At 39.6% G+C, this 48,708-nt stretch carries 42 protein-coding genes, 1 rRNA gene and 1 other annotated feature (1 of these 44 running past the window's edge); of the genes, 38 read left to right on the top strand and 5 right to left on the bottom strand.

Going from position 1 to position 48,708, the window contains the following annotated elements; genetic code table 11:
* The first annotated feature begins 522 nt into the window (after positions 1 to 522).
* The 5 genes from rpmH to IGL07_RS13555 all read left to right on the top strand — a co-directional run bounded on the left by rpmH (position 523) and on the right by IGL07_RS13555 (position 3,856).
* The gene (rpmH, locus tag IGL07_RS13575; RefSeq protein WP_002356012.1) at positions 523 to 657 is read left to right on the top strand and encodes a 50S ribosomal protein L34; all 135 of its coding nucleotides are present in this window, start codon (positions 523 to 525) and stop codon (positions 655 to 657) included.
* Positions 658 to 860: 203 nt separating this feature from the next.
* A complete protein-coding gene (rnpA, locus tag IGL07_RS13570) occupies positions 861 to 1,217 on the top strand; it encodes a ribonuclease P protein component (RefSeq protein ID WP_002356011.1) in 357 nt (118 codons plus the stop codon).
* Positions 1,217 to 2,044, top strand: a complete 828-nt coding sequence (locus IGL07_RS13565; RefSeq protein ID WP_002356010.1) for a YidC/Oxa1 family membrane protein insertase — start codon at positions 1,217 to 1,219, stop codon at positions 2,042 to 2,044. The genes rnpA and IGL07_RS13565 overlap by 1 nt, the downstream gene beginning before the upstream one ends.
* A gap of 14 nt (positions 2,045 to 2,058) precedes the next feature.
* On the top strand, positions 2,059 to 2,835 hold the full coding sequence (gene jag, locus IGL07_RS13560) for an RNA-binding cell elongation regulator Jag/EloR (RefSeq protein ID WP_002361456.1): 777 nt from the start codon (positions 2,059 to 2,061) through the stop codon (positions 2,833 to 2,835).
* 298 nt (positions 2,836 to 3,133) lie between these two features.
* The gene (locus tag IGL07_RS13555) at positions 3,134 to 3,856 is read left to right on the top strand and encodes a response regulator transcription factor (RefSeq protein WP_002368650.1); all 723 of its coding nucleotides are present in this window, start codon (positions 3,134 to 3,136) and stop codon (positions 3,854 to 3,856) included.
* Between the two features lie 43 nt (positions 3,857 to 3,899).
* Here IGL07_RS13555 and IGL07_RS13550 read toward each other — a convergent pair whose 3' ends face one another.
* Positions 3,900 to 4,595 (bottom strand): GntR family transcriptional regulator, encoded by a 696-nt coding sequence (locus IGL07_RS13550; RefSeq protein ID WP_002356006.1) that lies wholly within the window; start codon positions 4,593 to 4,595, stop codon positions 3,900 to 3,902.
* Between the two features lie 133 nt (positions 4,596 to 4,728).
* Complete coding sequence (locus IGL07_RS13545; protein WP_002356005.1) at positions 4,729 to 6,126, bottom strand: CitMHS family transporter; 1,398 nt, start codon at positions 6,124 to 6,126, stop codon at positions 4,729 to 4,731.
* A gap of 404 nt (positions 6,127 to 6,530) precedes the next feature.
* Between IGL07_RS13545 and IGL07_RS13540 the strand changes: the two genes are divergently transcribed.
* From IGL07_RS13540 to guaB, 32 genes are all read left to right on the top strand, one after another.
* A complete protein-coding gene (locus tag IGL07_RS13540) occupies positions 6,531 to 6,893 on the top strand; it encodes a hypothetical protein (RefSeq protein ID WP_438747456.1) in 363 nt (120 codons plus the stop codon).
* The gene (locus IGL07_RS13535; protein ID WP_002363547.1) at positions 6,877 to 7,278 is read left to right on the top strand and encodes an acetyl-CoA carboxylase biotin carboxyl carrier protein subunit; all 402 of its coding nucleotides are present in this window, start codon (positions 6,877 to 6,879) and stop codon (positions 7,276 to 7,278) included. Before IGL07_RS13540 ends, IGL07_RS13535 begins: the two co-directional genes overlap by 17 nt.
* Positions 7,279 to 7,307: 29 nt before the next feature.
* Complete coding sequence (locus IGL07_RS13530; RefSeq protein WP_002383526.1) at positions 7,308 to 8,423, top strand: sodium ion-translocating decarboxylase subunit beta; 1,116 nt, start codon at positions 7,308 to 7,310, stop codon at positions 8,421 to 8,423.
* Between the two features lie 21 nt (positions 8,424 to 8,444).
* Positions 8,445 to 8,579, top strand: coding sequence for an OadG-related small transporter subunit (locus tag IGL07_RS13525; protein ID WP_002356001.1), 135 nt, complete (start codon positions 8,445 to 8,447; stop codon positions 8,577 to 8,579).
* 32 nt (positions 8,580 to 8,611) lie between these two features.
* Positions 8,612 to 9,604, top strand: a complete 993-nt coding sequence (gene citC / locus IGL07_RS13520; protein ID WP_025189445.1) for a [citrate (pro-3S)-lyase] ligase — start codon at positions 8,612 to 8,614, stop codon at positions 9,602 to 9,604.
* Positions 9,605 to 9,609: 5 nt separating this feature from the next.
* Complete coding sequence (citD, locus tag IGL07_RS13515; RefSeq protein ID WP_002355999.1) at positions 9,610 to 9,918, top strand: citrate lyase acyl carrier protein; 309 nt, start codon at positions 9,610 to 9,612, stop codon at positions 9,916 to 9,918.
* On the top strand, positions 9,906 to 10,793 hold the full coding sequence (gene citE / locus IGL07_RS13510) for a citrate (pro-3S)-lyase subunit beta (protein WP_002355998.1): 888 nt from the start codon (positions 9,906 to 9,908) through the stop codon (positions 10,791 to 10,793). Before citD ends, citE begins: the two co-directional genes overlap by 13 nt.
* 2 nt (positions 10,794 to 10,795) lie before the next feature.
* Positions 10,796 to 12,328 carry a citrate lyase subunit alpha gene (citF, locus tag IGL07_RS13505; protein ID WP_002355996.1) on the top strand — a complete coding sequence of 511 codons (1,533 nt, stop codon included), beginning with the start codon at positions 10,796 to 10,798 and terminating at the stop codon, positions 12,326 to 12,328.
* Positions 12,321 to 12,857, top strand: a complete 537-nt coding sequence (gene citX / locus IGL07_RS13500; protein WP_002403986.1) for a citrate lyase holo-[acyl-carrier protein] synthase — start codon at positions 12,321 to 12,323, stop codon at positions 12,855 to 12,857. Before citF ends, citX begins: the two co-directional genes overlap by 8 nt.
* A complete protein-coding gene (locus tag IGL07_RS13495) occupies positions 12,850 to 14,247 on the top strand; it encodes an oxaloacetate decarboxylase subunit alpha (RefSeq protein ID WP_002355994.1) in 1,398 nt (465 codons plus the stop codon). Before citX ends, IGL07_RS13495 begins: the two co-directional genes overlap by 8 nt.
* Positions 14,248 to 14,364: 117 nt before the next feature.
* Positions 14,365 to 15,537: an NAD(P)-dependent malic enzyme gene (locus IGL07_RS13490; protein WP_010710949.1), complete on the top strand. Its 1,173-nt coding sequence runs from the start codon at positions 14,365 to 14,367 to the stop codon at positions 15,535 to 15,537.
* Positions 15,538 to 15,543: 6 nt separating this feature from the next.
* Entirely contained in the window at positions 15,544 to 16,413 is an 870-nt protein-coding gene (gene citG, locus IGL07_RS13485) for a triphosphoribosyl-dephospho-CoA synthase CitG (protein WP_002359201.1), read from the top strand.
* 741 nt (positions 16,414 to 17,154) lie between these two features.
* On the top strand, positions 17,155 to 22,389 hold the full coding sequence (locus tag IGL07_RS13480; protein ID WP_429861341.1) for an Ig-like domain-containing protein: 5,235 nt from the start codon (positions 17,155 to 17,157) through the stop codon (positions 22,387 to 22,389).
* Between the two features lie 232 nt (positions 22,390 to 22,621).
* Entirely contained in the window at positions 22,622 to 24,019 is a 1,398-nt protein-coding gene (gene mnmE, locus IGL07_RS13475; RefSeq protein ID WP_010816937.1) for a tRNA uridine-5-carboxymethylaminomethyl(34) synthesis GTPase MnmE, read from the top strand.
* Positions 24,020 to 24,038: 19 nt separating this feature from the next.
* Positions 24,039 to 25,937, top strand: coding sequence for a tRNA uridine-5-carboxymethylaminomethyl(34) synthesis enzyme MnmG (gene mnmG, locus IGL07_RS13470; RefSeq protein ID WP_438747455.1), 1,899 nt, complete (start codon positions 24,039 to 24,041; stop codon positions 25,935 to 25,937).
* A 171-nt stretch (positions 25,938 to 26,108) separates the two neighbouring features.
* Positions 26,109 to 26,909: an SDR family oxidoreductase gene (locus IGL07_RS13465; RefSeq protein ID WP_002376273.1), complete on the top strand. Its 801-nt coding sequence runs from the start codon at positions 26,109 to 26,111 to the stop codon at positions 26,907 to 26,909.
* Between the two features lie 15 nt (positions 26,910 to 26,924).
* Positions 26,925 to 28,787 carry a BglG family transcription antiterminator gene (locus IGL07_RS13460; RefSeq protein WP_002367533.1) on the top strand — a complete coding sequence of 621 codons (1,863 nt, stop codon included), beginning with the start codon at positions 26,925 to 26,927 and terminating at the stop codon, positions 28,785 to 28,787.
* Complete coding sequence (locus tag IGL07_RS13455; protein WP_002355985.1) at positions 28,784 to 29,269, top strand: transcriptional regulator GutM; 486 nt, start codon at positions 28,784 to 28,786, stop codon at positions 29,267 to 29,269. The genes IGL07_RS13460 and IGL07_RS13455 overlap by 4 nt, the downstream gene beginning before the upstream one ends.
* Positions 29,269 to 29,823, top strand: a complete 555-nt coding sequence (gene srlA / locus IGL07_RS13450) for a PTS glucitol/sorbitol transporter subunit IIC (protein ID WP_002355983.1) — start codon at positions 29,269 to 29,271, stop codon at positions 29,821 to 29,823. The genes IGL07_RS13455 and srlA overlap by 1 nt, the downstream gene beginning before the upstream one ends.
* A gap of 16 nt (positions 29,824 to 29,839) precedes the next feature.
* Positions 29,840 to 30,838 (top strand): PTS glucitol/sorbitol transporter subunit IIB, encoded by a 999-nt coding sequence (gene srlE, locus IGL07_RS13445; RefSeq protein WP_010711860.1) that lies wholly within the window; start codon positions 29,840 to 29,842, stop codon positions 30,836 to 30,838.
* A gap of 23 nt (positions 30,839 to 30,861) precedes the next feature.
* On the top strand, positions 30,862 to 31,218 hold the full coding sequence (locus tag IGL07_RS13440; protein ID WP_002355981.1) for a PTS glucitol/sorbitol transporter subunit IIA: 357 nt from the start codon (positions 30,862 to 30,864) through the stop codon (positions 31,216 to 31,218).
* Between the two features lie 27 nt (positions 31,219 to 31,245).
* Entirely contained in the window at positions 31,246 to 31,923 is a 678-nt protein-coding gene (locus IGL07_RS13435; protein ID WP_010816932.1) for a fructose-6-phosphate aldolase, read from the top strand.
* Between the two features lie 200 nt (positions 31,924 to 32,123).
* Complete coding sequence (locus IGL07_RS13430) at positions 32,124 to 33,896, top strand: oleate hydratase (protein WP_002361446.1); 1,773 nt, start codon at positions 32,124 to 32,126, stop codon at positions 33,894 to 33,896.
* A 410-nt stretch (positions 33,897 to 34,306) separates the two neighbouring features.
* Positions 34,307 to 35,293 carry a DUF3114 domain-containing protein gene (locus IGL07_RS13425; RefSeq protein ID WP_010816931.1) on the top strand — a complete coding sequence of 329 codons (987 nt, stop codon included), beginning with the start codon at positions 34,307 to 34,309 and terminating at the stop codon, positions 35,291 to 35,293.
* A gap of 247 nt (positions 35,294 to 35,540) precedes the next feature.
* Positions 35,541 to 36,257: a 16S rRNA (guanine(527)-N(7))-methyltransferase RsmG gene (gene rsmG, locus IGL07_RS13420; RefSeq protein ID WP_002355977.1), complete on the top strand. Its 717-nt coding sequence runs from the start codon at positions 35,541 to 35,543 to the stop codon at positions 36,255 to 36,257.
* 15 nt (positions 36,258 to 36,272) lie between these two features.
* Positions 36,273 to 37,034 (top strand): ParA family protein, encoded by a 762-nt coding sequence (locus IGL07_RS13415; RefSeq protein ID WP_002355976.1) that lies wholly within the window; start codon positions 36,273 to 36,275, stop codon positions 37,032 to 37,034.
* Positions 37,027 to 37,917: a ParB/RepB/Spo0J family partition protein gene (locus IGL07_RS13410; RefSeq protein ID WP_002355975.1), complete on the top strand. Its 891-nt coding sequence runs from the start codon at positions 37,027 to 37,029 to the stop codon at positions 37,915 to 37,917. Before IGL07_RS13415 ends, IGL07_RS13410 begins: the two co-directional genes overlap by 8 nt.
* Positions 37,918 to 38,034: 117 nt before the next feature.
* Positions 38,035 to 38,220 (top strand): DUF951 domain-containing protein, encoded by a 186-nt coding sequence (locus IGL07_RS13405; protein WP_002355974.1) that lies wholly within the window; start codon positions 38,035 to 38,037, stop codon positions 38,218 to 38,220.
* A 56-nt stretch (positions 38,221 to 38,276) separates the two neighbouring features.
* Positions 38,277 to 39,392 carry a redox-regulated ATPase YchF gene (gene ychF / locus IGL07_RS13400; RefSeq protein ID WP_002355971.1) on the top strand — a complete coding sequence of 372 codons (1,116 nt, stop codon included), beginning with the start codon at positions 38,277 to 38,279 and terminating at the stop codon, positions 39,390 to 39,392.
* A gap of 108 nt (positions 39,393 to 39,500) precedes the next feature.
* Complete coding sequence (locus IGL07_RS13395; protein ID WP_002363563.1) at positions 39,501 to 40,190, top strand: DUF1129 domain-containing protein; 690 nt, start codon at positions 39,501 to 39,503, stop codon at positions 40,188 to 40,190.
* Between the two features lie 166 nt (positions 40,191 to 40,356).
* Positions 40,357 to 42,039, top strand: a complete 1,683-nt coding sequence (locus tag IGL07_RS13390) for a 6-pyruvoyl-tetrahydropterin synthase-related protein (RefSeq protein ID WP_002415387.1) — start codon at positions 40,357 to 40,359, stop codon at positions 42,037 to 42,039.
* Between the two features lie 157 nt (positions 42,040 to 42,196).
* Positions 42,197 to 43,678: an IMP dehydrogenase gene (gene guaB, locus IGL07_RS13385; protein ID WP_002355966.1), complete on the top strand. Its 1,482-nt coding sequence runs from the start codon at positions 42,197 to 42,199 to the stop codon at positions 43,676 to 43,678.
* A gap of 210 nt (positions 43,679 to 43,888) precedes the next feature.
* Here guaB and serS read toward each other — a convergent pair whose 3' ends face one another.
* The 3 genes from serS to IGL07_RS13370 all read right to left on the bottom strand — a co-directional run bounded on the left by serS (position 43,889) and on the right by IGL07_RS13370 (position 47,355).
* Positions 43,889 to 45,160: a serine--tRNA ligase gene (gene serS, locus IGL07_RS13380; protein ID WP_002355965.1), complete on the bottom strand. Its 1,272-nt coding sequence runs from the start codon at positions 45,158 to 45,160 to the stop codon at positions 43,889 to 43,891.
* A gap of 87 nt (positions 45,161 to 45,247) precedes the next feature.
* Positions 45,248 to 45,454, bottom strand: a binding site (T-box leader).
* A 40-nt stretch (positions 45,455 to 45,494) separates the two neighbouring features.
* Positions 45,495 to 46,676, bottom strand: a complete 1,182-nt coding sequence (locus IGL07_RS13375; protein WP_002363566.1) for a sensor histidine kinase — start codon at positions 46,674 to 46,676, stop codon at positions 45,495 to 45,497.
* Positions 46,666 to 47,355 (bottom strand): response regulator transcription factor, encoded by a 690-nt coding sequence (locus IGL07_RS13370; RefSeq protein ID WP_002355963.1) that lies wholly within the window; start codon positions 47,353 to 47,355, stop codon positions 46,666 to 46,668. The genes IGL07_RS13375 and IGL07_RS13370 overlap by 11 nt, the downstream gene beginning before the upstream one ends.
* Before the next feature lie 666 nt (positions 47,356 to 48,021).
* Here IGL07_RS13370 and IGL07_RS13365 point away from each other — a divergent pair.
* A 16S ribosomal RNA gene (locus IGL07_RS13365) occupies positions 48,022 to 48,708 on the top strand (it continues 874 nt past the right edge of the window).

The raw sequence follows: 48,708 nt of genomic DNA, 5'->3' as shown, positions 1-48,708 counted from the left end.
ACAGTGACCTCCTATATGTTTAAATTTTGGTTATCTAAAAAATGTGGATAACTTAAAAGAATGAGCATAGTCGATTTTAGCATTTTTTTAAAACTTTTTCCACAAGCAATTGTTCAATGTGGAAAAAAAGTACACAAGGGTGAAAAAAGTTTTCCACAGGGTGTCGACACTTGCGGAAGAAAGTGGTTGTTGAATGAGTTATCCACAAAAAGTTGAGAATAATTAAGCTTGACACAATCATGTTTCAAGAACTTATCAACAGTCAAAAAAACACCTGTGCAAAACTTTTTAACAGGCTGTTTTTTTGTGTAAAACTAGTGGAAAAATGGCTGTGAACAGAAAAAAATGTGGAAAACTATCCACAAGCTACTCACAGGAAAATTTAATTTGTGGATAATTGAAACGAATCTTTCTCAGGAAATATTTCTTAAATTTTATTGACAAAAGACCCTATTACTCGTTATACTATCAAAGTATGTCTATATATTGATGGATAGTTACAATTTCAGGAGGTGTAATTGCATGAAAAGAACGTATCAACCAAACAAACGTAAACGCCAAAAAGTTCACGGATTCCGTAAACGTATGAGCACTAAAAATGGCCGTCGCGTATTAGCAAGCCGTCGTCGTAAAGGTAGAAAAGTTATTTCTGCTTAATGATGGTCTGGTCTTTTAAACAGTCAATTTCTAAGAACCCTTAGTTATCTCCATAATTTTTTGGAAGATGTGAAGATAACTAAGGGTTCTTTTTCTATTTTCAATAAAAGAAAGCAGGATTCTATAGAAAAGGCTACTAAAAAAGAGCGGAAATATGCTATTATTATTAAGAAGTAAAAAAATATAGAAACAAAGGGATGCCGATGAAAAAGTCCTACCGTGTCAAGAAAGAAAAAGAATTTCAACAGGTGTTTAATAAAAAACAATCTTGTGCAAATCGTCGTTTCGTGGTGTACGTTTTAGAGAAACCACAACAAGCCCATTTTCGGGTGGGGATTTCTGTTGGGAAGAAAATTGGAAACGCGGTCACAAGAAATGCTGTGAAGCGGAAAATCCGCGCGAGTTTATTTCAATTAAAAGACCGTATCTCTCCAGAAATTGATTTTATCGTGATTGCACGTCCAGGATTGGAAAAGTTATCGTCTGAAGAAGTGAAAGCTAATTTAACACATGTGTTAAATTTAGCTAAAATATTAGATGTAAGAGAGGGAATTGAGTAGTGAAGAAGTATAAGCGCTTATTATTAATGGCTGGGTTAGTGACCTTAGTCTTTGTTTTATCCGCCTGCGGAACCGCGCCCGTAAGTGAAAGTAGTACAGGAATTTGGGATCGATACATTGTTTATTATTTTGCCCAAGCGATTAAGTTCCTATCATTAGGCGGCAGTGTTGGAATTGGGATTATCCTATTTACGTTAGTCATCCGGATTATTTTATTGCCGTTGATGCATTTCCAAACGAAGAGTATGCGTAAAACACAAGAGTTGCAACCGCAATTAAAGGCCTTGCAACAAAAATACTCTTCAAAAGATCCTGAAACACAACGCTTATTCCGAGAAGAACAGCAACGTTTGTATGCAGAGAATAATGTGAATCCTTACATTGGCTGTTTACCACTGTTGGTTCAACTACCAATCATGATGGCTTTGTATCAAGCCATTTCACGCGTGCCTGAGTTAAAAGAAGGAACGTTCTTGTGGTTAAGCCTCGATAAGCCGGATCCGTATTTAATTTTACCGATTTTAGCGGCTGTCTTTACGTTTGCTAGTACGTATCTTTCAAGTATGAGCCAACTAGAAACAAATGCCTCACTGAAAATTATGAATTACGTTATGCCAGCGATGATCTTCTTTATGGGGATTTCATTAGCCAGCAGTTTATCTCTTTACTGGGTGGTCTCAAATGCCTTCCAAACAGGGCAAACATTGTTATTAAACAATCCATTCAAAATCCGTAAAGAGCGGGAGGAAGCAGCACGTCAAGCCAAAGCACGGGAGCGAGCGCTTGAACGAGCAAAAAGTCCTAAGAAAAAAGGGAAGAAAAAATAAAGGAGGTCGTTCAGATGCCGATTTATGAAGGAAATACAATCGAAGAAGCAACGCAGAAAGGCTTACAAGCACTTGGTTTAACCAAAGAGGATGTTACAATTGATGTGTTAGACGAAGGAAAAAAAGGATTTTTAGGTCTAGGAAAAAAACTTGCCCAAATTTCAATGGAACCAACGATTAGTGAGCAAGTCACAGAAGCGGTCGAAGAAACAGTGGAAGATATTGTTGTTGCCGATGAAGCAACAGCAGTGGAAGAAGCAGTTGAGGAATTAACCGAAGCAATTCCTAGTCTCTCAGAGGAATCAACACATTCTTTAGAAAATCTGGAAGACGAAGCTGCTATTACTGAATTAGCGATGTATTTAACGAATATTTCAAATGAACTGAACGCCCCTGCCATGGTTCGCATAGCGCGCGAGAATGGCAATATTATCTTCCATTTAGAAACAGAAAAACAAGGTATCTTAATTGGAAAACACGGAAAAGTGTTAAATGCGTTACAGTACTTAGCGCAAGTCTTTATTCACCGCATTGCAAGCAATAAGCTATCGATTGTTGTAAATGTCGGAAATTATCGTGAAAAACGTCATGAAATTTTGGAACGTTTAGCGAAACGCACCGCGGAAAAAGCCAAACGCACTGGGCGGCCAGTCTTCTTGGAACCAATGCCGGCTTTTGAAAGAAAACAAATTCATCACACGCTAAGTAAAGATGAGCAAATCAAAACCCATTCTGAAGGGGATGAACCTTATCGGTATTTAGTGGTTGAACCAGTTAAGAAGTATTTTTAAACAGAGGTCGGGACGGAACCGTTTAGCTCCGAGAAATAAGAAGGAATTTCCGAAAATTGCTTTTTAATTTTTGGAGAATTTCGGCTTATTTCCGAAGGAGTTGGTTCTGTTCCCGCCGTTTATCAGGTTTTGAGCCTGGGACAAAAATCACTTTGGATTTTTGTCCCAGGCTCTTTCCAAGTTAAATGATTTTTTAGCCGTCTTCGTTTCTTTTTTTGTGTTATGATAATCAGTAATTACTCCAGTAGTAAATTCAAATGAAAAAGTTTTGTAAAGAGACGTAGGGGGAGCAACAGGTATGCGTACGGAGAAAATACTGGTTGTAGATGATGATGCAGCAGTTCGTCGTTTGATTTGGAAAGCGTTACAATCAACAGGTATTCTTATTTACCAAAGTGAATCAATTGAAAAAACAAAAGATATCGTGTCCAGAGTTACCTTTGATTTGTTCATTTTAGATGATAACTTGGAACATGACAGCGATGGTTACTACTTAGTCCAAATGATTAGAGAGAAATATCCACTGGTGCCAATTATCTTTTTTAGTAGCAAAAAAGAAGAAGAGGATATTATTGCAGCCTTGGAAATGGGCGTGGATAGTTATATAACGAAACCTTTTTCCTTGAATGTTTTTAAGGCTCAGGTGATTGCTTCGCTGAATCGAGCTCGAATGATTCGAAAACAATTGAATATTTATAAAAAAGAAGAACTACAGGTAGGCGATTTCCGTTTTGATTATGGTCGTTATCAACTATTTAAAAAGGATTTACCTATTTCATTGTCTTCGAAAGAAGTTCAATTAATTCAATTTTTTCTGGAGAATCCCGAGCAAGTATTCTCTAAAGAACAAATTTACAGCAGTGTTTGGGGTACTGGGGATGTCGATGCGAATACGATTATGGTTTTTATTAATCGTTTACGAAGTAAATTAGAAGAAAACCCGAAAGAACCTTGTTACCTTCGGACCGTTTGGGGCATTGGTTATACCTTTACGCCAGATGGTTGCGTACAAAAAAAATGAAAAAAGGCCCGCAGTTGCACGAGCGACTGCGGGTCTTTTTTGCTTATTCAATTTGTCGACGTTCCATTTCTTTCAAAATAAATTGAAGCGAACGATTTAGATGTTCATGGGTTAAAAGTGTGATCTGGTCAATATTCTTTGTTTTCATTCCGCGGAAAATTAACCAATGTTCTTCTAGGGCAATACTACGACGTTCTGAGGCACGAATCGCAATATCTCTGAAATAGATTAAGTAAGCATGGAGATCAGTCACAATTTTTTTTAAACGTAGCATCTGACTCTTAGTATAAATAAAGGAATTAAAATCTGAAAAGTTCTGTAGTAAGTCATCTACTTGGTTATTTTTATTGTATTGTTCTCCTTCGAGAAGTAAGGCTTCCAATTCATCAAAATCTTCTGGTGTCATGAGTTCCATGGCTTTAATGGTTGCTAAAGTGTCCAAAGATTTACGAATATCATAAATTTCATAAGCATCTTTCATACTAATCCCTTTAACCACGATACCCACCATAGGTATATGTTCCACCAATTGTTCTTTGACCAATTCTTGTAAAGCAAAGCGAATGGGCGTCCGACTAATGTTTAATTGCTCGGAAAATTCTTTTTCGTTAATCCGTTCACCCGCAGGAATATCCCCTAAAATAATGGTTTTTTTAAAGGCTTCATAGGTACAAATTTTTAGAGGTTTACTGCTAGTTAAATCTAAGTTCCGTTTTACTGCTTCAACCGTTGGATTCATATGAGGCACCTCCCTATAGGTTATTTTTATAGATAATAAATATAATATTAAAAATGAAAATATAACGCAAGAAAAGACAAAATGAAAAGAAAACCGAGGAGAAAAGGTACTCCTACGGTTTCAGCGACGACGTTTAATTTTGTGGAATAAATAAAGGCATGTGACCTAAAGCAACAATTGTTACAACGAAAATAACGAAAATTCCTAAGGCATATTTTGCCGATTCTTTTTGCCATTGACCCATATCTAAACCAGTTAAACGTAATAGCAAGTAAATAAATGCCACTAATGGACTTAATAAGTGGAACGCTTGCCCCATTAAGGAAGCTAAAGCCATAGACATATTGTCAAATCCATAAGAACGTCCAGCTTCTGCTAGGACTGGTAAGACACCGAAATAGAAACCATCGTTTGAAATAAAGAATGTTCCTGGTGCTGAAATGAACGCAATCACTAAGCCCCAAGCGCCGGCTAATTGTTTTGGAATAATATTAACAAAGCTATTTGCTAAGGCATTGGCCATACCAGAACCTTGGAATAAGCCCATGAAGACGCCAGCAGCGAAAACTAAGATAACTACTTGCACAGCATCACCAGCATTTGCACTGATGCGGCTGCTTTGATCTTTTAATTTTGGATAGTTAATCATTAAAGCGATACAAGTACCAACTAGGAATAATAATAACGGTGGCATTTCAATCCACGAAGGCAAACCTAATTGACCAACGAATGAACTTAGGACTAACCAACCGATTAAGACAATCGTTAAAATACCATTGAACGCAAAATTCTTTGGACGACGAATTTCTAATAACTCAGGATCGTTAACAATAGTCATTTCTTCCAATTCTTTATCAGTAAGCGTTGTCACGCCTAAGCGAGCACGTTCTTTTTTCCCCATGCGATAAGCAACAAAGAAGATAACATACAATACAGATAAAATCATACCAGGTGCTAAATAAGAAAGAATGTCGGCATCAACTTCTAGTACGGCCATGGCACGAGCTGTTGGACCGCCCCAAGGTAATAAGTTCATAATGGTGTTTTGTAAGATAACAAGCACACCTAAATTCATCAATTTCATATTAAGTTTTTTGTAGATGGGAATAAACGCAGAACAGCAAATCAAGGTCGTGGTTGTTCCATCTCCGTTTAAGGAAACAGCAGCAGCAACTACCGCAGTAGCCATCAAGACTTTCATTGGATCGCCTTTAGCAAAGTAAATCATTTTTTTAGTGATTGGGTCAAACAAACCAGCGTCCAACATAATAGAGAAGTAAAGAATGGCAAATAATAACATAATACCAGTTTTTGAAGTAGTTGAAATCCCATCTAAGACGAAATTCCCAATGTTGACTTCAGGGACAACACCGTCAGCACCAGGTGGCGGACTCGCTACTCCAGTTGCAATTGCAATCAAAGTAAAAATAAGAGGAATAATTACTAAAGATGTAAACGGTGACAATTTCTTTTTCATGATTACATACATAAAGATGATAATCATACCATAAGCTAAAATAGTGAGTAACATGTTTTTCTTCCTTTCTTTTTTTAGAACTTTTTTGTAAGCGTTAACAACCGGTGTTAATAAAAAAGAATAGCCATGAGAAATGTTTCACAGTATTCTGGTTTACAACAAAAAATATTTTTTGTGTTTGTCTATAGTGTGAGAATATACAAACTTTCGCAGAGAATAAATAGCCTAAAACAAAAAGAACATCAAAAAAACAATTCAACAATCAAATTCTTATTAATAACTTAATATAATATTAATAGAATCTTAACGGCTGATAAATGCTTATATACCAATGTTTACAGAGTTTTTTTCACAAAATAAACAATAAAAGAACAATCTGAGCTAGTGTTTTCACTAGGTTTTTTAACGGTTTTTTCTATAATGAACGTATACCAAGAATTAGTGAAAGGAGAGACAATATGGGCCTATTTAAGTCCTTATTCAAGAAAGAGCAACACACGCAGGATACCGAGATTAATGAAAGCGTTATCCAACGTGAAGCGGATAACTTGGAAAAGCGATGGATAGATATACCAGCATATATTCCTGCTGAGCCAAAAGAATATCAATTGGTAAGTATTGTGGCCACTGCCATCGAAGCAGGAGAGTTTCCAGAAAGTCGTTTTGTTATCAAAAAAATCGCAAAACGAAATCCAGAAGCAAAAGAAGTTGCCATTATTGCAGCCAGTATAGCTGCAGAGCTTTCAGAAGAGTCTCAGCTAGTTGTCAAAAGAATTTCAAAACAAAACCTTGAGGAGGATCATTATGTTACGCAAATTTAAAATTTCAATTGATGGGAAAGAATATTTAGTCGAAATGGAAGAAATCGGTGGCGTCCCACAACCAGCACCTGTTGCGCCACAACCAACAGCGCCAGTTGCTACGACAGAAACACCAGCCCCTGCTGTTGAAGAAGCCCCAGCGCCAGCAGCACAGCCAGCCGCCCCAGCAGGAGCAGATGCAATGCCTGCGCCAATGCCAGGAACTGTGTTAAAAGTATTAGTCAATGTTGGTGATACGGTGTCCGAGAACCAACCATTGTTAATTTTAGAAGCAATGAAGATGGAAAATGAAATCGTTGCAGGAAAAGCAGGTACGGTAACAGGAATTCATGTTACCCAAGGCCAAATTGTGAATCCAGGGGAACCATTAATAACAATTAACTAGAATTAATTTAAGAAGAGGAAGTGATTTGTGTGGAGACACTGATTCAAGGTGTTATAGGAATGGGCCAAGAACCAGGACGCATTGTGATGATGCTGATTGGTGGACTGTTAATGTATTTAGGAATAAAAAAAGAGTATGAACCAACACTTTTAGTGCCGATGGGTTTAGGAACGATTTTAGTGAACTTTCCTAATTCCGGCGTATTGAGCGCTGGCGGCGAGCCAGGTCCGTTTAATGTTCTTTTTGATTTTGGAATAAAAACAGAGTTATTCCCGTTATTATTATTTATTGGGATTGGGGCAATGATTGATTTCGGTCCATTGTTACAAAATCCGTTTATGTTGATGTTTGGTGCCGCTGCACAGTTTGGGATTTTCTTTACAGTTATTATGGCTGTTTTATTAGGTTTTGATTTAAACGATGCTGCTTCGATTGGGATTATTGGTGCCGCTGATGGTCCAACGTCTATTTTCGTAGCAAATACCTTACATTCAAAATACATGGGGGCCATAATGGTTGCCGCTTACTCCTACATGGCGTTAGTTCCGATTATTCAACCAGTAGCGATTAAAGCAGTGACGACGAAAGCCGAACGTCGTATCCGTATGACTTATCGGGCCGGTGAAGTTTCTCAAACAGCGAAAATTCTTTTCCCGGTTGTTATTACGATTGTCGCAGGGTTAATTGCGCCGGTGTCATTACCATTAGTTGGTTTCTTGATGTTTGGGAACTTATTAAGAGAATGTGGCGTTTTGGATCGTTTATCCATTACAGCTCAAAATGAATTGGTAAATATTATTAGTATCTTGCTAGGACTATCTATTTCCGTTAGCATGAACTATGCAGAGTTCTTAAAAGTCGATACGTTGATGGTTATTGGCTTAGGGTTAGTCGCCTTTATTATGGACTCAGTTGGCGGCGTGCTTTTTGCTAAATTCTTGAATTTATTTAGAAAAGAAAAAATCAATCCAATGATTGGTGCTGCGGGTATTTCCGCTTTCCCAATGTCTAGTCGGGTCATTCAAAAAATGGCTACAGATGAAGACCCACAAAACTTTATTTTAATGCATGCTGCTGGTGCCAACGTTTCAGGACAAATCGCTTCTGTAATTGCTGGTGGCTTACTATTAGCCTTTTTAACATAGGACAGAAAGGAGAACGAATACATGTCTGTTAACATGGAAGATTTAAAAATTGCTTTTGAACTGTTAGGTTTTGGTTGGGGCGGCGTTTTCGTTGTTTTATTTATCATTTATCTAGCATCTAAATTACTAACAAAATTATTTCCAATTAAAAAATAAAGGAGGTTATTGCTGTGAGCAGCGTATATACAATGAAAAGAATCTGGTTGCAAAAAGATAAAAAAGCTTATCAAGCTTGGCGCGAATTAATGGAAAAAGCCGAATTGCAAACGACAGAAGCACTTGATTACACCGTTGGCATATATGATGACACAGCATTAATCGCCTCTGGCTCGCTTTCAGGCAAAACGATTAAGTGCGTGGCCGTTTGTAAAAAATATCAATCTGAAAATTTGTTAACCCAATTGGTGGTTCATCTACTTGAAAAACTGAGAGAAGAAAACCAATTACACAGTTTTTTGTATACAAAACCAAAAAATGAACAAATTTTTCAGTCGCTAGGCTTTCAAAAAGTGGTTGCGAATCAAGAGGTGCTATTTATGGAGCAAGGCAAACCAGATTTTGCCGATTATCTTGATTACCTGACACAGCATAAAAAAGCAGGGCCAGCCAGTAGCATTGTCATGAATGCAAATCCTTTTACGAAAGGCCATCAGTACTTAGTCGAAAAAGCAGCCAAAGAAAGTCCGCACGTTTATGTGTTTGTTTTAGCTGAAGATAAATCGCTATTTTCAAAAGAAGCACGTTTCGCAATGGTGCAAAAAGGGGTAGCCCATTTACCCAATGTGACAGTCCTATCTACAAAAGATTACTTAGTTTCGTCTGCGACTTTTCCTACCTATTTTTTGAAAGAAAAAGCGCCATTAGAGGTAGCTGCAATTCAAGCAACGCTTGATGCAACGTTATTTAAAGAAAGAATTGCGCCAATACTTGAAATTCAGCAACGTTATGTGGGAGAAGAGCCTTATTCAGAAGTGACCGCTGTCTACAATCAAGCAATGCAACAAGTTTTCGGACAAACGATAACGCTAACCATTGTCCCGCGATTAGCGATTGGTGGAGAGCTGATTAGTGCGACGAAAGTTCGCAAAGCGATGGCTGAAGGCGACAAAGAGACACTCAAGAAGTTTTTACCAGCAACAAGTTATCAATACTTAGTAGAACACAAGAAACTAATGAGGTGAAGAAAGTGAAGATTATCAAAAATGCTACTGCAGGGACAGTAGAATCAAGTGATATTATGATTACCGTCCAACCCATTGAATCAACAGAAAATACCATTGAATTAGAAAGTAGTGTCGAAAAACAATTTGGCAATCAAATTCGTCAGGTGATTACGACAACTTTGGAACATTTAGATGTCCAAGGCGTTGCGGTCAAGGCGATTGATAAAGGGGCATTAGATTGTACGATCAAAGCTCGGATGATTACAGTTTTACATCGAGGCGCTGAAAAAGAAACGTATGATTGGAAGGAGTTGGACTCATGGAACGTTTAAGAAGAACAATGATGTTTGTCCCTGGAGCGAACGCAGCAATGCTAAGAGATGCACCATTGTATGGGGCAGATTCAATCATGTTTGATTTAGAAGATGCAGTTTCATTAAAAGAAAAAGACTCTGCCCGTGTTTTAGTCCATTCTGCTTTGAAAACTTTCGATTATGGCAATATTGAAATTGTTGTTCGGATCAATGCTTTAGATGCCGGTGGCGCAGAAGATATTGAAGCAATGGTCTTAGCTGGTGTCGATGTGATTCGTTTACCAAAAACAGAAACAGCCCAAGATATCATTGATGTCGAGGCAGTCATTACAGAAGTAGAACAGCAAAATGACATTCCCGTAGGAACAACGAAAATGATGGCTGCTATCGAATCGGCTGAAGGTGTTCTAAATGCGCCCGCGATTGCCAAAAGTTCAACTCGATTGATTGGCATCGCGTTAGGCGCCGAAGACTATGTTACCAATATGAAAACACGGCGCCATCCAGATGGCCAAGAACTATTCTTTGCTCGTAGCATGATTTTACATGCCGCTCGAGCAGCTGGGATTGCAGCTATTGATACGGTCTATTCAGATGTAGACAATACGGAAGGCTTTGAAGCCGAAGTTCGTTTGATTAAACAGCTAGGTTTCGATGGGAAATCGGTGATTAACCCTCGTCAAATCCCATTGGTTAATACTATTTATGCGCCAACAGAAAAAGAAATCCAGAATGCTAAGGAAGTAATCTGGGGCATTCGGGAAGCCGAAGCTAAAGGTTCCGGTGTTATCTCCGTAAATGGAAAAATGGTTGATAAACCAATTGTTGAACGAGCTGAACGGGTCATTGCGTTAGCATTGGCGGCTAAATTAATTACCGAGGAGGAAATATAGACATGGTAGTAAATAAAGTAGGCAAAGACATTCCTCAATCTTATGCAGAGCAATACGGCATTTATGAAGGAGAATTAGCACACATTGATGCTTATCAAGAAGCGAGCCGAGCAATTAAACCAGTGAAACCTCGGGAGACAAAACTTTTAGGAAGTATTCGTGAAGCAATTGAAAAAACAGGTTTAAAAGATGGCATGACCATCTCTTTCCATCACCATTTCCGTGAAGGAGACTATGTGATGAACTTAGTTTTAGCCGAGATTGCCGCCATGGGGCTGAAAAACATTTCGATTGCACCTAGTTCAATTGCAAATGTTCATGAACCTTTGATCGAACACATTAAAAATGGAGTAGTCACCAACATTACTTCTTCAGGTTTGAGAGATAAAGTAGGAGCTGCTATTTCAGCAGGTATCATGGAAAATCCTGTGGTGATTCGTTCACATGGTGGCCGGGCACGGGCAGTAGCAGCAGGCGATATCCATATTGATGTAGCTTTCTTAGGTGCACCAAGTTCAGACGCTTATGGAAATGCGAATGGAACCAAAGGAAAAGCCACCTGTGGTTCTCTTGGATATGCGATGGTCGATGCAAAATATGCGGATCAAGTGGTCATCATTACTGACACATTAGTACCATATCCTAATACCCCTATCAGTATTCCACAAACAGATGTTGATTATGTGGTAGAAATTGATGCAATTGGTGATCCAGATGGAATTGCCAAAGGCGCAACACGTTTTACAAAGAATCCTAAAGAATTATTGATTGCTGAATATGCCGCAAAAATAATTACACATTCTCCTTACTACAAAGAAGGCTTCTCATTCCAAACAGGAACAGGTGGCTCTTCACTAGCAGTTACGCGGTTCATGAGAGAACAAATGCTTAAAGATGGCATTAAAGCAAGTTTCGCTTTAGGCGGAATTACGAATGCAATGGTGGAACTTTTGGAAGAAGGCTTAGTAGAAAAAATTATTGACGTCCAAGACTTTGATCATCCATCAGCTATTTCTTTAGGGGAAAATGCCAATCATTATGAAATTGATGCCAATATGTATGCCTCACCGCTTAGCAAAGGGGCGGTTATTAATCAATTAGACACAGCTATTTTATCTGCTTTAGAAGTGGACACAGATTTTAATGTAAATGTCATTACTGGTTCAGATGGTGTCATCCGTGGTGCTTCTGGCGGACATTCCGATACAAGTATGGCTTGTAAAATGAGTCTAGTGATTGCACCACTTGTTCGTGGACGGATTCCAACAATCGTTGAGCAAGTAAATACAGTCGTTACACCAGGTACGAGTGTCGATGTCGTAGTAACAGAAGTCGGCATTGCAATCAATCCAAAAAGAACAGACTTAATTGATTGTTTTAAAACCTTAGATGTTCCTCAGTTTACGTTAGAAGAGTTGAAAGACAAAGCCTACAACATTGTTGGCACCCCGGAACCAATTAAATATGGAGACAAAGTTGTTGCGTTAATTGAATACCGAGATGGTAGTCTAATTGATGTGGTACGCAATGTTTAATGGGGAAAAAGTAACACTTTTAGAGATGTTGGATGCTCGCGAACAAAGAGCTGCCACACAGAAGGAGTTGTTAGAAACAGCACCAGAAGCTAGTCTCTTATCTGCCACAATGAATATTCCTGGAGAAGTGAAAAATTCGCCCACCTTAACGGCTGTTTTTTTAGAAGTAATTGACGAAGTCGAGCAACAATTGCTGGATCAAGTACCGATTGTTAATTTTTACCGGAATGAAAAAACAGGGCCTGAATATTATTTGGCGGTTTCGTTAGCCCCGCAAGAGTTAAAACAAAGAATGGTCAAAATTGAAGAAACACATCCTTATGGTCGTTTAGTGGACCTAGATGTTTTATGGGGAAATAAAGAACTAAAAAGCCTTCATCGAGGAGATTTAGGCTTGCCACCACGGCGCTGTTTTATGTGCCAAGAAGAGGCGAAAGTCTGTGGACGAAATCGACGTCACAGTCTTGAAGCAATGCAAGAAAAAATAACAGAAATAATTTTGACACGAAAGGAGCAGCCAAGTGAGTAAAAAAATTCGTTTTACAGAAACGGTGCTACGGGATGGACAACAAAGTTTAATTGCAACACGGATGCCAACCTCAGATATGCTGCCGATTATTAAAACAATGGACGAGGCAGGATTTCATGCATTAGAAATGTGGGGCGGGGCAACGTTTGATTCCTGTGTCCGCTATTTAAACGAGGATCCTTGGGAACGTCTTCGCCAAATTCGCAAAGAAGTTAAAAATACCAAACTTCAAATGTTATTACGAGGACAAAATTTACTAGGATATCGTCATTACGCTGATGATGTGGTGCGGGCCTTTGTCGAAAAATCAGTTGAAAATGGGATTGATATTATTCGTATTTTCGATGCCTTGAATGATGTCCGTAATTTACAAACAGCAATTCAAACAACAAAAGAAGCTGGCGGACACTGTCAAGCAGCGATTTCTTATACTACGAGTGAAATTCATACCATCGATTACTTTGTAAAATTAGCCAAAGAATTAAGTCAAACAGGAGCGGATTCCATTTGTATTAAGGATATGGCAGGCGTTTTGACGCCACAAACTGGTTTTGAATTAGTGAGCAAAATGAAAGATGCCATTGATTTACCTTTAGAGGTGCATACGCATGCGACTAGTGGTATTTCTGAGATGACCTATTTAAAAGTTGCTGAAGCAGGTGCGGATATCATCGATACAGCTATCTCTTCTTTCGCTGGCGGTACGAGTCAACCAGCCACAGAATCTGTAGCCATTGCGTTAGAAGATTTAGGCTTTGAAACAGGTTTAAATATGGAAAAAGTAACAGAGATTGCTGACTATTTCAATCCGATTCGTGATCGCTTTAGAAGTGAAGGCATTTTAAACCCTAAAGTTAAAGATACGGAACCGAAAACCTTGATTTATCAAGTGCCTGGTGGTATGTTATCAAACTTATTAAGTCAATTAACGGAGCAAGGTTTACAAGACAAATATGAAGAAGTTTTAGCTGAAGTACCTAAAGTAAGAGCGGATTTAGGGTATCCACCACTAGTTACGCCGCTTTCACAAATGGTTGGAACACAAGCCTTAATGAATGTGATTTCTGGGGAAAGATATTCCTTAATACCGAATGAAATCAAAGATTATGTGCGCGGAGAATATGGCAAATCACCAGCACCTATCGCAGAAGAGATTAAGCAAAAAATCATTGGGGATGAAGAGGTAATCACTTGTCGACCAGCGGATTTATTGAAACCAGAGTTGCATAGTTTAGAAAAGGAAATCCAACAATACGCAAAATCTGAAGAGGATGTCCTATTATATGCGATGTTCCCACAACAAGGAAAAGACTTTTTAGGACGTCGCGAAGATCCTTTTTACGATGTACCGTTACAGAAAGTGACAGTCAAACTTGACTTGCCAGAATAGAACGGGCAAGTGCTCCGCAAATGTATAAAGAAGCAAGGGTTTGAGCGACGATAACGGTTGTTCAAACCCTTGCTTCATCAAATAGAAAAAAGGCAGCCCGTGAAAGGAAGTGACAATGTGTTAGAAGAAGTTCTAGCAATTCATCAAAAAAATATTGGTGTACTAAGTCTTGAAGCAACAGAAGCGGTGTTAAACCATCATGATTTAGCCAAAATGTATACACCTGGTGTCGCAGAATTGAGTTTAATGATTGCCCAAAATCATGAATTAGCGCGCGAGTGGACCATTAGTGGTAAGTTAATTGCGGTTATTACAGATGGATCAGCTGTTCTGGGTCTCGGCAATATGGGCACGCAAGCGGGCTTGCCAATTGTTGAAGGCAAAGCTTTACTTTATAAAAATTTGGCGGGGGTCGATGCTATTCCTTTAGCACTGGAACAAAAATCAGTTGACGAGATGGTTCAAACAATTGAAAATTTACAAAATAGTTTTGCAGGAATCCATTTAGAAGATATTTCTGCACCAAAATGTTTTGAAATTGAAGAAAAACTTCAACAACGTTTGAACATTCCTGTGTATCATGATGACCAAGAAGGAACAGCCATCGTCGTTTTAGCTGGGCTAATTAACGCAGCTAAAATTAAAGGAAAACCTTTAAATGAATTACGTGTGGTGATTAACGGAGTTGGTGCTTCTGGTGTAGCGACCGCTAAGTTATGTATTCAAGCGGGGATTACGCATCTCACCTTAGTAGATCGCCAAGGTGTTTTAAGAGAAGAAGACCCGACATTGAATCCTTACCAACGTGCTTTGCTTCGACAGGTAATAAAACCATCAGTAGAAAACAAAGATTTAGCCACCGCTGTCGTCAATCAGGATGTTTTTTTAGGCTTATCAGAAGCGGATGTGCTAACGCCAGCCCTGATTAAATCAATGAACCAAGACCCAATTATCTTTGCTTTAGCAAATCCTAAACCAGAAATTGAACCAGCCCTCGCCCAAGCCAATGGCGTCCGTTTATTAGCAACTGGTTCTTCCAAATATCCGAATCAAGTGAACAACATTTTAGCTTTTCCAGGTCTTTTTAAAGGGTTATTGGCAGCGAAAGGCAGAAAAGTCGATGTCGGTTTGCAAATGACAGTAGCACGAAGCTTGGCCGCTATGATTTCAGAACCCACAGCAGAAAAATTTATACCTAATGTATTTGATGGCGGCGTAGTTGACACGGTTTTTAATGCTGTACTAGACTATATAAAACAAGAAAAGACCACGGCAGAAGAAGGGACGTAAAAGGCAATGACAAAGCAAGCAAGGAGTAAATTAGCGCAGCAAGCACAATTGGCACTACTCTATGAAGTGACCTGTTTAAATAAACCAGGCTTGGTGGATCCAGTCGATGCAGGCGCCCATCAAGATATGGATGTTTTCACTTTTTTAGAAAGTAGTGTGGTTTTGACTCCTTATTTTGAAACCTTCGTTCAAGCTGGGACAGAGCTACGTCATTTGCCGATTGAGGCAACATTTCGCGCGATTCGACAAGTTGGTTTAGAAGCAGAACGAGCAATGTTTGAGGCAACAGAAGGTATCAATACACATAAAGGAGCGATTTTTTCTCTAGGTATTTTTTTAGCTGTCTGTGGTCGTCTAATGATTTGGGAGACCCCTTGCACCTTACAATTGTTTCAACAAACGCTTCAAACAATGACGCAAGACTTATTGGCTGACTTTGAAAACCTCGCTACGAATGAGCTAGAAAAACTAACTTGGGGTGAACGACTATTTGTTCAGCATGGCTTGACTGGAATCCGTGGAGAGGCGCAACAAGGTTATCCCGCTGTCTTTGAACAGGGAGTGCCTTATTATCAAAAACATCAAGGCACACAACAACAAAAACTCATTGATACGCTCCTTTATTTATCGCTCTATGTTGAGGATACGAATTTGATTAAACGAAGTCAAAATGTCCAAATTTTTGAAATATATCAACCGTTAATCCAGGAATATTTTGCTTTAGGGGGGACACAAACGTTACGGGGAACCCTTTGTTTAGAAAGATTGAATCACTTATTCAAAGAAAAAAATTGGAGTATTGGTGGCAGTGCAGATGCTTTAATTTTGGTGGTGTTTTTAGATAAACTAATGAAATTAAATTGGCTGACCCCTTAATTAAAAAGATAGTTACAACGCTGATTTGGTCAGTTATTTTGACCTTATATGCTTATGGAAAGGTCTCAAGAGAATTCAAGAAAGCGATTGACAAATACCACGAAACACAGTATATTTTATTACGAAATCATTCTTATCAGAGTATACAAATACGATGATAAACAGTTGAAGCGAATCTTGATTTGCTTTTCCTAAACCTGATTCTTTTAGAATCAGGTTTTTGTTTATCTAAAAGGCGGCATTCGTTCAAAAACGGCTGTCGCCTTTTTTTATGAAATTTTTTTAATATAAAAAAATTCATAAAAAAATCTTAAAAACAGAAAAAATTGTTATAGATTAGAGTCATTTTTTTGATGTAAAGTTTTTATGACTTACAGCCATAAAATTGATAAAAACAGTCAAAGAAGCAGAAAAAATAATAGTGGAATTTCTCAAAAAAATAAAAAAATTTCCGTTATTTAATTATCGATTTATCAAACGATAAGTTATAATAAAATAATTTATTTATCTTTAATGATTGAGGAGAAATGTATAAACTTCCTCATTTTCCTCTCATTGTATAATAACTCACTAATGAATTAGTGAGTTTTTTAACATATCTAGGATGTTTGTTATCAAATGAATTTTTATATAAAAATTCACAGCATTATATTTTGAAAAGCTGAGGAAATGTACTAAACTGCAGGTGTTAAATCCATTTAAATCGCTAAAGGGGGAGATGAACACAACTAGGGGAAGCTAATGATCTTGGTATTTATCGTTTATTTTAAAGAAAAGAGGGACGATCAGATGAAAAAGAAAATTGTTGAGGATTTTAATCGGAAAAGTCAGCATAAAAAATGGACAAAACGCAAGATGCTTAATTTAGCAATATCAAGTGGTTTATTATTTACGTCATTAGCAATCCCTGTAAGTATAGCTGTTACCTCTGGCACAATCAGTGCATCAGCAGCGGTCTTGGATATCGAACTATTATCAAATGTTACGTCAAATAATGACAGTGGCACTTCAACGAGTAATCGTTGGACAGCCGCAAACCAAAATCAACCAGTTAATTTCACGGTTTCTGGTGGCGCTTTAGCAGATGCTTCCGCTGTGTTTAGTGGACAAAAACAAGCGGTGTTAGTGGTTCCTCCTGAGTTAAGAGGAAATGTAGCTGCAGCAGGCAGCGCAGCAATCAATACCAACGTTACGATTGATCTTTCAAAAGTTACTTTTTTGACTGCCGTTTTGAATGCAGCCAATGATTTAACCAATGTGATTACTCAAATTACCAGTGGAGCGTTAGGGAATTTAACTGGTGTTGATATTGATTTGACGGAAGTGAATCGTCAATTGGAATTAGTGAATAACATTGAAAACTTAGGTGCTGCTTCATTTACAGCTCCGGAAACGTTAGCAGCTGACGGCTCATACATTAGCGCACCAATTAGTGATGGTTTAGGGTTAGTTTTAGCCCAAAATGTTTCAAACATCTTACAAGATTTGAATGCGGCAGTTCAAGCTTTGGAGGCAAAAGGAACCAGTATCCCAAGTAATCTTGTCGCCACAGCCATAAATGCAGCCTTGCTTCCTGTCAAAGGCACGGTAAACGTGGCTGTTTCAGGTGCTTTGCCTTTATTAGCGGTTGGTGGTTCAGGTGTGAATGAGTTAGTGGATGCTTCTTTACTAGGCGCAACTACGGTTACTTTACCAACTACCGTTTCAACACCTCAAAATTTATCCAATAATTTAGATGCTCGTTTTGTAGGAACAGTCGTTCAAACAGATCTTTTAGACGTTAATTTATTAGCAACAGCAGACGGTGTATCCAACATTTATTTTGCTGCAGGTACTACTAGTGAAGTAACCGCACCTACCGTAACAGGAGTAACAGGCAATTCAACGGCAGGTTACGAAGTTAAAGGAACTGCCGATGCCAATGCCACGGTTGAAATCCGAAATGCAGGAGGCACCGTAATAGGTACAGGTACCGCTGATGGGACGGGAGCGTTTACAGTTACCATTCCCGCAGGTGAAGCAGGCGCCAATGAAACGTTAACCGCCGTAGCGAAAAACGCCAGCGGTACAGAAAGTACGCCAACAACGTTCCAAACGCCAGCGGATGAAGCAACCGTAACCGCACCAACAATCACAGGAGTGACAGGTAATTCAACGGCAGGTTACGAAGTTAAAGGAACTGCCGATGCCAATGCCACGGTTGAAATCCGAAATGCAGGAGGCACCGTAATAGGTACAGGTACCGCTGATGGGACGGGAGCGTTTACAGTTACCATTCCCGCAGGTGAAGCAGGCGCCAATGAAACGTTAACCGCCGTAGCGAAAAACGCCAGCGGTACAGAAAGTACGCCAACAACGTTCCAAACGCCAGCGGATGAAGCAACCGTAACCGCACCAACAATCACAGGAGTGACAGGTAATTCAACGGCAGGTTACGAAGTTAAAGGAACTGCCGATGCCAATGCCACGGTTGAAATCCGAAATGCAGGAGGCACCGTAATAGGTACAGGTACCGCTGATGGGACGGGAGCGTTTACAGTTACCATTCCCGCAGGTGAAGCAGGCGCCAATGAAACGTTAACCGCCGTAGCGAAAAACGCCAGCGGCACAGAAAGTACGCCAACAACGTTCCAAACACCAGCGGATGAGACAACCGTAACCGCACCAACAATCACAGGAGTGACAGGTAATTCAACGGCAGGTTACGAAGTTAAAGGAACTGCCGATGCCAATGCCACGGTTGAAATCCGAAATGCAGGAGGCACCGTAATAGGTACAGGTACCGCTGATGGGACAGGGGCATTTACAGTTACCATTCCCGCAGGTGAAGCAGGTGCCAATGAAACGTTAACCGCCGTAGCGAAAAACGCTAGCGGTACAGAAAGTACGCCAACCACGTTCCAAACGCCAGCGGATCCTAATACACCCGTGGCGACGCCAATTGTTGAGACTGTAACAGGTAGTACAACAAAAGGCTATGAGGTCACAGGGACTGCTGAAGTTGGCACCACCATTGAGGTTCGCGATGCAGCTGACACGGTCCTTGGTACTGCAACAACTGGAACTGACGGAAAATATACAGTGACTTTAGATTCAGGGAAAGCAACAGCAAATCAAACGCTGAGCGTTGTAGCGAAAAACGCTAGTGGCACGGAAAGTCAACCAGCAACGGCGACAACACCAGCTGATGTCACTGCACCAACAGTTGATAACATTACAGGCAACTCTGGTACGGGTTATGAAATTACAGGAACAGCAGACCCTAACACAACAATCGAAGTTCGTGATCCAGCTGGGGCAGTTATTGGTACAGGTACCTCTGATACGAATGGTGATTTTACTGTAACGCTACCAACGGGAACGACCAATCCTGGGGATACGTTAACAGTGATTGGAAAGGATAACGCGGGAAATGAAAGTCAACCGACTGAAGTCCTTGTTCCTGCTGATGCCACGGTGACAGCACCAACTGTAACAGGAGTAACAGGTAATTCAGTTGCTGGTTATCAGGTGACAGGCACCGCTGATCCGAATGCTACCATCGAAATTCGTGATGCAGATGGGAACGTGATTGCAACAGGGACTGCCGATGGGACTGGTTCCTTTGCTGTGAACCTTCCAGCTGGGACGGCAAATGCGAATGAAACATTGACAGCGTTAGCCAAAGATCCTGCTGGCAATACAAGTACACCGACAACCTTCCAAACACCAGCAGATGAAGTAGTGGCACCGCCAAGTGTCGACAAAGTTACTGGGAATACAACACAAGGATATCAAGTGACAGGTACCGCTGAACTTGGCACCACCATTGAAGTTCGTGCAACAGACGGAACAGTTTTAGGCACCGCAACAACTGGACCGACTGGCCAATATACTGTGACATTAGCTTCAGGAAAAGCAACAGCGAAACAAACAGTGAATGTAGTTGCTAAAAATGATACTGGACTTGAGAGTCAACCAACTACAGCTATGACACCCGCTGATGTTACCACACCAACAATTGGTGACATTACTGGAGATTCAACAACTGGTTATGAAATCACTGGGACGGCGGACCCTAATACCACCATTGAAGTACGGAACCCAGATGGAACAATTATTGGTACAACGACAACGGATGATCAAGGAAACTTTACTGTGGACCTTCCAGCGGGAGCCGCTAATCCTGGTGATACATTAACAGTTGTTGGAAAAGACGGTGACGGCAATGAAAGTCAACCGACGGAAGTGACGGTCCCTGAAGATGCAACCGTAGCAGCACCAACTGTGACGACTGTTACAGGAACAACTGCCACTGGGTATCAAGTAACCGGCACGGCAGAGCCAAATGTCACCATTGAGATTCACAATGAAGCAGGTTTAGTTATTGCTACGGGAACGACTGATGGTGCTGGCGCCTTTACAATCACTCTTCCGATGGGCACAGCAACAGCTAACGAAGCCTTAACTGCCATTGCGAAAGATGCTGCTGGGAAAGAAAGTAATCCGACTGCTTTCAAAACACCTGCTGATCCAGATGCACCAGTCGCGACACCTACTGTTGACAAAATCACTGGTAGCACGACAAAAGGCTATCAAGTAGTAGGAGCAGCAGAAGTTGGTACAACAGTTGAGGTGCGTGACGCCGATGGCACAGTCCTTGGCATGGCAACTACGGGAACTGATGGCAAATACACAGTGACTTTAGAGCCAGGGAAGGCCTCAGCTAACGAAACAATAACTGTCGTAGCGAAAAATGCAACAGGGAAAGAAAGTCAGCCGGCTACAGCAACTACACCAGCCGACTTAGCCACACCAACCATTGATTCTATTACCGGAAATTCTGGTAAAGGTTACGAAATCACTGGAACGGCGGAGCCCAAAACCACTATTGATGTCCGTGACGCAGACGGAACCATCATTGCTGCTACCACTGCTAACGAAACCGGCCAATATACGGTGACTCTACCAGCTGGCGTAGTGACACCAGGAGAAACGATTACGATTATTAGCAAAGATGGCGCTGGCAATGAAAGTCAACCAGCTACAGCCGTTATTCCAGCGGATGTTGTTTTAGCGGCGCCAACTATTACGAAGGTTGAAGGAAACAAAGCCAATGGCTATACAGTCACTGGAACTGCTGATCCAAATCTCACGGTTCAATTTTACAATAGCAGTGAAAAATTATTGGCAAGTGGCAATACAACTACTGGAGGCACCTTCTCCGTTCATATTGCAGCAGGGTTAGCAACAGAAAAAGAAACGTTAACCGCACTAACCACAGATACACAAGGAAATGTGAGTCCTAAAACCACATTTATGACGCCAGCCGATATTACGGGAGAACCAGAAATTAAAATTGCGGCGCCAACTGTTTCTTCAGTTTTAGGAACGTCTAAAGCCGGCTACCTCATCAAAGGAACAGCTGAACCAAACCGAATCATTCAAATTAGTAACCGACTATTAAGAAGTGTGATTGCTGTAGGTGCCACCGATGCTGAAGGCAACTTCGCTATCCAATTAACAGCGGGACAAGCGACTGCTCAACAAAGTTTACTTGCGACAGCTACCGATGGCGCAGGACATTACAGTACGGCTACAACCTTCATGACACCAGCCGACCCAACGAATCCTGGAGGAGGCAATGGTAATACTGGCGGAAATAACGGCAATACAGGCGGCAACACAGGAAACAATGGCGCAACTGGCGGGAATAATGGGAATGGTTCAAACACAGGTTCAAATCCAAATGGAGGTTCTGGTTTAGGCACAACAGGTTCTGGCTTAGGTTCACTAGGCAATGGCCTCGGTACAAATGGTAGTGGCTACCACCCTAAACTAAGTACCATCAGTTATGGCACTGGAAATCACGGGAAAACAGGCTACTTACCTAGTACAGGTGAAAAAGAGTCCTCAGCCGTGACAACAAGTTTGTTTGGCGCCTTTGTCGCACTCCTTGCGAGCATGGGAATCATCAAACGCAAACGTAAAAACTAGCTCTCTCCTTTAATTCCTATAGATGAGAAAACGTATTGTTGAGAATTCCCCACTCAATGATACGTTTTCTCGTTCCATTTAATGAAGAAAAATTGCCAAATAGAATAAAATGTGCTATTCTATTTTCAGAAAATCGAAGGAACAAGCAGTGAAAGTGCTAAATCCAACCTGAATTTTTTAATGCAGGAGGAGTGGGCGCTTTTTTTGTTGTTATGAAGAAAGGAAGCTAATTATGCAATCAGCTACAATGGAATTTGATACAATTGCGGCGATTTCTACGCCGCCAGGTGAAGGTGCGATTAGTATTGTTCGTTTAAGTGGCGAGCGAGCAGTTGCTATTGCAAACAAAGTTTATCGGTCAGGCACTAAAGATTTAGCTAAAGTCCCCACGCACACGATTCATTATGGTCATATTGTTGATCCGCAAAACGATCAATTGATTGATGAAGTCATGCTTTCTGTGATGCGGGCACCGAAAACATTTACACGAGAAGACGTGGTAGAAATTAACTGTCATGGCGGCATTGTCGTGGTGAACCAATTACTGCAATTACTGTTACGTGAAGGCGCACGAATGGCCGAACCTGGGGAATTTACAAAACGTGCTTTTCTAAATGGCCGAATGGATCTTTCACAAGCAGAAGCAGTGATGGACTTAATCCGTGCTAAAACAGATAAAGCGATGAATGTTGCATTGAACCAATTGGATGGTAACTTGTCGGCGTTAATTCGTTCATTAAGACAAGAAATTTTAAATACTTTAGCACAAGTAGAAGTTAATATCGATTATCCAGAGTATGATGATGTCGAAGAATTAACCACGAAATTACTTTTAGAAAAAGCCGAATTTGTGAAAGCGCAGATTCAACAATTATTAACGACCGCTAAACAAGGAAAAATTTTGCGAGAAGGTCTAAGTACAGCAATTATTGGCCGACCAAATGTCGGGAAATCCAGTTTGTTAAACCATCTGTTACGAGAAGAAAAAGCTATCGTTACAGATATTGCTGGAACGACACGTGATGTCATTGAAGAATACGTTAACGTTCGCGGCGTTCCTTTAAAATTAATTGATACAGCGGGGATTCGCGAAACAGAAGACATTGTGGAACGAATTGGTGTCGAACGTAGCCGCAAAGCGTTAGCAGATTCGGATTTAATTTTGTTAGTCTTAAATCAAAGCGAAGAATTGACAGAGGAAGATCGTCAACTGTTGGAAGCAACGAAAGGCTTAAAACGCGTTATTCTTTTAAATAAAATGGACTTACCGACAAAATTAGATCCTAACGAATTACAAGAATTAGTCCCTGTAGAAGAAATTTTATCCGTTTCGGTGTTGTCAAACACAGGCTTAGACCAGTTAGAAGCGAAAATTGCTGATCTTTTCTTTGGCGGCCAAACAGGCGAAAAAGATGCTACCTATATTTCTAATACACGTCATATTGCTTTGCTAGATCAAGCAGCGCTTTCGTTACAAGAAGTGATTAACGGCATCGAAGCAGGTATGCCAGTCGATTTAGTTCAAATTGATATGACCCGTTGTTGGGATTATTTAGGGGAAATCGTCGGCGATAGTGTCCAAGATGAATTAATTACACAGTTATTTAGTCAATTTTGTTTAGGAAAATAAGACAAGAGAGGAATTTTTTATGAATCAATATCAAGCAGAATCATATGATGTTATTGTCGTCGGTGCTGGACATGCTGGCTCTGAAGCAGCCTTAGCAGCCGCACGAATGGGCGTTAAAACGTTACTTTTAACGATTAATTTAGATATGGTTGCTTTTATGCCATGTAACCCTTCTGTTGGTGGACCTGCCAAAGGAGTCGTTGTCCGAGAAATCGATGCATTAGGCGGCGAAATGGGTAAAAACATTGATAAAACCTACATCCAAATGCGGATGCTAAATACTGGTAAAGGTCCAGCAGTGCGTGCGTTGCGCGCGCAAGCTGACAAACATGCCTATGCGACAGAAATGAAACATACCATTGAAAAAGAAGAAAATTTAACCCTTCGTCAAGGGATTGTTGAAGAATTAATCGTGGAAGATGGCGTTTGTCGTGGTGTCGTAACTTCAACAGGTGCCGCATACCGTAGTCAAGCAGTGGTGATTACTGCCGGTACTGCCTTGCGTGGCGAAATTATTATTGGTGAATTAAAATATTCATCAGGACCAAACAATTCGCAACCTTCCGTTGGTTTAGCCAATCATTTAAAAGAATTAGGTTTAGAAATCGATCGCTTTAAAACAGGAACGCCGCCACGAGTAAAATCAAGTACGATTGATTATTCTGTGACAGAGGAACAACCAGGCGATAAAGAACCCAACCACTTTAGTTACAGCACGCCAGATAGTGCCTACAATCAAAACCAAGAACCTTGTTGGTTAACTTATACGAATGAAACAACGCATGAAATTATTCAAAAAAATCTACACCGCGCCCCAATGTTTACTGGGATTGTGGAAGGTGTGGGTGCTCGGTATTGCCCATCCATCGAGGACAAAATTGTTCGTTTTGCAGACAAACCAAGACACCAATTGTTCTTGGAACCAGAAGGGTTGAATACCGAAGAAGTTTACGTCCAAGGCTTATCTACTTCTTTACCAGAAGATGTCCAAACAGAAATGCTTCATTCTATTGAAGGGTTAGAAAAAGTAGAAATGATGCGTACAGGTTACGCCATTGAATACGATGTGGTAGTCCCTCACCAATTACGCCCAACATTAGAAACAAAGGTCATTGAAAATCTTTATACAGCAGGTCAAACGAACGGAACTAGTGGCTACGAAGAAGCTGCTGGTCAAGGCTTGATGGCAGGAATTAATGCTGCATTGAAAATTCAAGGCAAAGAGCCTCTTGTTTTAAAACGTAGTGATGGCTATATTGGCGTCATGATTGACGATTTAGTTACAAAAGGCACTAACGAACCTTATCGCTTATTAACGTCACGTGCGGAGTATCGTTTGATTTTACGACATGACAATGCGGACTTACGTTTAACAGAAATGGGTCATGAAATTGGCTTAGTCAAAGAAGAACAATATGCCGCCTATCTAGTCAAAAAAGCGGCTGTTGAAGCGGAAATTGCCCGCTTAGGCAAACATCGGATTAAACCAACCAAAGAAGTGCAAGCATTTTTGGAAACCAAAGGCGCTGCTGGCTTAAAAGACGGTATTTTAGCTAGAGATTTTCTGAAACGCCCAGAAATCAGTTATCAAGAAGTCGCTCAATTTATTCCCGCACCTGAAGAGGCGCTTGATCCAAAAGTGATTGAACAAGTAGAAATTCAAATCAAGTACGAAGGCTACATTAAAAAAGCCATGGAAAAAGTTGAGAAACTAAAACGCATGGAAGCAAAACGCATTCCAGAAAACATTGATTACCAAGCGATTAACGGCTTGGCGACAGAAGCAAAACAAAAACTACAAAAAATCCAACCAGAAACGATTGCCCAAGCAAGCCGTATCAGCGGTGTGAACCCCGCTGACATTAGCATTTTGATGGTCTACATCGAACAAGGAAAAATCACGAAAGTGCAAGGATAATAAAAATTTGAAGCAGTTGCTTCTTCACGGATGATTGATTGTGAAGAAGCAACTGCTTTTTTGTTTTGAATTAGTCTACTTTTTTTTCTAAACTGCAAAAAAAGACTGTCTTAAATAATTTCACAAACTGACCTATACTGAAAGCGCAAACAAATGATAGGAGTGGAACAAATGACAGATTGGTTAGGAATTAAAGGAAAAGTAGTGATTGTTACAGGAGGCTCATCTGGTATTGGTCGCAGCATTGTTGAAAGCTTGTTAGCAGAAGAGGTCTATGTCGCTAATTTTGATATTTCAGCATCAGAAACGCAACATGAGCATTTACTCTTTGTGAAAGTCGATGTAACTTCTCGAGCAGAAGTAGAAGCAGGTGTCGCTCAAGTGGTGGAAAAATTTGGAACCGTAGATGGCCTAGTAAATAACGCCGGAATCAATATTCCTCGTCTATTGGTGGATAAAAATCATCCTCATGGGCCTTATGAATTATCGGATGAGGTATTCGACAAAATTGTAGCCATCAATCAAAAAGGGCTCTACCTAATGAGCCAAGCAGTGGGCCGGATTCTTGTACAAAAACAAGCAGGTGTCATTATTAATATGTCTTCAGAAGCTGGATTAGAAGGCTCCGAAGGGCAAAGCGCCTACGCTGCAACGAAAGCAGCGGTCAGCAGTTATACACGTTCATGGGCTAAAGAGTTAGGAAAATCAAACGTCCGTGTTGTGGGGATTGCGCCAGGCATTATGGAAGAAACGGGCTTGCGCACTTTAGCATATGAAGAAGCATTGGCTTATACACGAAATATTTCTGTTGAGCAATTGCGAGCAGGTTATTCAAAAACAAGTACGATTCCATTAGGTCGTAGCGGAAAACTCCATGAAGTCGCTGACTTAGTATGCTATTATTTATCAGACCGTTCAAGCTATATTACAGGCATCACCACAAACGTAGCTGGAGGTAAAACAAGAGGATAGAGGTGGGAAAACTAAATGACGCTAGTAAATAGATGGTACCAAGTAATAAAATTACTAGTTGATCACAAAGGAATGAGCTTACAGGAATTGCAAGAAAAATTAGCCGCAAGTCCTCAAACAGTTCGTAAAAACATTGATACATTGAATGATGAATTAATCGGTATCGCCCAAATTATTCAGAAGGAAAATCTCTTTCAGTTAGAAATCAATAACTTTGAAGGTTTTGAAGAGGTTTTGTCTGGACGGCTAAAAAGGGAATCTGATTTTAATTCTTCAAGCAAGCGTGTTTCCTACATTATCAAACGATTAATAGAAGAAGATCAATTTATTTCAACTTATGATTTATCCGAAGAACTCGCCGTTAGCCGCGGCACAGTTAATAAAGACATTAAGCGCATGAAAGAGCTGATTGCTCCTTGGCAGGTTGCGGTTGTAGGCACGCCAAACCGTGGCATTCATTTAGAAGGAAAAGAGTTTGATTTACGCTTGCTTCATGTGAATTACGTCCAAGAATATTTTGAAGAACAGTTTCTTCATGAAACTACCAAACAAATGATACAAAAAATAATCAAAGAAACAAGACTAGCGAAACAAGATAGTTTTCTTTTACGAAGAGTGGTTTCAATTGTTTTGCAGCGTGTTTTAGCTGGAAAACTCATTACGGAACTACCACCAGAATATGTTGATTATGTTCGTCATAACGAGCAGATTGAAGAACTGATGTATCACTTGGAAATAACCTATAATGTAACGTTAAGCCAATGGGAACGTTCCTTTATCAGCTTTCCTTTTAACATCAACACAAACCATATTCGTAATTCTTTATTGGCTGATGAAGGACTCTTAGCTGACTATTTTCAAAAAATGATGAAAAAAATTCATCATTCAGTTGTTGTTGAATTTGATGAGGACTTCTTGTTTTCAGAAATGAAAGATCATTTAAGAAACGTGATGAATCGACTCGTTTTTCATGTGGAATGTCACGATTTATTTTATGGAGAAATTGAACGACAATATCCTTTGGCCTATGAATTAGCCAAGATTGGCTTGCAAGAATTGGGCCGTTTGTTAAATCGTTGTGTGCCGACGGTTGAATTTGGGTATCTCGCTTTGTATTTTGAACTAGCATTGAGAGGGAACTATGAAGCGGGAGCCAAAAAAGAAATCGCTGTAATCTGCAGTACAGGTCATGGAACGGCCTTGATCATTCAGCGGCAATTGGAAAAAGTTTTGGGTCCAGACGTCCAGATTGCCCATTTTTCTGAAGAAGAGGCAGAGAGAAGAGAATTGAATCAATATTTTGCTATTTTTACAACTATTCCCTTAAAAAATATTCGACCACAAACACCGATGATCCATTTAACTAATTTATTTAACGATACTTGGCTCAGAAATGAGTGGCAGAGAGCAAAAGAAATTCGTTCCGTGGAATCTCAAAATATTCATATGACCTATCAATTATTAGAGAATACTCAAGGTTACCGAGCGAATATCCAGAAAATGATTGCTGATTTAGAAGCAGAAAAATTAGTAGATCCTCAATTTATCGAACGAATTTTTACTAGAGAAGATCAACAAACAACTATTTTTGAATCGGGGATTGCCTTTCCCCATACAATTAATCAAGCCTTACCAACGATTATTTTATCGATTGGGGTTTTTGAAGAATCACTGGTTACACCAGAAGGTAAAGTTGATGTTATTTTGCTGTTGGGTATTCCAGAAGAGCTGACGGCCACTGTTGAAGCAGAATTACTACAACTATATGACCGCTTGTTTACAATCGCAGGAGACGAACGTTTACGTAATGAGTTACGGAAGCAACGAGATGTTTTAGCGGTTAAAGAGTGGATGCAAAGGAAGGGGATTATCATATGAGCTTTATCTACGTATTCGGAGCGCTTTTTTTAACAGCTTACTTCGTTCAGATAGCTATGGGAATGAAACAGATTAAACACTTTAATCAAAACTACCAAGAATTGCGACAATTAGGAAAAGTCGCGATTGGTCGACGTGCAGGGAAGTTAAAAGCAGGCACGATTATCTTGTTTGCTGTGGATTCGCAAGGGAAAATCTTAGCCGCTAGAAAGATGCAAGGTGTCACCGTTCTAGCTAAATTTCATCCCTTACCTCAGTACGTGAACGAGGATATTCATTATATGGATCATTACCATCCACTCGTACAAAAGGAAAATAAATTAACCCAACAAGCGATGGAAAATGCACGAGAAATTTACTTACGTGTTGAGCTTGGCAATTATCAAGAAACACAACCATTAACGCCGCTTAATGGAGCCAAAATTCAATGGCAATTATGGAAAAATAAAGTACAAACAAAATTGAAAGGAAGTGTCGAGTAATGTCTTATATTACAAAATTTGCGGAAGGATTTATGCACCTTTTCCAAACAGGAGCAGAAACATTTATTTCTTGGATGACAGGCATCGTACCTGTTGTTTTGATGTTAATGGTAGCTATGAATACCTTAATTGCTTTTCTAGGAGAAGAAAGAGTAACCAAGGTAGCCAAACTTTCTGCCAAAAATCCTGTTACGCGGTATTTAGTGCTGCCTTTTTTATCCGCTTTTATGTTAGGCAATCCAATGTCCTTTACGATGGCTCGATTTTTACCAGAATACTATAAACCTAGCTATTATGCTGCACAAGCGCAATTTTGTCATACCAGTAATGGAGTTTTCCCTCATATTAATCCTGGTGAATTGTTCGTTTGGTTAGGGATTGCGCAAGGGATTGATACGTTAGGACTAAATTCGATGGACCTAGCGATTCGCTATATGTTTGTAGGGATATTAATGAATTTTATTGGCGGTTGGGTTACCGATTTCACTACCGCCTATGTTTGCAAACAACAAGGAATTACCCTTAGTAAAACAGTAGAGATTGCTGTGGATTAGAAAGGAGCAAGGTGAGATGACGTACAATAGTATTAAGGTAGTTAAAGGAAATGGCGGTTATGGTGGGCCCTTAGTGATTACACCGACAGAAGAAAAACATAAATTTATTTACATTACAGGTGGCGGCGAGAAACCCGCAATCGTTGATAAAATCGTAGAATTGACAGGAATGGAAGCGGTCAATGGTTTTAAGACATCGATTCCAGATGATGAAATCGCATTAGCCATTATTGATTGTGGAGGCACTCTTCGTTGCGGGATTTATCCTAAAAAAGGAATTCCTACTATTAACGTTGTTCCAACTGGCAAAAGTGGTCCCTTAGCACAATACATTAATGAGACAATTTATGTTTCCGCTGTAGGCCCGAAACAGATTACATTGACATCAGAAGAAGCTGCTGCTGCTGATACAGAAAAGCCCACCTCGAAAAAAACAGAATTTAAATATGATACAAGTAAAAAAATTACTGAACAAAAAGCGGAACAACAAAGTTTTGTTGCGAAAATTGGTATGGGTGCAGGAAAAGTTGTAGCGACATTCAACCAATCAGCCCGTGAAGGCGTACAAACGATGATCAACACAGTGATTCCGTTTATGGCATTTGTTTCTTTATTAATTGGTGTGATTCAAGGTTCAGGAATTGGTGAATTTTTTGCCAATATCATGGCGCCATTGGCAGGAAACATTGTGGGGTTAACAATTATTGGTTTTATTTGTTCTCTGCCGTTTCTTTCTCCTTTATTAGGTCCTGGAGCAGTAATCAGTCAAGTAATTGGTACGTTAATTGGTGTGGAAATTGGGAAAGGCAACATTCCGCCACAACTAGCTCTACCAGCATTGTTTGCTATTAATACACAAAACGCGTGCGACTTTATTCCCGTGGGCTTAGGCTTGGAAGAAGCTGAAGCTGAAACCGTTGAAGTCGGGGTCCCTTCTGTTTTATATTCTCGTTTCTTAAATGGTGCCCCTCGAGTACTAGTTGCTTGGTTAGCAAGTTTTGGATTGTATAGTTAAAAAATTTTTTTGGAGGATGGGAAATGTCAGTATTTACAACAAAGGTTCAGTCTATTGGACCAGAAGCCGAATTATTTAAAGAAGAAAAAATGGTCATCTTATTTGGAAAAGATGCACCAGATGCTTTAGCAGATTATTGTTATAACATTGAGGTTCAGCCAGTTACAGAAGCGATTACGGACAAGCAAACGTTAGTGATTGATGAACAAACTTACCAGATTACCGCTGTAGGCGAGGTAGTATTAACTAATTTAGACACATTGGGTCACATTACTATTAAATTTGATGGCGCAACAACACCTGAATTACCAGGTACATTATATGTTGAAGAAAAAGCTATTCCTGAAATAACTGTTGGTACAACAATCACTATTCTATAATTATCGTTTAAGGGAGGAACGTAAAAGATGGAATTTATGCTAGATACAATTAATCTTGAGGCTATTCGAAAGTATCAGAAAATTTTACCACTGGCAGGCGTAACGTCTAATCCTAGTATTGTTAAGCAAGCAGGAAAAATTGACTTCTTTGCACAGATGAAAGAAATCAAAAAAATGATTGGACAAGCGAGTTTGCACGTCCAAGTGGTCGGTCAAACGACAGAAGAGATGCTAGAAGATGCCCAAACCATTGTACAACAATTAGGCCAAGAAACATTCATTAAAATCCCAGTCAATGAAGCAGGCTTGGCAGCCATCAAACAACTAAAGCAGGCAAATTATCGGATAACAGCAACCGCTATTTATACAGAATTTCAAGGCTACCTAGCGATTGCGGCAGGTGCAGATTATTTAGCGCCGTATTATAATAGGATGGAGAATTTAACAATTGATTCTCAAAAGGTTATTGAGCATTTAGCTGCAGAAATAAAACGGACGAACGCAAAGAGTAAGATCTTAGCTGCTAGTTTTAAAAACGTGGCACAAATTAATCAAGCCTGTCAAATGGGGGCGCAAGCGGTCACTATCGCACCAGAACTCGTGACACAAGGCTTGGCAATGCCCGCCATTCAAAAAGCAGTAACTGATTTTCAGGAAGATTGGGTTGCTGTTTTTGGAGTAGAAACGGTAAACGAATTAGCATAAAAAGAACGAGAAGAAAAAACGGCCATTTTTCTTCTCGTTCTTTTTTTGTTTCACATGAAACATCTACGATTATTCACTTGCTTAAAAATTAGACAATTTTCTTTATTTGTCAAAGAATTTCTTAAAAAAAAGGGTTATCTTTTGGGTATTTTTTTTGGTAGCAGTATGATGAGGGTATCAAATGATAGGAGGAAACGAGAATGAGATACACAAATGGAAATTATGAAGCATTTGCTCGACCAAGAAAACCAAAAGGTGTAGATGACAAGAGTGCCTATATCGTTGGTGGTGGCCTAGCAGGTTTAGCAACGGCTGTTTTCTTAATTCGTGACGGTCAAATGAAGGGCGAAAATATTCACATTTTTGAAGAACTCACGCTGTCTGGCGGTTCTTTAGATGGTAAATTTATTCCCCATGATGGCTTTGTCACTCGCGGCGGACGCGAAATGGAAAACCATTTCGAGTGTTTGTGGGATCTATTTCGTTCGGTACCATCATTAGAAGTAGAAGATGCCTCTGTCCTAGATGAGTTTTACCGTTTAGATTTAGATGATCCGAATTCTTCAAATTGCCGCATTATTCATAACCGTGGCGAACGTGTCCCGGATGATGGACAATTTACTTTATCCAAAAAAGCACAAAAAGAAATCGTTGATTTATTTATGACTTCTGAAGATCAATTAATTGGCAAAAAAATTGAAGATGTTTTCGGCGAAGAATTTTTTGAATCCAACTTTTGGATCTATTGGTGTTCAATGTTTGCTTTTGAAAAATGGCACTCTGCCATTGAAATGCGCCGTTACATCATGCGCTTTATCCACCACATCAAAGGTTTGCCTGACTTTACAGCCTTGAAGTTTACCAAATACAATCAATACGAATCGTTAGTGAAACCATTATTAAGCTTTTTAACCAATCAAGGGGTAGACTTTCAATATGAAACAACGATCAATGATATCCAAGTCGACATCAAAGGAGCTACTAAAGTTGCTCGGCGATTATTGTTGACACAAGCGGGCAAAACCAAAGAAATTCCTTTAACTGAAAATGATTTAGTCTTCGTAACGAATGGCTCAATTACTGAAAGTTCGACGCAAGGAGATCATCATACACCAGCACCAATTACTCATGAACTAGGGGGAAGTTGGAATCTCTGGAAAAACTTAGCAAAACAATCCCCAGAATTTGGGCACCCAGAAGTTTTCTGTGAAAATTTACCAGATGAAAGTTGGTTTGTCTCAGCAACGATTACGTGGGAAAATTTCGATATTGAACCGTATCTTTCTCGGTTAACACATCGTAAATTACGGACAGGAAAAATTGTCACAGGTGGTATTATTACTATCAAAGACTCTAATTGGATGATGAGTTTCGCTATGCATAGACAACCGCATTTTAAAGAACAAAATGATCAACAATCTATAACCTGGGTATATGGATTACTTTCTAATAAACCAGGAAATTATATCAAAAAACCAATCGAACAATGTACAGGCCAAGAAATTACGCAAGAGTTACTTTATCATTTAGGGGTCCCAGAAGGGGAAATTGAACGTATTTCAGAAGAATCGGCTACCACTATTCCGGTTTATATGCCGTTTATCACTTCTTACTTTATGTTAAGAGAACCAGGCGATCGACCATTAGTTGTACCAAACGGCTCTAAAAATCTTGCTTTCATTGGGAACTTCGCAGATACTGAACGAGATACGGTGTTTACAACAGAGTATTCTGTACGGACAGCGATGGAAGCTGTTTATCAATTGCTAGAGGTTGAACGCGGAGTACCAGAAGTGTTTGCTTCTGCATACGACTTGCGCGTCTTAGCAAACTCTGTTTATTATTTATCTGACAAGAAAAAATTAACAGAAATGGATATGCCGTTCGTGGAACGCAAAATGGTTGAACACTTTGTGAAGAAATTTGAGGATACGTATATTGGTGATATTTTAAGAGAAAATCATTTAATTTAGTTGAAAAAGCGAGTGTAAATCACTCGCTTTTTTGGTTGTTTTATTAACTGTTGAATAAATATTCATTATTATGTATATTTATTTTGTGATTTTATGGATATTAAATATATAATATATTGAATAGAGGTAGCAAGTAAACAACTTCGCAAAAAAAATCTTAATTTCTGAAGAGACTTTTTCAAAATTTTGTTGAAAAGAAGGCGCATTTTTACCATAGTTTCTTCACATTTAACGGCTATTATTTAAACATACCCGATAAACAAAACCCTAACAAAACACTTTTTCATTTTTTAACTCCTCCGCCCGCCCTTCCCCAAAGGGCGGGTTGTTTTTTTGCGTTAAGCAGTTGGCATTTTGTGGGGAAAGGATTATCATTATAGAAGAAGTATATAGAAAAAGGCGGCGAGAAGATGGGACGTTGGCAAAAATTACAACAAGCAATGAGTGCTGGTGTAGAGGCGGCGATTGACGCTGGCTGGGACCGCCAAGCTGTTTATGGATTAGTGGAAAGCGCCATAAAAGACACGCGTTTCTTGCCACTTGAGCAAGCGAAAACAGCAGTCGCGGAACTGTTTTCTGAAGTGGAAGAAGTGGGCTCTTCAGCGTATGAGCGATTATTTCGCTTTTCGGCTTATCGTCCGCAAGAAAAGCTCTCGTTACTGTTATGGCAATTAGGTGCAGTGTTGGATCAGCATGGCATGTTGCAATTAGTAGGACCTTATCGTTTCTCGAAGACGATTGCACCGCATGCGACGTTTTGGGATTTGTTGGCAAAAACAGTTCAAAAAGCCTATCCGTTAGGTCTTCTTGGGAGCTTTAATCAAGAGAAAGCGAAAAAGATACATCAATTAAGAATGTATATTGATCGTCAAAATATCACGTATATCCGCGATTTTTTTAAACAAGAAGGGGACACCGATGAACAGGCATTAAAACGCTATGTTTTTGCGGCCAAGCCGCAAGGAATGGGCGGGCGGAAACTGAAAAAAAGCTCTGCTCGTTTGCATAACAAATACCCTGAGGGGGCATCCTATTCTTTAATTAATAAGAAACGATTGACACCTAATTTTCACAGTGAGTTTATTTTGAATGAAGAAGGGACCTTTGTGACCCAGTGGGATGTGTTAGTTGAAGACTGGCGAGGCAGATTAATTAGTAATCCAGCTTATTATCAAGCGGCCAAAAACAATGAATACCAGGAAAAAGTCTTGAATGGTGAATCGTTTAATTATGCAAATCGGAATAATCGTACCCATGAATTACTAGATAGTTCACCACCAGGGAGATTTGATCATCAATTACGAAAAACAGCCCAAAAAGGTTGGTTAAGTCCCCGTATCCAAGAATACGACTACCGCAGAGAACGACAAATAAAGTGCGATGATTATAGTAAGTAAAACAAGCCAATGTTTCACATGAAACATTGGCTTGTTTTACTCTTAGAGAAAGGCGGTTTTCGTTGCCGCCAATTGAACATTTTGGCCCGTGGCTAGAGACTTTTTACTACATAAAAAGGCGGGTTTTTCTTTTATCATTCAGGCAAAAATCTTCCGAAAAGCATTGCAAGAAATTGCTATTTGCGTTAAAGTAGGAAAAGATGATTGTGAAACATTTTTCTGTTTCACAAAAAAGGAAGGAGTCTTTATGCTACCCGAAGAATTTAGACAACTATTAGCCGCAAAAGGCATTGAATTGACAGACCAACAGATGACACAATTTGACCAATATTTCCATTTACTAGTAGAATGGAATGAAAAAATGAATTTAACAGCCATTACAGAAGAAAAAGAAGTTTATTTGAAACATTTCTATGATTCTGTTTCGTTGGCATTCTTTGAAGACTTTGCCAGCGATAAAGCCATTTGTGATGTTGGCGCAGGCGCAGGATTTCCAAGTATTCCTTTGAAAATTGTTTTTCCTTCATTAAATGTCACAATTGTTGACTCTTTAAATAAACGAATTACTTTCCTAACAGAGTTGGTGAATCAACTAGGTTTGGCTAATGTTTCTTTGTATCATGATCGTGCAGAAACATTTGGTCAAAAAGCAGAATTTCGTGGCGCGTTTGATTACGTTACAGCGCGAGCAGTTGCACGATTAAATGTTTTAAGTGAACTGTGTTTACCCTTAGTTAAAAAAGAAGGCTATTTTTTAGCCTTAAAAGCATCGAAAAGTGAAGAAGAAATTAATGAAGCAAAACCTGCAATCGCTACATTAGGCGGTCAATTTCAGAAAGAAGTTGGTTTTACTTTGCCGATTACGGCAGACGAACGCCACATTGTCGTGATTCAAAAGAAAAAAGAAACCCCTAAAAAATATCCCAGAAAACCTGGATTACCAAATAAACAACCGATTAAATAAGATGGAGGCACACACATGACACGAATTATTTCTGTAGCGAACCAAAAAGGCGGCGTTGGTAAAACAACGACCACTGTAAATTTAGGCGCATGTTTAGCAAACTTAGGCAAAAAAGTCTTACTGATCGACATTGATGCACAAGGAAATGCTACCAGTGGCATGGGTGTCCCTAAACCAGATGTCGCACACGATGTGTATGATGTCCTTGTAAATGAAGAACCAATCACTAGCGTGGTTCAACATACCAGCCGTGAAAATTTAGATATTGTTCCTGCAACTATTCAATTAGCAGGCGCCGAAATTGAGTTAACTTCAATGATGGCTCGAGAATCGCGCTTGAAATTAGCAATTGATGAAGTAAGAGACATGTATGATTTCGTTTTAATTGATTGCCCGCCTTCTCTAGGGCATTTAACAATCAATGCTTTTACAGCAAGTGATTCGATTCTAATTCCTGTTCAATGTGAATATTACGCATTAGAAGGCTTGAGTCAATTGCTAAATACGATTCGCTTGGTTCAAAAACATTTTAACCCTGAATTGAAAATTGAAGGGGTCTTGTTAACCATGTACGATGCTCGGACCAATTTAGGTGCCGAAGTCGTTGAAGAAGTCCGTAAATATTTCCGTGAAAAAGTCTATGACACGATTATTCCAAGAAATGTCCGTTTATCCGAAGCACCAAGTCATGGTTTACCAATCATTGACTATGATATTCGCTCAAAAGGTGCCGAAGTGTATCAAGCACTAGCAAAGGAAGTGTTGGAGAATGAATAAAGGCAAAGGGTTAGGCAGAGGCATCGATGCCTTGTTTCAAGATATCGCAAAGCTAGAAGATGTCGACGTTAAGAACGAACAAGTGACAGAAATTCTATTAAACGAACTTCGTCCCAATCCTTACCAACCGCGGAAAACATTTGATGAAACCTCTTTACAAGAACTTGCAAACTCGATTCTACATTCCGGTGTGTTTCAACCGATTATTGTCCGTAAATCGGCAGTTAAAGGCTATGAAATTATTGCAGGTGAGCGTCGGTTCCGGGCTTCTAAATTAGCCGGCAAAGAAAAAATTCCCGCAATTATTCGCGAATTTGATGAAGAATCCATGATGCAAGTTGCTGTTTTGGAAAACTTACAAAGGGAAGATTTAAATCCGCTAGAAGAAGCAGAAGCCTATGAAATGCTAATGAAAAATTTGAAATTAACACAAGCGGAAGTCGCAGAACGTTTGGGCAAAAGTCGCCCGTATATTGCCAATTATTTACGATTGCTAACCTTACCAGATGCGGTCAAAGCAATGGTTCAAAAACAAAGCATGTCAATGGGTCAAGCACGGACGTTATTAGGCTTGAAGAACAAAGAACAGCTATTGCCATTAGCTAATCGTTGTATTAAAGACAATTTAACGGTTCGACAATTAGAACAACTTGTCGCTGAATTAAACGAAACACAAGGCAAAAAGGGCAAAAAAGCGAAAAAAGCCATCAAAGAAAAACCCATTTATATTCGTGAAAGTGAAGACCGCTTAATGGATAAATTTGGGACAACCGTAGCAATTCAAGAAAAAGAAGGCAAAGGAAAAATTGAAATTGAGTACTTGTCCTCTTCGGATTTGGCTAGAATTTTAGATATTTTAGATATTCATTTTGACGAGGAATAAAAAGCAAAGTGAGAAAGTAAGACAGAAAGTCACAAATCCTTTTGCTAGTTTCGTTAAAAAATGGTATTGTAATCATGGTATTTTTATATAAGTAAGAGAAGAAAGAAGGCTTGGAACATGTATGATTTAGGCGATATTGTCGAAATGAAAAAGCCGCATGCTTGCCAAGCAAATCGTTGGCAAATCATTCGCATGGGCGCTGATATCAAAATCAAGTGCACGAATTGCGGGCATATTGTCATGATGCCGCGTCGTGATTTTACTAAAAAATTAAAAAAAGTAATCGAGAAAAAAGCAGACTAATGCTTTGATGCCTCTAATAGAAAAGAGAATAGACTGAGAGAAAGAGTGGAAAACAAATGGCACTAACAGCTGGAATTGTCGGCTTACCAAACGTTGGTAAATCGACCCTATTTAACGCAATTACAAAAGCAGGAGCAGAAGCTGCAAATTATCCCTTTGCAACGATTGATCCGAACGTCGGCATGGTTGAAGTACCAGATGCCCGTTTACAACGCTTGACAGAACTAGTAAAACCGAAAAAAACAGTTCCCACAACGTTTGAATTTACAGACATCGCCGGAATTGTTAAAGGTGCCAGCAAAGGAGAAGGGCTGGGAAATCAGTTTTTAAGTCACATTCGTCAAGTAGATGCAATCTGTCACGTGGTTCGTTGTTTTGATGACGAAAATATCATGCGTGAACAAAATCGGGATGCGGATTTCGTTGATCCTTTAGCAGACATTGATACAATTAATTTAGAGCTGATTTTAGCAGATTTAGATTCAATCAATAAGCGCTATACTCGCGTGGCTAAAATGGCGAAAGCAAAAGATAAAGAAGCGGTGGAAGAATTAGCTGTTTTAGACAAAATTAAACCAGTTTTAGAAGAAGGTTTATCTGCTCGTACGATTGAATTTACGCCAGAAGAAGAGAAAATTGTTAAATCTCTTTTCTTATTAACCACAAAGCCGGTCCTTTATGTAGCAAATGTTTCAGAAGATGAAGTGGCGGATCCAGACAACAACGAGTATGTACAACAAGTTCGTAATTTTGCAACCAGTGAAAATGCGGAAGTAATCGTGGTTAGTGCGCGAGCAGAAGAAGAAATTGCTGAATTGGATTCTGAAGAAGACAAGGCTGAATTTTTAGAAGCAATGGGCATTGAACAATCTGGCTTAGATCAATTGATTCGTGCGGCGTACGATTTGTTAGGCTTAGCTACTTACTTTACAGCTGGTGAACAAGAAGTTCGTGCGTGGACGTTCCGTAAGGGAATCAAGGCACCTCAAGCAGCTGGGATTATCCACAGTGACTTTGAACGAGGCTTCATTCGTGCGGAAACAGTTTCTTATGAAGACCTAGATAAATATGGCAATATGCAAGCTGCCAAAGAAGCGGGCCGTGTTCGTTTAGAAGGAAAAGACTACGTCGTTCAAGATGGCGATGTTATGTTGTTCCGTTTTAACGTTTAAAAAAATGTGCCCAACAAGCAATTTGTTTTGGGATAAGCCCACATATTTAAGGCCATTCAGCCGTTTAGAAAGAGGTTCCCTCTACATGAGGGTGAGGAGGATACAACTATGGAAGCAGAAGCATTACGAGCAATCGTGGCTGAGAATCGTCAATTAGAACAGAATTTGACTAAAAGAAATGAACAATACATTTTTGACTTAAAAAAATCATTAAAAGCGGCTAATTTATCTGAAGAAGAGCTAGCATTGGCTCTACACGGTATTTTACCAGAATTAGTAGCCGGTCAAAAAACAGGCAAAACAGCCCGTCAGTTATTTGGCACTGTTTCAGAACGGACGGAAGCAATTTTAAATAAACCAGCAGAAGTCAAAGAACCAGCGGGCTGGATGATTTGGCTCGACAATACCTTACTATTACTTGGTTTATTAACAATCATGTTAGCGGCGATGTCTCTATTTTCAAAAGGAACTGCACAGCCTCTCGGATTAACCACATATATCTTAGGTGCGATGGCTGGGGGTTATGTTTTCTATCTAATGCACAAATATGTTTACCGTTTTGATCGTCAAGGTGGCGACAAAAGCAAACGTCCTGGTTGGTTAAAAACGACTGCCATTCTATTTGGCGGAATGTTCTTGTGGATTGCAGTTTTCGCTGGTTCAGCGATGCTGCCACCAGTGATCAATCCCATTTTAGATCCGATGATTGCTTTAGTAATCGGTGCGTTAGCCTTTGTAGCACGCTATTTCTTCAAGAAAAAATACAATATTCAAGGTAGTTTCATGACACGTCAATAAACGGCGCGCGCTCAATTGTGAATCCGTTCGACTGACGCAGAAACTGCAACAAGCAAAGTCGCTCTCTCAATAGAGCGTTTTAACAGTTAAAGCCTGGGGGATTAGTCGAAAAAACTAGTGTCCCAGGCTTCTGTTTTCAGAAGTTTGCTAAAGAAAGGAGCCTCTTATGGGACAACAAGTGAAGTCTTGGTGCCGTCAACACGAGCGGCTACTCATTTTTATTAGTTTTCTCTTATTAAGTGGACTTTCTCTCTATTTTGTCTATTTTCAAGAGAATTTTTTACGAGCAAGTGATTTCCGCTTTCATCAAAATCGGGTGGAAGGCCTCGCATTAGCAATTAAAAACAACGACTGGTTTCCTAAAATCAATTATTTTTTCTTGGGAGGCTATGGCTATGCCTCTAGTTTGTTTTATCCAGATGCGTATCTTTATTTACCTGCGCTTTTGCGTGTTCTGGGGCTTTCCTTTGTCGCTAGTATGGCGATTTTTGTGTTTGCAGTAAACTTGGCAACATTTAGCCTTACTTATTATGCAGGCCGATTAATGGCGCTCTCTAAAAAAAGAAGCTATCTCTTTGCCATTTTGTATGGCTTATCTATTTACCGCATGCAAGACTTGTTTAATCGCCAAGCGTTAGGAGAATTTTTGGCGCTAAGTTTTTTTCCGTTGGTCTTAGCGAGCCTGTTTTTATTACGAAAGGGAGCCACGAAATATTGGCCGTTGTTAACGCTGGCGATGACTGGGATTGGGTTGGCTCACTTTATTTCTATTGAAATGTTTTCTATTTGGATTGGGTTATACATTCTGTTTTATTGGCAGCAGTTTTTTAAAAAGGAGGTCCTGTGGGCATTAGCGAAGGCTGCAGGTCTGACGCTGCTTTGGCTGGCCTTTTATCTTTTACCAGTTGCTGAACAAATGAAAAATCAAGTGTTTAAAGTTACATCCAATCCACTCACTTATATTTCCGAAAGAAGTTATCCTATTGTTTCTCTTTTCATTAATAGTTTAAAGAGCAGTGTTTTTCACGCGAAAACAGCGAATCTAGGAACCCTTTTGTTTGTGGGACTTGTTGTAGCAGTGGTTTCGCTTGCCAGCAAAAAAATTCAGGACAAACGGTTTATTGGTTTGACGCTGGTACTCTTATTGATGGTTACCACGCTTTTTCCTTGGCACTGGCTGAACCACACGCCTTTAAATACGATTCAGTTTCCTTGGCGGTTTTTAGGGATTCTTTCCGTAATGCTCGCTTTTTTCATTGCACAAGACGAATGGGGCGTTTTCCGTAAATCTTGGACCGTGGCTTTGTTGGTTTTCCTTGCCGTCAGCAATTTGGGCATTTATCAATATCAAAGTATTCAGTCACAACAAGGCCGCCTGTTAACAAAAGCTGAGTATGAGCAGCCAGCGCCTTTTTATATCGGTGCGGGCCATGAATATTTGCCAGATGAAATCAATTATCAGGAATTATTGAAACAGAAAAAACGACAACTTGATTATTCGGCAGAACAAGTAACCATTACAAATGTTAGAATGCCTTATGGGAAAATTTCATTTGACTACCAAGTGGTGAATCAATCAGCGAAGGTGACCGTTCCTTTTATTTATTACTTAGGCTATCAAGCCACGATTCAAATGAAAAACCAAACGGGCGTTAAAAAAATGAGCCTAACTAATCAAGGAGGCTTAGCCGCTCTTTCTTTATCTGGTACAGGACATGTCGACATCCGTTATCAAAGAACAAAAGTGCAAAAAATAGGGACAATGATTACCTTGCTTTCTGTCGGCGGTTTTGGATTTAGCCGATTTTTACAACAAAAAAAGAAACACAAGATAAAAGAACAACGATGAAAGTAGAACCTTAATTAGGAAGAGTTGAATAAAGGACAAACCGATTTCGGCGTTTTGTCCTTTATTCCTCATTGATTATTTAAACAAATCTAGTTGACTTCCTTAGTATTATCTGTTATTTTCATATATAAAATTAAGTCGAGGAGTGGACAAAAAAATGTCAAATTGGGAAACAAAATTTGCGAAAAAAGGTCTTACATTTGATGATGTGCTATTAATCCCTGCAGAAAGCCATGTCTTACCAAATGATGTAGACATGAGTGTACAATTAGCTAAAAATATCAAGTTAAATATTCCATTGATGAGTGCCAGTATGGATACTGTTACAGATAGTAATATGGCAATTGCGATGGCTCGTCAAGGTGGACTAGGTGTCGTACATAAAAATATGACTGTCGCCCAACAAGCAGACGAAGTACGTAAAGTCAAACGTTCTGAAAGCGGCGTTATCATTGATCCATTCTTTCTAACACCAACAAACTTAGTAGCGGATGCAGAAGAATTAATGAGTCGTTACCGTATTAGCGGTGTGCCAATTGTAGAAACAATGGAAAACCGTAAATTAGTCGGAATTATTACAAACCGTGATATGCGTTTTGTAACCGACTACCAAATCAAAATTGAAGAAGTCATGACAAAAGATCATTTAGTCACTGCGCCAGTTGGCACATCTTTAAAAGATGCAGAAAAAATCTTACAGAAACATAAAATCGAAAAATTACCAATCGTTGATGAAGCAGGTCGCTTAAGTGGCTTAATTACAATTAAAGACATTGAAAAAGTGATTGAATTCCCAAATGCTGCCAAAGACGAACACGGTCGTTTACTTGTGGCGGCAGCAGTCGGTGTCACTAGTGATACGTTCGAACGTGCGGAAGCATTATTAGAAGCAGGTGCCGATGCGATTGTTATCGATACTGCACATGGCCATAGTGCCGGCGTTATTCGCAAAATTAAAGAAATTCGTGAAACGTTCCCTGAAGCAACATTAATTGCTGGTAATGTTGCCACTGCTGAAGCAACCAAAGCATTGTATGATGTCGGCGTTGACGTTGTTAAAGTTGGTATTGGACCTGGTTCAATTTGTACAACACGTGTCGTTGCCGGTGTTGGTGTTCCTCAATTAACAGCGATTTATGATGCTGCTTCTGTAGCTAGAGAATATGGTAAAGCAATTATCGCTGATGGCGGTATTAAATATTCTGGTGATATCGTGAAAGCCTTAGCTGCTGGTGGACATGCTGTAATGCTAGGAAGTATGTTAGCAGGTACAGATGAATCTCCAGGCGAATTTGAAATTTATCAAGGCCGTCGTTTCAAAACTTACCGTGGCATGGGCTCATTGGGCGCAATGGAAAAAGGATCAAGTGATCGTTACTTCCAAGGAAGTGTCAATGAAGCAAACAAATTAGTGCCAGAAGGAATCGAAGGACGTGTTGCTTATAAAGGAAGCGTTTCTGATATTGTCTTCCAATTAATCGGTGGCCTGAAATCAGGGATGGGTTACGTCGGTGCAGCAGACCTGAAAGCGTTGCGTGAAGAAGCACAATTTGTTCAAATGAGTGGTAACGGATTGAAAGAATCACATCCACATGACGTTCAAATCACAAAAGAAGCACCAAACTATTCTGTTCAATAAAATAAAAGCTGATTTTTTTAAAATTTAAAGAGGCAGACGTCATTTCGACGTCTGCCTCTTTTTCTTTAGAATAAAGGAGGTGCTTCTGTTTCCACTGTTTATCAATTTTTAAGCCTGTAACAAAAATCCAAAGTGATTTTTGTTACAGGCTCCTTTTCCTATAGAATAAAAGCCGTTATCTGATATCAGACAACGACTTTTATTCTCCCTTTATTTAATAACTGTTAGGTTACCCATGTAAGGAACTAGGACTTCTGGTACAGTTACAGAGCCATCTTCGTTTTGGTAGTTTTCTAAAATAGCAGCGACTGTCCGTCCCACGGCTAAACCAGAACCATTGAGTGTATGCGCATATTGGACTTTATCGTTTTCATCACGGTAACGAATCATCGCACGGCGCGCTTGGAAATCTTCACAGTTTGAGCATGAACTGATTTCACGGTACGTCTCTTGAGCAGGAATCCAAACTTCCAAGTCATAAGTTTTCGCAGCTGAGAAGCCCATGTCACCTGTTGAAAGAGCCATGACACGGTAAGGTAATCCCAGTTTTTGCAGAATTTCTTCGGCATTATTCGTCATTTTTTCTAATTCCTCATAAGAATGCTCTGCATCACTAAATTTAACCATTTCAACTTTATTAAATTGGTGTAAACGAATTAACCCACGTGTGTCACGACCAGCGCTACCAGCTTCAGAACGGAAAGAAGGGCTCAAGGCCGTAAAGTAAATCGGTAAATCCTTGCCATCTAAAATTTCATTGTTGTAGTAATTAGTTAACGGGACTTCTGCCGTTGGGATTAACGTTAAATCCGTATCTTGTAATTGGAAGACATCTTCTTTAAATTTAGGAAATTGGCCAGTTCCGAACATGGCGGTGTCATTAACGATATAAGGCGTAATCATTTCTGTATAGCCATGTTCATAAACATGTAAATCTAACATGAAGTTGTATAACGCACGTTCTAAGCGAGCACCTAAGCCTTTGTAATAAACAAAACGGCTACCAGCTACTTTGGCACCACGTTCAAAATCTAGAATGCCTAAGTTTTCAGCGACTTCCCAGTGTGGTTTTGGTTCAAAAGCAAAAGTTCTTGGTTCACTCCAACGACGTACTTCTACATTTTCTTCTTCACCAGCACCAACAGGCACAGAATCATCTGGCAAGTTCGGTAAAGTAGTTGTGATCCCACGTAGCTCTTCGTCAATAGCATTAATTTCTGCATCTAACGCTTTAATATTACCGCCGACTTCTTTCATTTCCGCGATTTTGGCCGTTGCATCTTCTTTGTTTCGTTTTAATTGAGCAATTTCAGCAGACACATCATTCCGGTATTTTTTCATTTCTTCGACTTTGACTAATAAATCACGGCGACTTTCATCTAAACGCAGAAATTCCACTAAGATTTCTTCTTTCACGCCACGGGTTTGTAGCTTTGCTTTTACTTCGTCAAAATTTTGACGCATCATTTTTACATCTAACATATTTTTTCCTCCTTAAAATTAGTACATAATCAATAATAACTGTTGTAGAAAACAACAAAAAAGCCATCTCACCCCAAAAATAAATATTCTTGGGACGAAATGACTGGAAATCTCGCGGTACCACCCAAGTTCAGTAATGTTACTGCCCTTGATTTGCAGATAACGGCTGCAGACCGTTCCAACTTATTTCGCTGGACACCTGGAAGAGACGGACTTCTTTATAGATGAATGTTTGCTCGCACCCCCGCAAACTCTCTGGAATTCAGTGCCATAAATACTTTTTCTCTTAGTTTTCTCTTTTCTATAGAATACCGAAAAAGTTCAGGGATGTCAATTAACTCTCTGATTTCTTGTTGGTACGCTGTAAGGGTAGATGAATAATAAAGGAAGTCCACTTTTGATCAGACTTCGCATAAATATATCCACCATGTAAAGCAACAATACTTTGTGCAATAGCCAGACCTAAACCAGTACCACCCGTTTCTTGTGATCGGGATTCTTCGACACGATAGAAGCGGTCAAATAACTGATCTAAAGAATGTTTAGGGATAGCTGGTCCATCATTGCGAACAGCGATAATTGCTTCGGTGCCGACTTTGTCTACTTCCATTACAATATGATGGCCGCCTTTGCCATATTTCAAAGCGTTTGAAAGAAGGTTGTTAAAGACTCGGACTAGTTTTTCCGTATCGCCTTCCATCATTAAAGAAGCTGGATTGGCTTTTACTTGGATTTGCATATTAATCTTTTTCGCTTCCAATTCAAAATCGGCAGCAAGCTGTTCAATTAATTGTGCCATATCAAAAGTCGTCGTATGAATCGGTACACTTGGTTGACGGACTTTTGTATATTCAAAAAGATCATCAACTAATAATTTCATTTGTTTCGCTTTGACGTAAGCGGTATGCGTATATTTCAGTAAATCTTCTTGGCTATGAAATTGACGATCTTCAATCAATCCCAGATAACCAATAATAGAAGTTAACGGTGTCCGAATATCATGACTGACATTCGTAATTAATTCATCTTTTGATTTTTCAATTCGCCGTTCATCTTCAATGGCTGCGACAGTACTATCCACCAGACCGTTAATACTCGTCACGACTTTTGCTAAATCACCACTTAATTCAAACGGAATGCGGTGATTGTAATTACCATCAGCGATGTAATGTAACTCACTGATAATATGACGCAATTGCATTTGATGGTAGCGACGAATTAAGCGCCAATAGAGAACAGCTGCATCTACTAAAAAGAAAATGGGTAAGACAAATTTATTCCAGCTCCAAAACAAATCAGTATTTAATTCTTTAGCGACCGCATCCTTAGTGGCCCAGATGACACCAGCTAAGGGCGAGTTTTCACTAAGTAGTTGTCCTAAAAGGAACATAATTGAGACATTTAATAGTAGTAATAAAACAATTGTCACAATTGCTTCTGCTAATAACTCGCTGATTTCTTTAGAAGTTAAGGTAATTCGTTTTTGTTTTTCAATCTTTTTAGGTTTAACGAGCATCGATCTTATATCCAACTCCCCACACTGTTTGAATGACTTTTTCTCCACCAGTTGCTTCTTCAATCTTATCTCTTAAATGACTGACGTGAACCATCACGGTTTTAGCAGAAACAATACTTTCTTGTTGCCACACACGCTCAAAAATTTCATCCGCACTAAACACACGATTTGGATGACTAGCTAATAGATAGAGGATACCAAACTCAAGAGCGGTTAATTGAATTTCTTTTCCTTCTATTGTTTTGACTTCGTGAGAGTCCTTATTAATCATTAATGGGCCGACTTCTAATTCATCGGGTTCTTCTTTGGTTAATTGCATTTGACTTCTACGTAAAATAGACTTCACCCGAGCCATTACTTCTAAAGGATTGAAAGGCTTGGTGACATAATCGTCTGCACCAGCAACTAAGCCTTTGATTTTATCCATATCGGTTGTTTTTGCTGTTAACATAATAATTGGAATTTGCGATTCTTTTCGAAGTTCTTTCACTACTTCCATTCCATCCATGATTGGCATCATAATGTCCAAGATTAATAAATCGATATCTGGTGTTGTGTGCAATTTGGATAACGCTTCTTTTCCATCATAAGCTTTCACGACTTCGTATCCTTCATTATGAATATAAATACTCAATAGTTCTACAATTTCTTTATCATCATCTGCAACTAAAATTTTCATAAGCGTTCATTTCCTCCATATATAAAAAAATCTCTTTTCCATATTTTAACAAATAATTGCTAAAAAGGACAAAATCCTTGATATATTACGATAAATTTAGAAGATTTTGCTAAAAGTTAATAAACTATAGCCAAAAAAGGATGAAAGGGGGTAAAAAACGAACGAAAACACCTAGACCAATCATAATAATCGGTATTGAAAAAAAGTTTAAAAAAAGTGAAAATAATGATTGACCAATGCTTGAAATCTTGGTATATTATTACATGTCGCAAGGCGAGTCACACAGCTGAGCGATTCAGAAATCACTAATTAAATAACAATTCTTGATTTCAAATCTCTCGAAAAAAGTTTGAAAAAACAACAAAAAAGTTGTTGACAAATAACAAATGAGATGATAAGATATAGAAGTTGTCACAACAGACAACAACAACCGAGCAAAACAACTTAAAGAACTTTTTCAAAAAAGTTCTTGACATTCAAACGAAAGTTTGTTATGATATAAAAGTTGCTGTGAGGTAACGTAGACCTTTGAAAACTGAACAAAGAATAGACGAACCAAATGTGTAGGGCGTCTTGATTCAATTCAAGACAACAAACATTTTTAACAAGCAAGCAATATGCTAGCAAACAAATTGAGCTTAACAATCGCAAGATTGTTCTAACTTTTATTATGAGAGTTTGATCCTGGCTCAGGACGAACGCTGGCGGCGTGCCTAATACATGCAAGTCGAACGCTTCTTTCCTTCCGAGTGCTTGCACTCAATTGGAAAGAGGAGTGGCGGACGGGTGAGTAACACGTGGGTAACCTACCCATCAGAGGGGGATAACACTTGGAAACAGGTGCTAATACCGCATAACAGTTTATGCCGCATGGCATAAGAGTGAAAGGCGCTTTCGGGTGTCGCTGATGGATGGACCCGCGGTGCATTAGCTAGTTGGTGAGGTAACGGCTCACCAAGGCCACGATGCATAGCCGACCTGAGAGGGTGATCGGCCACACTGGGACTGAGACACGGCCCAGACTCCTACGGGAGGCAGCAGTAGGGAATCTTCGGCAATGGACGAAAGTCTGACCGAGCAACGCCGCGTGAGTGAAGAAGGTTTTCGGATCGTAAAACTCTGTTGTTAGAGAAGAACAAGGACGTTAGTAACTGAACGTCCCCTGACGGTATCTAACCAGAAAGCCACGGCTAACTACGTGCCAGCAGCCGCGGTAATACGTAGGTGGCAAGCGTTGTCCGGATTTATTGGGCGTAAAGCGAGCGCAGGCGGTTTCTTAAGTCTGATGTGAAAGCCCCCGGCTCAACCGGGGAGGGTCATTGGAAACTGGGAGACTTGAGTGCAGAAGAGGAG

Origin of the sequence: Enterococcus sp. DIV1368f, from assembly GCF_051712245.1 — a bacterium.
GTDB classification, from domain to species: domain Bacteria; phylum Bacillota; class Bacilli; order Lactobacillales; family Enterococcaceae; genus Enterococcus; species Enterococcus faecalis.
Note: the sequence above shows the minus strand (reverse complement) of the source record. Positions and strands in the feature narration are given on the sequence as shown.

Bases quoted from the DNA above. Each gene is read 5' to 3' on its own strand.
- citG (WP_002359201.1), top strand. From the start codon at position 15,544: ATGACAAAGCAAGCAAGGAGTAAATTAGCGCAGCAAGCACAATTGGCA.
- IGL07_RS13480 (WP_429861341.1), top strand. From the start codon at position 17,155: ATGATCTTGGTATTTATCGTTTATTTTAAAGAAAAGAGGGACGATCAG.
- IGL07_RS13525 (WP_002356001.1), top strand. From the start codon at position 8,445: ATGTCTGTTAACATGGAAGATTTAAAAATTGCTTTTGAACTGTTAGGT.
- IGL07_RS13465 (WP_002376273.1), top strand. From the start codon at position 26,109: ATGACAGATTGGTTAGGAATTAAAGGAAAAGTAGTGATTGTTACAGGA.
- srlA (WP_002355983.1), top strand. From the start codon at position 29,269: ATGTCTTATATTACAAAATTTGCGGAAGGATTTATGCACCTTTTCCAA.
- citE (WP_002355998.1), top strand. From the start codon at position 9,906: ATGGAACGTTTAAGAAGAACAATGATGTTTGTCCCTGGAGCGAACGCA.
- IGL07_RS13370 (WP_002355963.1), bottom strand. From the start codon at position 47,355: ATGAAAATTTTAGTTGCAGATGATGATAAAGAAATTGTAGAACTATTG.
- IGL07_RS13410 (WP_002355975.1), top strand. From the start codon at position 37,027: ATGAATAAAGGCAAAGGGTTAGGCAGAGGCATCGATGCCTTGTTTCAA.
- rnpA (WP_002356011.1), top strand. From the start codon at position 861: ATGAAAAAGTCCTACCGTGTCAAGAAAGAAAAAGAATTTCAACAGGTG.
- ychF (WP_002355971.1), top strand. From the start codon at position 38,277: ATGGCACTAACAGCTGGAATTGTCGGCTTACCAAACGTTGGTAAATCG.
- IGL07_RS13555 (WP_002368650.1), top strand. From the start codon at position 3,134: ATGCGTACGGAGAAAATACTGGTTGTAGATGATGATGCAGCAGTTCGT.
- IGL07_RS13545 (WP_002356005.1), bottom strand. From the start codon at position 6,126: ATGTTACTCACTATTTTAGCTTATGGTATGATTATCATCTTTATGTAT.
- serS (WP_002355965.1), bottom strand. From the start codon at position 45,160: ATGTTAGATGTAAAAATGATGCGTCAAAATTTTGACGAAGTAAAAGCA.
- rsmG (WP_002355977.1), top strand. From the start codon at position 35,541: ATGCTACCCGAAGAATTTAGACAACTATTAGCCGCAAAAGGCATTGAA.
- IGL07_RS13440 (WP_002355981.1), top strand. From the start codon at position 30,862: ATGTCAGTATTTACAACAAAGGTTCAGTCTATTGGACCAGAAGCCGAA.
- IGL07_RS13395 (WP_002363563.1), top strand. From the start codon at position 39,501: ATGGAAGCAGAAGCATTACGAGCAATCGTGGCTGAGAATCGTCAATTA.
- guaB (WP_002355966.1), top strand. From the start codon at position 42,197: ATGTCAAATTGGGAAACAAAATTTGCGAAAAAAGGTCTTACATTTGAT.
- IGL07_RS13405 (WP_002355974.1), top strand. From the start codon at position 38,035: ATGTATGATTTAGGCGATATTGTCGAAATGAAAAAGCCGCATGCTTGC.
- IGL07_RS13435 (WP_010816932.1), top strand. From the start codon at position 31,246: ATGGAATTTATGCTAGATACAATTAATCTTGAGGCTATTCGAAAGTAT.
- IGL07_RS13375 (WP_002363566.1), bottom strand. From the start codon at position 46,676: ATGCTCGTTAAACCTAAAAAGATTGAAAAACAAAAACGAATTACCTTA.
- IGL07_RS13430 (WP_002361446.1), top strand. From the start codon at position 32,124: ATGAGATACACAAATGGAAATTATGAAGCATTTGCTCGACCAAGAAAA.
- IGL07_RS13425 (WP_010816931.1), top strand. From the start codon at position 34,307: ATGGGACGTTGGCAAAAATTACAACAAGCAATGAGTGCTGGTGTAGAG.
- srlE (WP_010711860.1), top strand. From the start codon at position 29,840: ATGACGTACAATAGTATTAAGGTAGTTAAAGGAAATGGCGGTTATGGT.
- IGL07_RS13540 (WP_438747456.1), top strand. From the start codon at position 6,531: ATGGGCCTATTTAAGTCCTTATTCAAGAAAGAGCAACACACGCAGGAT.
- mnmE (WP_010816937.1), top strand. From the start codon at position 22,622: ATGCAATCAGCTACAATGGAATTTGATACAATTGCGGCGATTTCTACG.
- IGL07_RS13460 (WP_002367533.1), top strand. From the start codon at position 26,925: ATGACGCTAGTAAATAGATGGTACCAAGTAATAAAATTACTAGTTGAT.
- IGL07_RS13455 (WP_002355985.1), top strand. From the start codon at position 28,784: ATGAGCTTTATCTACGTATTCGGAGCGCTTTTTTTAACAGCTTACTTC.
- IGL07_RS13415 (WP_002355976.1), top strand. From the start codon at position 36,273: ATGACACGAATTATTTCTGTAGCGAACCAAAAAGGCGGCGTTGGTAAA.
- jag (WP_002361456.1), top strand. From the start codon at position 2,059: ATGCCGATTTATGAAGGAAATACAATCGAAGAAGCAACGCAGAAAGGC.
- IGL07_RS13390 (WP_002415387.1), top strand. From the start codon at position 40,357: ATGGGACAACAAGTGAAGTCTTGGTGCCGTCAACACGAGCGGCTACTC.
- citF (WP_002355996.1), top strand. From the start codon at position 10,796: ATGGTAGTAAATAAAGTAGGCAAAGACATTCCTCAATCTTATGCAGAG.
- rpmH (WP_002356012.1), top strand. From the start codon at position 523: ATGAAAAGAACGTATCAACCAAACAAACGTAAACGCCAAAAAGTTCAC.
- mnmG (WP_438747455.1), top strand. From the start codon at position 24,039: ATGAATCAATATCAAGCAGAATCATATGATGTTATTGTCGTCGGTGCT.
- IGL07_RS13535 (WP_002363547.1), top strand. From the start codon at position 6,877: ATGTTACGCAAATTTAAAATTTCAATTGATGGGAAAGAATATTTAGTC.
- citC (WP_025189445.1), top strand. From the start codon at position 8,612: ATGAAAAGAATCTGGTTGCAAAAAGATAAAAAAGCTTATCAAGCTTGG.
- citX (WP_002403986.1), top strand. From the start codon at position 12,321: ATGTTTAATGGGGAAAAAGTAACACTTTTAGAGATGTTGGATGCTCGC.
- IGL07_RS13550 (WP_002356006.1), bottom strand. From the start codon at position 4,595: ATGAATCCAACGGTTGAAGCAGTAAAACGGAACTTAGATTTAACTAGC.